Annotated in this window: 48 protein-coding genes (2 of these 48 cut by a window edge); 17 read left to right on the forward strand and 31 right to left on the reverse strand. The window is 48.5% G+C overall.

The window, feature by feature from the left end; genetic code table 11:
- Positions 1 to 231: the 3' portion of a protease SohB gene (sohB, locus tag C3B51_RS13585; protein WP_125719376.1), read on the forward strand. Its footprint begins 783 nt before the window's first position; only the last 231 of its 1,014 coding nucleotides appear in the window; its start codon lies off the left edge, out of view; it ends in the stop codon at positions 229 to 231.
- Positions 232 to 250: 19 nt separating this feature from the next.
- Here sohB and C3B51_RS13590 read toward each other — a convergent pair whose 3' ends face one another.
- From C3B51_RS13590 to C3B51_RS13605, 4 genes are all read right to left on the reverse strand, one after another.
- Positions 251 to 745 (reverse strand): SixA phosphatase family protein, encoded by a 495-nt coding sequence (locus C3B51_RS13590; RefSeq protein WP_130245378.1) that lies wholly within the window; start codon positions 743 to 745, stop codon positions 251 to 253.
- Between the two features lie 39 nt (positions 746 to 784).
- Positions 785 to 1,702 (reverse strand): ABC transporter ATP-binding protein, encoded by a 918-nt coding sequence (locus C3B51_RS13595; RefSeq protein ID WP_130245379.1) that lies wholly within the window; start codon positions 1,700 to 1,702, stop codon positions 785 to 787.
- Positions 1,699 to 2,508, reverse strand: coding sequence for an ABC transporter permease subunit (locus tag C3B51_RS13600; RefSeq protein ID WP_125719382.1), 810 nt, complete (start codon positions 2,506 to 2,508; stop codon positions 1,699 to 1,701). Before C3B51_RS13600 ends, C3B51_RS13595 begins: the two co-directional genes overlap by 4 nt.
- Positions 2,509 to 2,626: 118 nt before the next feature.
- Positions 2,627 to 4,438, reverse strand: coding sequence for a M2 family metallopeptidase (locus tag C3B51_RS13605; protein WP_125719563.1), 1,812 nt, complete (start codon positions 4,436 to 4,438; stop codon positions 2,627 to 2,629).
- Positions 4,439 to 4,586: 148 nt separating this feature from the next.
- Here C3B51_RS13605 and C3B51_RS13610 point away from each other — a divergent pair, with 148 nt between their 5' ends.
- Positions 4,587 to 6,851, forward strand: coding sequence for an acyl-CoA dehydrogenase (locus C3B51_RS13610; protein ID WP_130245380.1), 2,265 nt, complete (start codon positions 4,587 to 4,589; stop codon positions 6,849 to 6,851).
- A gap of 122 nt (positions 6,852 to 6,973) precedes the next feature.
- On the opposite strand, the gene C3B51_RS13615 is transcribed toward C3B51_RS13610, so the two are convergent.
- From C3B51_RS13615 to C3B51_RS13630, 4 genes are all read right to left on the reverse strand, one after another.
- Positions 6,974 to 7,411, reverse strand: a complete 438-nt coding sequence (locus tag C3B51_RS13615; RefSeq protein ID WP_125719386.1) for a hypothetical protein — start codon at positions 7,409 to 7,411, stop codon at positions 6,974 to 6,976.
- Positions 7,412 to 7,573: 162 nt separating this feature from the next.
- A complete protein-coding gene (locus C3B51_RS13620; RefSeq protein ID WP_130245381.1) occupies positions 7,574 to 9,925 on the reverse strand; it encodes a hypothetical protein in 2,352 nt (783 codons plus the stop codon).
- A gap of 200 nt (positions 9,926 to 10,125) precedes the next feature.
- The gene (locus tag C3B51_RS13625) at positions 10,126 to 13,269 is read right to left on the reverse strand and encodes an efflux RND transporter permease subunit (RefSeq protein ID WP_130245382.1); all 3,144 of its coding nucleotides are present in this window, start codon (positions 13,267 to 13,269) and stop codon (positions 10,126 to 10,128) included.
- A 3-nt stretch (positions 13,270 to 13,272) separates the two neighbouring features.
- Entirely contained in the window at positions 13,273 to 14,448 is a 1,176-nt protein-coding gene (locus tag C3B51_RS13630; RefSeq protein ID WP_125719392.1) for an efflux RND transporter periplasmic adaptor subunit, read from the reverse strand.
- A 223-nt stretch (positions 14,449 to 14,671) separates the two neighbouring features.
- Here C3B51_RS13630 and C3B51_RS13635 point away from each other — a divergent pair, with 223 nt between their 5' ends.
- Complete coding sequence (locus C3B51_RS13635; protein WP_125719394.1) at positions 14,672 to 14,920, forward strand: YkgJ family cysteine cluster protein; 249 nt, start codon at positions 14,672 to 14,674, stop codon at positions 14,918 to 14,920.
- Here C3B51_RS13635 and map read toward each other — a convergent pair.
- Positions 14,895 to 15,719: a type I methionyl aminopeptidase gene (gene map, locus C3B51_RS13640; protein ID WP_125719396.1), complete on the reverse strand. Its 825-nt coding sequence runs from the start codon at positions 15,717 to 15,719 to the stop codon at positions 14,895 to 14,897. The genes C3B51_RS13635 and map overlap by 26 nt on opposite strands.
- Positions 15,694 to 15,906, reverse strand: a complete 213-nt coding sequence (locus C3B51_RS13645) for a ParD-like family protein (protein WP_046003252.1) — start codon at positions 15,904 to 15,906, stop codon at positions 15,694 to 15,696. Before C3B51_RS13645 ends, map begins: the two co-directional genes overlap by 26 nt.
- Positions 15,907 to 16,229: 323 nt before the next feature.
- Between C3B51_RS13645 and C3B51_RS13650 the strand changes: the two genes are divergently transcribed.
- Positions 16,230 to 18,680 carry a hypothetical protein gene (locus tag C3B51_RS13650; protein ID WP_130245383.1) on the forward strand — a complete coding sequence of 817 codons (2,451 nt, stop codon included), beginning with the start codon at positions 16,230 to 16,232 and terminating at the stop codon, positions 18,678 to 18,680.
- A gap of 350 nt (positions 18,681 to 19,030) precedes the next feature.
- Here the strand turns inward: C3B51_RS13650 and rsmF are convergent, their stop codons facing one another.
- Positions 19,031 to 20,470: a 16S rRNA (cytosine(1407)-C(5))-methyltransferase RsmF gene (rsmF, locus tag C3B51_RS13655; protein WP_130245428.1), complete on the reverse strand. Its 1,440-nt coding sequence runs from the start codon at positions 20,468 to 20,470 to the stop codon at positions 19,031 to 19,033.
- Between the two features lie 230 nt (positions 20,471 to 20,700).
- On the opposite strand from rsmF, the gene C3B51_RS13660 reads away from it, so the two are divergent.
- Together C3B51_RS13660 and arsJ are read left to right on the forward strand one after the other, a co-directional pair.
- Positions 20,701 to 21,714: an ArsJ-associated glyceraldehyde-3-phosphate dehydrogenase gene (locus C3B51_RS13660; protein ID WP_130245384.1), complete on the forward strand. Its 1,014-nt coding sequence runs from the start codon at positions 20,701 to 20,703 to the stop codon at positions 21,712 to 21,714.
- A 3-nt stretch (positions 21,715 to 21,717) separates the two neighbouring features.
- Positions 21,718 to 22,917 carry an organoarsenical effux MFS transporter ArsJ gene (arsJ, locus tag C3B51_RS13665; protein WP_130245385.1) on the forward strand — a complete coding sequence of 400 codons (1,200 nt, stop codon included), beginning with the start codon at positions 21,718 to 21,720 and terminating at the stop codon, positions 22,915 to 22,917.
- 57 nt (positions 22,918 to 22,974) lie between these two features.
- Here arsJ and C3B51_RS13670 read toward each other — a convergent pair whose 3' ends face one another.
- The 12 genes from C3B51_RS13670 to ccoN all read right to left on the reverse strand — a co-directional run bounded on the left by C3B51_RS13670 (position 22,975) and on the right by ccoN (position 35,278).
- Complete coding sequence (locus C3B51_RS13670; RefSeq protein WP_130245386.1) at positions 22,975 to 24,963, reverse strand: methyl-accepting chemotaxis protein; 1,989 nt, start codon at positions 24,961 to 24,963, stop codon at positions 22,975 to 22,977.
- A 229-nt stretch (positions 24,964 to 25,192) separates the two neighbouring features.
- Complete coding sequence (gene ttcA / locus C3B51_RS13675; protein WP_125719404.1) at positions 25,193 to 26,110, reverse strand: tRNA 2-thiocytidine(32) synthetase TtcA; 918 nt, start codon at positions 26,108 to 26,110, stop codon at positions 25,193 to 25,195.
- 148 nt (positions 26,111 to 26,258) lie between these two features.
- Complete coding sequence (gene uspE, locus C3B51_RS13680) at positions 26,259 to 27,182, reverse strand: universal stress protein UspE (RefSeq protein ID WP_125719406.1); 924 nt, start codon at positions 27,180 to 27,182, stop codon at positions 26,259 to 26,261.
- Between the two features lie 100 nt (positions 27,183 to 27,282).
- The gene (locus C3B51_RS13685; protein WP_125719408.1) at positions 27,283 to 28,011 is read right to left on the reverse strand and encodes an FNR family transcription factor; all 729 of its coding nucleotides are present in this window, start codon (positions 28,009 to 28,011) and stop codon (positions 27,283 to 27,285) included.
- 227 nt (positions 28,012 to 28,238) lie between these two features.
- Positions 28,239 to 28,910 carry a sulfite exporter TauE/SafE family protein gene (locus C3B51_RS13690; RefSeq protein ID WP_130245387.1) on the reverse strand — a complete coding sequence of 224 codons (672 nt, stop codon included), beginning with the start codon at positions 28,908 to 28,910 and terminating at the stop codon, positions 28,239 to 28,241.
- Positions 28,888 to 29,070 carry a cbb3-type cytochrome oxidase assembly protein CcoS gene (ccoS, locus tag C3B51_RS13695; RefSeq protein ID WP_054013844.1) on the reverse strand — a complete coding sequence of 61 codons (183 nt, stop codon included), beginning with the start codon at positions 29,068 to 29,070 and terminating at the stop codon, positions 28,888 to 28,890. The genes C3B51_RS13690 and ccoS overlap by 23 nt, the downstream gene beginning before the upstream one ends.
- Entirely contained in the window at positions 29,067 to 31,442 is a 2,376-nt protein-coding gene (locus C3B51_RS13700) for a heavy metal translocating P-type ATPase (protein ID WP_130245388.1), read from the reverse strand. Before C3B51_RS13700 ends, ccoS begins: the two co-directional genes overlap by 4 nt.
- Before the next feature lie 5 nt (positions 31,443 to 31,447).
- Positions 31,448 to 31,939, reverse strand: coding sequence for a FixH family protein (locus C3B51_RS13705; RefSeq protein WP_125719414.1), 492 nt, complete (start codon positions 31,937 to 31,939; stop codon positions 31,448 to 31,450).
- 118 nt (positions 31,940 to 32,057) lie between these two features.
- A complete protein-coding gene (gene ccoP, locus C3B51_RS13710; protein WP_046003242.1) occupies positions 32,058 to 33,023 on the reverse strand; it encodes a cytochrome-c oxidase, cbb3-type subunit III in 966 nt (321 codons plus the stop codon).
- Positions 33,020 to 33,205 (reverse strand): cbb3-type cytochrome oxidase subunit 3, encoded by a 186-nt coding sequence (locus tag C3B51_RS13715; protein WP_010373992.1) that lies wholly within the window; start codon positions 33,203 to 33,205, stop codon positions 33,020 to 33,022. Before C3B51_RS13715 ends, ccoP begins: the two co-directional genes overlap by 4 nt.
- 6 nt (positions 33,206 to 33,211) lie before the next feature.
- Positions 33,212 to 33,832 carry a cytochrome-c oxidase, cbb3-type subunit II gene (gene ccoO / locus C3B51_RS13720; protein WP_046003241.1) on the reverse strand — a complete coding sequence of 207 codons (621 nt, stop codon included), beginning with the start codon at positions 33,830 to 33,832 and terminating at the stop codon, positions 33,212 to 33,214.
- 12 nt (positions 33,833 to 33,844) lie between these two features.
- A complete protein-coding gene (gene ccoN / locus C3B51_RS13725) occupies positions 33,845 to 35,278 on the reverse strand; it encodes a cytochrome-c oxidase, cbb3-type subunit I (RefSeq protein WP_130245389.1) in 1,434 nt (477 codons plus the stop codon).
- Positions 35,279 to 35,375: 97 nt separating this feature from the next.
- On the opposite strand from ccoN, the gene C3B51_RS13730 reads away from it, so the two are divergent.
- From C3B51_RS13730 to C3B51_RS13750, 5 genes are all read left to right on the forward strand, one after another.
- The gene (locus C3B51_RS13730; protein WP_130245390.1) at positions 35,376 to 36,086 is read left to right on the forward strand and encodes a hypothetical protein; all 711 of its coding nucleotides are present in this window, start codon (positions 35,376 to 35,378) and stop codon (positions 36,084 to 36,086) included.
- Positions 36,087 to 36,305: 219 nt separating this feature from the next.
- On the forward strand, positions 36,306 to 39,353 hold the full coding sequence (locus C3B51_RS13735; protein WP_130245391.1) for a hypothetical protein: 3,048 nt from the start codon (positions 36,306 to 36,308) through the stop codon (positions 39,351 to 39,353).
- A 64-nt stretch (positions 39,354 to 39,417) separates the two neighbouring features.
- Positions 39,418 to 40,512 (forward strand): hypothetical protein, encoded by a 1,095-nt coding sequence (locus C3B51_RS13740; protein WP_125719422.1) that lies wholly within the window; start codon positions 39,418 to 39,420, stop codon positions 40,510 to 40,512.
- A 10-nt stretch (positions 40,513 to 40,522) separates the two neighbouring features.
- Positions 40,523 to 42,433: a hypothetical protein gene (locus C3B51_RS13745; RefSeq protein ID WP_130245392.1), complete on the forward strand. Its 1,911-nt coding sequence runs from the start codon at positions 40,523 to 40,525 to the stop codon at positions 42,431 to 42,433.
- Positions 42,434 to 42,512: 79 nt separating this feature from the next.
- Positions 42,513 to 42,989, forward strand: a complete 477-nt coding sequence (locus C3B51_RS13750) for a GreA/GreB family elongation factor (RefSeq protein ID WP_130245393.1) — start codon at positions 42,513 to 42,515, stop codon at positions 42,987 to 42,989.
- Here the strand turns inward: C3B51_RS13750 and C3B51_RS13755 are convergent, their stop codons facing one another.
- Complete coding sequence (locus C3B51_RS13755) at positions 42,990 to 43,985, reverse strand: GlxA family transcriptional regulator (RefSeq protein ID WP_130245394.1); 996 nt, start codon at positions 43,983 to 43,985, stop codon at positions 42,990 to 42,992. It abuts the gene before it with no gap.
- Positions 43,986 to 44,102: 117 nt separating this feature from the next.
- Between C3B51_RS13755 and C3B51_RS13760 the strand changes: the two genes are divergently transcribed.
- Positions 44,103 to 46,004 (forward strand): beta-ketoacyl synthase, encoded by a 1,902-nt coding sequence (locus tag C3B51_RS13760; RefSeq protein ID WP_130245395.1) that lies wholly within the window; start codon positions 44,103 to 44,105, stop codon positions 46,002 to 46,004.
- Positions 46,005 to 46,052: 48 nt separating this feature from the next.
- Here C3B51_RS13760 and fghA read toward each other — a convergent pair whose 3' ends face one another.
- Positions 46,053 to 46,895: an S-formylglutathione hydrolase gene (fghA, locus tag C3B51_RS13765; protein WP_130245396.1), complete on the reverse strand. Its 843-nt coding sequence runs from the start codon at positions 46,893 to 46,895 to the stop codon at positions 46,053 to 46,055.
- Between the two features lie 9 nt (positions 46,896 to 46,904).
- Complete coding sequence (locus tag C3B51_RS13770) at positions 46,905 to 48,029, reverse strand: S-(hydroxymethyl)glutathione dehydrogenase/class III alcohol dehydrogenase (RefSeq protein WP_275041922.1); 1,125 nt, start codon at positions 48,027 to 48,029, stop codon at positions 46,905 to 46,907.
- A 94-nt stretch (positions 48,030 to 48,123) separates the two neighbouring features.
- Here C3B51_RS13770 and C3B51_RS13775 point away from each other — a divergent pair, with 94 nt between their 5' ends.
- The gene (locus C3B51_RS13775; RefSeq protein ID WP_130245397.1) at positions 48,124 to 48,990 is read left to right on the forward strand and encodes a LysR family transcriptional regulator; all 867 of its coding nucleotides are present in this window, start codon (positions 48,124 to 48,126) and stop codon (positions 48,988 to 48,990) included.
- Here C3B51_RS13775 and C3B51_RS13780 read toward each other — a convergent pair.
- A complete protein-coding gene (locus tag C3B51_RS13780) occupies positions 48,987 to 50,648 on the reverse strand; it encodes a SulP family inorganic anion transporter (RefSeq protein ID WP_125719435.1) in 1,662 nt (553 codons plus the stop codon). The two genes, C3B51_RS13775 and C3B51_RS13780, sit on opposite strands and share 4 nt — an antisense overlap.
- 167 nt (positions 50,649 to 50,815) lie before the next feature.
- On the opposite strand from C3B51_RS13780, the gene C3B51_RS13785 reads away from it, so the two are divergent.
- From C3B51_RS13785 to C3B51_RS13795, 3 genes are read left to right on the forward strand one after another with little or no spacing between them, the layout of a single operon-like run.
- On the forward strand, positions 50,816 to 52,027 hold the full coding sequence (locus C3B51_RS13785; protein ID WP_130245398.1) for a lipoprotein-releasing ABC transporter permease subunit: 1,212 nt from the start codon (positions 50,816 to 50,818) through the stop codon (positions 52,025 to 52,027).
- On the forward strand, positions 52,020 to 52,718 hold the full coding sequence (lolD, locus tag C3B51_RS13790) for a lipoprotein-releasing ABC transporter ATP-binding protein LolD (protein ID WP_125719447.1): 699 nt from the start codon (positions 52,020 to 52,022) through the stop codon (positions 52,716 to 52,718). The genes C3B51_RS13785 and lolD overlap by 8 nt, the downstream gene beginning before the upstream one ends.
- A gap of 4 nt (positions 52,719 to 52,722) precedes the next feature.
- Positions 52,723 to 53,949: a lipoprotein-releasing ABC transporter permease subunit gene (locus tag C3B51_RS13795; RefSeq protein WP_130245399.1), complete on the forward strand. Its 1,227-nt coding sequence runs from the start codon at positions 52,723 to 52,725 to the stop codon at positions 53,947 to 53,949.
- A gap of 128 nt (positions 53,950 to 54,077) precedes the next feature.
- Here the strand turns inward: C3B51_RS13795 and C3B51_RS13800 are convergent, their stop codons facing one another.
- Positions 54,078 to 55,145 (reverse strand): methyl-accepting chemotaxis protein, encoded by a 1,068-nt coding sequence (locus C3B51_RS13800; protein WP_130245400.1) that lies wholly within the window; start codon positions 55,143 to 55,145, stop codon positions 54,078 to 54,080.
- Between the two features lie 181 nt (positions 55,146 to 55,326).
- On the opposite strand from C3B51_RS13800, the gene C3B51_RS13805 reads away from it, so the two are divergent.
- On the forward strand, positions 55,327 to 55,761 hold the full coding sequence (locus C3B51_RS13805; RefSeq protein WP_125719470.1) for a DUF4826 family protein: 435 nt from the start codon (positions 55,327 to 55,329) through the stop codon (positions 55,759 to 55,761).
- Here C3B51_RS13805 and C3B51_RS13810 read toward each other — a convergent pair.
- The 3 genes from C3B51_RS13810 to purB all read right to left on the reverse strand — a co-directional run.
- Entirely contained in the window at positions 55,745 to 56,203 is a 459-nt protein-coding gene (locus tag C3B51_RS13810) for a GNAT family N-acetyltransferase (protein ID WP_125719472.1), read from the reverse strand. The genes C3B51_RS13805 and C3B51_RS13810 overlap by 17 nt on opposite strands.
- Positions 56,204 to 56,325: 122 nt before the next feature.
- Positions 56,326 to 57,480: a cupin domain-containing protein gene (locus C3B51_RS13815; RefSeq protein WP_130245401.1), complete on the reverse strand. Its 1,155-nt coding sequence runs from the start codon at positions 57,478 to 57,480 to the stop codon at positions 56,326 to 56,328.
- 80 nt (positions 57,481 to 57,560) lie between these two features.
- Positions 57,561 to 57,671: the 3' end of an adenylosuccinate lyase gene (purB, locus tag C3B51_RS13820; RefSeq protein ID WP_125719476.1), read on the reverse strand. It continues 1,260 nt past the right edge of the window; 111 of the gene's 1,371 nt are visible here — the last part of the coding sequence; the start codon falls outside the window, past its right edge; its stop codon occupies positions 57,561 to 57,563.

The following is a 57,671-nucleotide window of genomic DNA, read 5'->3' on the forward strand; positions in this document are numbered from 1 at the left end:
GTGGCAACCGGAGAGCACTGGCTGGCGACCCATGCTCATGAGTTTGCACTGGTGGATGAAATTCGCACCAGCGACGACCTGTTGTTAGATTTAAATCAAGCCCATCAGCTTTACAAGGTGCGCTATAAACTGAAAAAATCGATGGCAGAAAAGCTCGGGATTGGCGTGAGTCTTAGTCTTGAAAAAGGGGCGATGCGCCTGTTCTCCAAGTGGCAAAAATCAAGCTACTAAACCATCCGGGCAGTGCGGTTTACGCATTGCCCAGCTCAGGCCTGAGGATAAAGCGCTCTAATGTGACGTTTTTTTCCGCTATTTTGTGCCAGTGTGCACTTTGCAGGTTCAGCTCCACATAACCGGCAGTGACCAGGTTATCAAACTGATGACCACTGAGTTGATTGACCAGTATTGTCATTGCCGGATTATGGCCAACTACAGTAACATCAGAGCACTCATCTGGTAGCAAGTGCAAACAATCCATCAGATCCGTTGCATCAAAGGTATAAAGTGCCGGGATCACTTCAACAGCCTTGCTTACCTGACACTCTGCATGGAAAATGTGGGCGGTATCCAGCGCCCGGCGTGCCGGACTGGTAAATATGTGTGTTTGTGGAAGCGGACCAAGCTGTTCGGCCAGTGCCAGTGAGCGGCGCACACCTTTAGGTTTAAGTGGCCGGTCGATATCATGCAGCTGAGCGTCCTGCCAGCTTGATTTTGCATGGCGAATAAGTCTGAGTATTTTATTCATAGTTCACCTGGCTGCATGTAATACCTTTGTTAGTGTAGCTCAAGGTGTTGCGAACAGCTGGTTTTCGAGCGTGTTGCCGTTTATGAGCTGCTTGTATCGCCAGCCATGATGATGACATAACTCCAGCAAGGCAATATCCAGCGCCTTGTGGCTGATATCATACTCAATGACAAATTCATCGGACTGAGATTGTCTGACGTTTTTAACCCCACTGAGATGCGCAATCTGCTCCTTCATTTGCTCAGTTAACTGTTGCACCTGGAGGGTCAGGAAGGCCGTGTCAGACTCGTTTTGTGCATATCTCTGATGACTGGTGAGCTTGCCTTGTTCGAGGTAAAGCACAGTGTCACATAAGCGCTCCAGCTCACTCAAGTCATGGGAGCTGAGCATAAAGGTGATGTCTTTACTCAAATCAGCAATCAATGAGCGGATAGCTTTTGCATTAAGGGGATCCAGCCCGGCTGTTGCTTCGTCCAGCAACACGACTTTGGGTTGTCCAATCAGCGCCTGTGCGATGCAGATGCGTTTTCTCATCCCATGTGACAACTCTGATGCTTTGGCATTCAGTTGCTCACTGAGGTCGACTAACTCAAGAACGCGAGCTGTTTCACGCTGCGCCTCACGGCGATTTAATCCTTGCAGCTGGCCGTAAAAGGTCAGTTGTTTACCTACCGAAAAGCGCGGATCCAGCTGCGCATCCTGTGGCAAAGCACTGAGCACCCCGAACAGAGCGCTGTCGCCCGGCGTGTGGCCAAAGACTCGAACAGTGCCCGAGTCAGCTTGCAAAAAACCGCACAAGATACTGAATAAAGTGGTCTTGCCTGCGCCATTTGGGCCTACCAGAGCAATGGTACTGCCAGCATTTATAGAGAAACTGACGTCATCCAGTGCACGTTTCTGAGCAAATCGCTTTGTCAGACCACAGACCTCAATCGCGATGGAAGTAGCAGGGTTCATAGATCTTTCCTCTTGATTAGCCAGTAGGCGACGCTCAAAAGCGCCACGGATTGCAGCACAGGGGTGGCGATGGACAGCAAGTTAATGTCGTACCAGGGCGCTATGCGGCTGATGTGCACGCCCGGAAGGGCATAATACAACCAGTGTGCAGCTTCAATATGGCTTGCCAGATAACCTATCAGCAGATTGCCCACAGTGAACAACAAGGTGGCATAAATAATACTCAATCGGGCTGAACTGGCGAGCAGGTTAAGCAGTGCCATCAGTGCAATAAAGGGCAAGGTGGTCAGAGCCAATAGCGCAATGATAACGACCACTTTGAGCAACCCGCTAAACAGCAAAGCGGTATCACGAGTCAACATTAACAGCCAGGCCGCCAAAACGGAGACCGTTATGAGAGCAAATAGCACGAGCACCTGACCGGTGAAGCGCCCCAACAAAAGTTCTGCGCGGCTGGCACGTAATGTCAGAAATCGGAGCGTGCCTCGCTTTGCATCCTCGACGGTCTGATCTGCACTGACGAACAAGGTGAACAATGGAAACGTGAATAGGGCGATGATCCAGTAAACCGATAACTCAGCCTCAGGCCAGCGCACCAGCTGATAGAGGCCAATAGAACCGGCAACTTGAATGGCAATATCAGAGAATTCGGGACTTCTGAGTACGGAAACTGCGTGATAGATGGGGTAGCGTAATATGATGAGCCAAACCATAGAAAAGGCCGCCAGGGCAAGCCAGCCACGTTTTGTGGCAAACAAACGTGTCAGTTCAAACTGACTGAGTAATATGATTCTTTTTAGTGACATAGTGCACTCCTTTTGCGCCTACCTTAACGCAAAAGTCAGAGGATGGAAAAGCGGAGAATTGTTTCAGAGTGTGGCGGATAAAAAAGGAGCCCTCAGGCTCCTTTCGTTTTGGCGTTGATTACCAACCGCACTGGCGGTTTTTGTTTTGCTCGTCCAGATAGCTCTGAAGCGGGGCAAAGTAATCCAGGATAGCGGTGGCATCCATTTGCTTACTGCCTGTAACGCTTTCCAGTGCTTCTTGCCATGGGCGGCTGCTGCCCATTTCTAGCATGGCATTTAAGCGCTCACCGGCTTCTTTTGAGTTGTACACAGAGCAGCGGTGAATGGCTTCTTTATTACCTGAAATTTCACACAAAGCTTTGTGGAATTCAAATTGAAGAATGTGTGCCAAGAAGTAGCGCGTATAAGGTACGTTGCCTGGTACGTGGTATTTCGCACCTGGGTCAAAGTCGTTTTCGGTACGTGCAACAGGCGCCTGAAGGCCCTGATACTTCTCGCGTAATTCCCACCAGGCTTGGTTGTACTCAGCCGGACTGATTTCGCCGGAGTATACTTTCCAGCGCCATTGGTCAACTAACAGGCCAAAAGGAATAAAGGCAATTTTATCTAATGCCATTTTCATCAGCAGGCCAATGTCTTTTGACTCGTCAGGCACCTGATCCAGCAGGCCAATCTCTTTAAGGTAACCAGGCGTTACCGACAACGCTATGGTGTCACCGATTGCTTCGTGGAAACCATCGTTGGCACTTTCCTGATAATACAGCGGTAGCTTGTTGTAGGCGCGCTGATAGAAGTTGTGGCCTAACTCGTGGTGAATAACCGAGAATTCTTCGCCAGTGCGCTGGATACACATCTTGATACGCAGATCGTCTTTGTTATCCAGGTTCCAGGCGGATGCATGACACTGTACGTCACGGTCCTGAGGCTTAGTGAAAAGTGAGCGAGTCCAGAATGTTTCTGGCAGCGGCTCAAAGCCCATTGAAGTGAAGAACTTCTCGGCGCCTTTAACCATTTTAATTTCGTCGTAGTTATGCTTTTCAAGCAACTCAGTCACGTTATAGCCCGGATCGGCATTTTCAGGTGCAACCAGGTCGTAGATATTGCCCCATTGCTGTGCCCACATGTTGCCTAACAGGTGTGCCGGAATTGGCTGGTCCTGAGGCACTTTGTCTTCGCCATACTTTTCGCCAAGCTTGGCACGAACGTGACAGTGGAGTGAGTCATATAAAGGCTTTACCTGGCCCCAGATGCGGTCAAGTTCTTTCGCAAAGTCGTCGGCCGGCATGTCATATTTGCTGCGCCACATCGCGCCGGTGTCACGGTATCCCAGCTCCTGTGCGCCTTCATTTGCGAGAGAAACCAGGTCTTTATACAAAGGACGCATCTGTGGAGAAACCTGACGCCAGCCCTGCCACACATCCAGCAATTCTGCATAGTCACGGCTGTTGGCCATTTTGGCCGTCATTTCGCCAAGACTCATGCAGTTGCCGTCTTTACAGTATTTGCCTTTACCGTACATGCCATCCAGCTCAGCAGACAGCTTAGCCAGCTCTGCCGTTTTTTCAGCATCTTTTGGTGCCGGTAAGGTCAGGTTGAGTTTAAGCTTGTCTAGCTTACGGCGGTTGTCGTAACTGAGTTCCAGCTCGTCAAACTTGGCCGCTTCATTGGCCAGTGCAACCAGCTTTTCGGTGTATTCCTGATTAACGTCAGCGGCTAAAGAAGCGGTGTCTTCTGTAATAAAGTTGGCATAGATCCAGGCTGAACGCGCACTGCGATAGCTGAGGTCTTGCAGTTCTTTTTCTGCTTTGGTTAGAAATGCTTCTGCGTCTTTTTCGGTCAGGGTTGACGTGCTTGTTGAGTTACATCCACTCAGTGAGAGTGCCCCGGCAACCACGAGGGCGCCCAGGCTGAGTTTGAATTGTAGTGCCATCATTGTTCCAATTATCGTTATTAGAAACTCGATGATACCAGCGTCGACTGGCTGCGACAATTCGCGTCGCATGAGCAGGGCGAAAATATTGAGATAAGCGACATTTGTTCCATACTTAAAGCGCCATCAACCGGGAGGTGCCGATATTATGTGGTTACTGATACTGCTCATCATTGCTGTGTGTTTTATTTTTTATGTCAAAGAAGTCAGGCTTAAGCTGGTTTCAAGTCCTGCCCTGGCTTATTTTAAGCGGGCATTGCCTCAGTTATCGCAGACTGAGCGCGAAGCGATGGAGGCCGGAGATACCTGGTGGGATGCAAGCTTATTTAGCGGCAAACCCGACTGGTCGCAGTGGTTGCAAACGGGCAAGCCGGCACTGAGCGAGCGGGAGCTTGATTTTATCGAACATGAACTGGCACAACTGATGTCGATGCTAGATGAAAACCAGATCTACGCGGATGGCGACTTGCCGCCTGAGGTATGGCAGTATTTGAAAGAAAAGGGGTTTTTTGCCTTTATTATTCCTGAGAAATTTGGCGGCAAAGCCTTCAGTGCTCAGGCAAACTCCGCCATCGTGGCGCAGATTGCCACTCGCAGCTTGTCGACCGCAGTAACCGTTATGGTGCCAAACAGCCTTGGCCCGGCCGAGCTGTTGCTGCACTTTGGCACACCACAACAGCAGCAAACCTGGTTGCCCAAGCTGGCCGATGGCTCTGCGCTGCCTTGTTTTGCGTTAACCTCGCTAGATGCAGGCTCAGATGCTGGTGGTATTACCGACTTTGCTGTGGTGTGCAAACAAGAGTTTGAGGGGGAAATGACTTTAGGGCTGAAAGTCACCTGGCAAAAGCGTTATATCACTTTGGCACCGGTGGCCTCGGTGTTGGGGCTTGCCTTTAAAGTGTATGACCCCGACCAGTTGTTATCCGAGACAACGGAATTGGGGATCACCTGTGCTTTGATCCCCACAGACCATAATGGGGTTGAAGTAGGCCCGAGGCATGACCCAATGGGGCTGGCCTTTATGAATGGCACAACCCGGGGAGAGGGCGTTTTTATTCCAATGCACTGGGTCATCGGCGATGTTGACGGTATTGGTAAAGGCTGGCGTATGCTGGTGTCTTGCCTGAGTGCAGGGCGCGGGATCTCACTTCCGGCGTTAAGCGCGGGAACCGCGCAGTTAAGCGCCAGATCAAGCACGGCGTATTGCAGTGTCAGGCGACAGTTTAAACAGCCTTTATGGCGATTCGAAGGTGTGCAGGCCGCGCTGGGGCGAGTGGCGGGACTAAGTTACAGCATAGAGGCTACGAGGCAAAATACCGCCATGGCCATCGACCTTAATAAGAGTCCGGCGGTGATCACAGCGATTGCTAAATACCACCTGACGGAAATGGCGCGGATCGCAATTAATGATGCCATGGACTTACACGGTGGCAAAGCCATCCAGCGTGGTCCGCTGAATTATCTTGCGCTCCACTATCAGGGCATGCCCATCAGCATCACGGTCGAGGGAGCCAATATCCTGACACGCAACCTGATGATCTTTGGTCAGGGCGCCACGCGCTGCCACCCTTATGTGCTAAAAGAAATGGCGGCAGCGCAGGAGCAAGATGCAGACATCGCTTTACAGCAGTTTGACAAGGTACTTGTGCAGCATCTGGCCCATAGCAGTAAAACTTTTCTTAAAGCCACCTTTAACGGAGTTACTTGTGGAGTGCTTTCTTCCGCGCCCGTAGCCGGCGAGGTGGCACATTATTACAAAACGCTTACCTGGTACAGCCAGATATTGGCAGTCTTAAGCGACCTGGCAATGCTGGTACTTGGGGGCAAACTTAAGCTTCAGGAAATGCGCTCAGCTCGCCTTGGTGACATGCTCAGTCAGCTTTATCTGGGATCATGTGTATTGAAGAAGTTTGAAGATGATGGGCGCCAGCGCAGTGATTTGCCACTGCTACATTATGCAATGCACTTTCATCTGAATGCGTTTGAGCAGGCTTATAGCGGGTTTATTGATAATTTTGCCCCCAAAGGTTTAAAAACCTTGGTGAAGCGGTGGTTTATGCCTTTTGGCCCAAGCATTGGCGGGCCTTCGGATCAACTAATCACTGAGCTTTGTTACAGTCTTTATCACAATAAGCTAACGTTAGCACGGGTCAGCAATTTATGTGATACCTCAGGTCACGCCGGACTGGAGGCATTAGAGCAAGCTTTTAAATTGTTTCCCAAGTGCGAGCAAGGGTTGCACAAGTTTGAACGCTGGCAAAAAGCACATCAGGTAAAACTACTGGCACTCAACACCGAAGAGCAATTAGCGTTGGCGGTGGAAGAGTGCATTCTGGATGAAGAAGAGCGGGAGTTACTGGTTAGCTGGTTTGAATCTAGCCGTCAGGCGTTGAGTGTGGATGAGCAGAGTTAAAACGGAGGGCTATTTAGCGGGTGGATTTTATTGCTACAGCCAGGTAGGGTGAGCCAGGCTTCTCTGGCTCACAAACATATAGTTAATCGTTACTCTGTATTGTATGGACGTTAGGCGCGAATTTAGCGAGCAAACGGATCGGCGTTAATTTTATCTACGTACCATTCACCTTTGCGCTTAACAAGCTGAACGCTGCGCATATCGTCGACTTGCTCGCCGTGCAGCATACCAGTAAAAATGAGGTTGATCCGCGCCTCGTTGCCATATTGTTCGCGTAAACTCTGGTTGGTCATGTCCACTTCAATGGTGACTTGATCGTACTGCATGTTTACCAGATTTCTGGCGAACTGAGAGGGGGTGCCGTACGATCGCATGATCCTGCCCATTCGCGGTGTCGAGCGGCTAAGTGCCAGCTCCATATCTTTCTTATTGTATAATGCATCAAAGAAGACAGTTGCCGCATATCCCGGGGTATTTTTGTCTCCACTGGCCGCATCGTCTCCACCACAGCCAGACAACATCAATAGGATGACAGTTGAAAAAGTAAGTAAGAATTTCATATTAGTCGTAATTCAGCTGGTTATGACTTTAGTTTGTCTTCTAAAAGGGCTTTTGTAAAGTGTAGGCTGGTAAAATATAGGATGTACAAAGGGGGAATACTGTAGGTGGGAAGGCAGGCGGTAAACAGTTGCGGCATCTACCACAACTGTTTGAAAGTTAGATTATTCTATATCACATTTAAGAGTACCGCGACTAGTTCGGTAGCAAATTTCTCTGGTATAGATGAATAAGTCTTGCGGTAATACACCTTCGATTAATTTGGTTTGTGTGTCACCTTCATAACATTTTATGTCTTTGTTGCTGACCAGGCAGGTGAGTGCCCCGTTTGCCTGCACTTTATGTACGGTTGCATTTTCGGCCAGCAAGTCGGTCAGCTCAACGCCTCGAGTCCCCCAGCACTGCCAGCTGGCATTACTCAACTGAGCACATACATTATTCTCGTCGACGGCGTTAAGTTTTGTTGCAACTAATTGTGCTGGCACGTTTTTCACTGGGTTGTCACCTTTAGCATTACAAACAACAGAGCCATAATTACCCAGTAGGCAGGCATAGTCGCCTTTAGTTATCACTTGTTTAAGTTCTGCTGGTGCGGTCAAAGTAAGTGGTTGGCCATAACCACCTTCACGACAAGATTCAAATTCACCATCCGTCACCTTACAAACATAGTCATCACCCCGGAAGGTGTGACTGCTCTTATATCTTAGTTCGACATCGCTGTGATCGGTCTGGTCATGCTCATCTGTGGCGTGAAATTCGAATGTCAGGGTGCCCTCTGTTCGGCCATTGTATTTGATAGATGCGCTGGTATCCGATACCTGTTTAATGGTTACCCTGTCGCTGGTGTTTTCCGCCTGCCAGTGACTTGGCAAGTTTTGCTTGTCATTCAGGTGGAAAACTTGGCCAAAGACATGCGCTTCACTGCCCATTATATAGGTCTCTTGTACGCCTGCGTAGGGGACGACAAGGGCTTGATAAGCTGTTCCCATAATCATACGTTCGCCCACAACATCACCGGCTTTAGCGGTGATCTTAATTGTAGTGAGGCCTTTGCGAGAAATTGTTTTCTTGTTTAGGTTCAGCGTTAAATTGTGGCCTTCGAGGGTCCATTCAAGACTGTCATAAGGCTCATAATCAATGCTTGAAACTGTCACTTCCTCTATATCAAGGTCGCTATGAAATTCCAGCCCTAAAGTGGTGGGGTAATCCGGATAAATCGAAAACTCCCCGGGATCTTTTACCTTCAGCAGATCTTCGGCTACTGTTCTGCTTACATAGCTGAAATTAGCAAAAGCCGATTTCTCAGCACCACTTTTGAGCTTCACTTTGTACTCCACCAATGGAGAAGTCTGGAAGGCATCTTCATCAGGGATAGTGATCACCAGTTTTTCGTTCGACTTCTGGAGTAAATCTTCATTAAAGTCGTGAACCAGCCATGAAACGCTTTCGACATCTTCGAAATTTGTCAGGTTAGGTGTCACGGTGATCGTCTGCCCAGGTGCCGCGTACAGTCGGTCTAAAGAAAGCTCAATGGCATTGAGGTCGGTCACGTGCTCTACCACAACAGATGTTTCGGCTGTTTGTTGGATATTGCCTTTCATCGTCACGCTGAGCAGCAGTTTAAAGGATTGGGTCTCACTAAGCTCAGGGGCTTTAAAGGTATAAAAAGGCTGTCCCTGAGTCTGCTGAGCAGGAGCAGGTGTGCCTTGCCACTGCCAATCATAACTGATGATGTCATCGGTACGGGTAATGGCAGCCAGAATGGTATGAGTGCTTTTTTCATTAATAACAATTTGCTCAGGCAGGATAACACTGAGCGATGGTTCAGATTCCGGTGCTAAGGTCGCTTTGATGGTTTTAGTGACTATGCCTTCACTGGTGGTAACTTCAAAAATGATGTCAAAGAGTTGGGTTTGCGTAACCGTTGGCAAATCAATACTCAGGGTACTTTGGCCTGCGCGCGAGTCATGACTCGATTCGGTTTGAGTATGGGTTAGCTCAAAGCCTTCGGTACGCCAGTTGATTTTTTCAATATCTGATGTCATCGCAAAGGCCGCGGTAATGGCCGCATGACCGCCGCCAGCAAGTGTCACTGTGTCTGCAAGCTCAATGTGTCCGGCTGAAGATTTAGGCATCACCGTCACCTGCCAGGTTTTACTTGCCTGGTTGTTTTGACTGTCTGTTACTGTATATGTCAGCGTGACCTGAGTCTGCTCTTCGACGTCAGGAAAGGAGACATGATGTGTGTTGCCATCGGCCTCAATAAATTTCACACCGGGCAGGGAACTGGTCCATTTACCTGTTACAGCATCATTTTCTGGATCTGTCACGGTAGTCGTTAGAGATAGTAAATCTCCTGAGGTTACGAGTGTTTTGCCTTGCAGGCTGACTGTGGGTGCCTGATTGACGGTTTGTCGATTATCATTGTTTACAGGCGATGCCTTTTCATCACCAGATGAGGAACCGCCACAGGCAGCGAGGATCCCAAAAGTAGATAGCAGTAAATAATTTCGCATTATTCATTCCTTTTTATTGCGTTTTCATCTCAGCAATCAGGTTACCTCATTAAGGAGCAATTTTGGAAACGTTTATTTGTGAGTTTGTGTTTATACTCTAATCAACAAAATTAAACGTTATGAGATTAAAATAGGCACAAATAAAAAGCCCGATGTGGCATCGGGCTTGGTGGGTTGGGTAGTACTATGATTAAAAAATGTTAGCTTTGCTGCAATGTTTCTGAGCTTGTCTCTGGCTTTTTAATGCGTTTGATGATGCGCTTGAGATCTTCCAGTGCCACATATTGGCAAGGGATTAAAATAAGGGTGATCACGGTCGCAAACAACACGCCAAAAGCCAGTGAAACAGCCATAGGAATAACAATTTGTGCCTGCAGGCTGGTTTCGAGCAGGATTGGAACCAGGCCGATAAAGGTGGTCAGTGAGGTTAACAAAATCGCTCTGAAACGTTTGCAGCCAGCTTCAACAACGGCCTCTTTTATGCTCATACCTTGCTCTCGCGCCTTGTTGACAAAATCCACCATCACCAGCGAGTCGTTAACGACCACGCCTGCGACCGCAATGATGCCAAAGAACGACAGGCTACTCATGGTCATACCAAGTACCATGTGACCAAACACGGCACCGACTACGCCAAAGGGGATCACGGACATGATCAGGATTGGTTGAGAATATGAGCGCAACGGAATAGCCAGCAGTGCAAAGATAATCATCAACGACAAAGCGAAGTCACGAATTTGCTCGGCTACGCTGTCCATTTCTTCCTGAATCCGCCCGGCAACGCTACTGCTTACGCCAGGGTAGCTTTGCAATAGAGAAGGTAGGTATTCATCACGGATCTCCTCGGCAATCTTAAACGGCTCGGCCTGATCTGTGTCTACCGAAGCCCATACGTTGATTGTCCGCTTAGCATTTTCGCGACGGATGCGGTTGACCCCTTCGACCAGGTTAATATCGGCGATTTCGCCAAGCGGTACTTCGGCACCACTGGGCGTGATGATCCGGACAGCCTGAATATCACTGATGGTGTTGCGCTGCTCTTGAGGGTAGCGGATCATGACTTTGATCTCTTCGCCGCGGCGCAGGATCCGTTGTGCTTCGAGGCCGTAATAACTAAAGTTGACCTGAGAGGCGACATCGGCCAGGGTCAGACCCATGCTGTAAGCCAGTGGTTTAAGTTCTAGCTGCACTTCTTCGGTGCTCGATTGCATAGAGTCATTGACATCGCCCACACCAGCAATGGTACGCAGCTTTTCTTTAAGTTTACCTGCAACCTCTTGCAGTGCTTTTTTATCTTTGCCTTCAAGGCGGAAGCTAATATCACCATCATCCCGGCCACCATTCATGATGCTGTCCTGAATATTCAGGGATTTTACGCCGGGCAGGGGTGGCATGTTTTCCCGCCACAGTGCGCTCAATGCAAAGGTGTCTATCGGACGTTGATGGGGTTCAACCAGAATGGCCATGATCGATGCGGTGGTTCTGCCACGTAAATTGACAGACAAGTCCTTGATCATCTTTGTGCCGTATTGCGCTTCAATTTGCTTCTCTACATCGAGAATAACCTGCTCAACTTTTTTAGCTGTTGCGAGTGTTGCTGACTCGGAAGATGACAAGTTCATATCTATGGTGATGCGCGGGAAGTCGTGGGGGATTTTCGGGTTTGCCACAAACTTCACCAGGCCACCGGCAAACATACCACCACTGATAATGATGATAGACAGGAAGCCAACGATTACAGTGTAACGGTAGTGAATACAGCGCTCAATAAAGGGGCGATACAGGTTTTCAATAAAGTTTTTCAGCGCACCATCAATCAAGGCTCTGGCACGGTGCAGCGGATTTTTAGGGTTATCCGGGCGGTCTTTCATTGCTGCCAGGTGGGCTGGCAGGATCAGCTTAGATTCGACCAAAGAGAATAGCAGGCACAGAATAATGACCCCACCAATGGCTTTGGAGAATGCAGCGGCAGGACCGGTTGCAAACGTTTGAGGTAAAAATGCGGCCACTGTAGTGAGTACGCCAAAGGTGGCCGGAATAGCAACACGCTTAACGCCGCGTACCACGTTGTCCAGGCTGTGGCCGTGTTTTTCTATTTCCGCGTGAGCGGATTCGCCAACCACAATGGCATCGTCGACCACAATCCCAAGCACGAGAATAAATGCAAATAGTGAGGCCAGGTTAATGGTGACATCCAGCATACCCATCGGCATAAACAAGAAGGCGCCAAGGAATGAGACTGGCAAACCCATCATGACCCAAAACGCCAAACGCACTCTTAAAAATAACGCCAGCATCAGCATCACCAAAACGCCGCCCCAGGCCATGTTTTCTATCATCATGTTCAGGCGACCTTCCAGGTAGTAGGTCAAGTCAATAAAGGGTTCCAGTTCGACGCCCTGAGGCAGCTGATTTGCTTTCTCAGCTAGATAAGTTTTCATCACCTGAGCGACTTTAGTGATGTCCTGATCTTTGGACGCACGCACCTCAAATACCAGTGAGTTACGGCCGTTGTAGCGAGAATACAACAGGCCTTCTTCAAAGCCATCGGTCACAGTCGCAACATCGCCCAGTTTGATCTGAGCACCATCGGCGAGTGTCAGCAGGGGCAGCTGTTCAAACTCATGGCCCCGATAGGCTTGGTTCTCGACTCGCATGGAAATATAGCCATTGTCTGAGCGGATCTGACCTGCCGACATATTAGCTGAGAAACTTTTAACTGCGTCTGAAATATCTCTGAATGTCAGGCCATATTCGCGCAGCCTGTCGGGGCTTATCTCAATGCTGATCTCATAATTCAGGCCGCCGTTGAAGTCCACCAGGTTGACGCCGGGCAGGGCGAGCATCTCATCGTGTATCTCATTACCCAGTTGCTTGAGCTGGTGGAAGTTCATATCGCCGTTGAGTGACAGCCACATGACTTCCTGTTCAAACTTATCGCGGCGCACGATTGGACGCTCCATGCCAGCCGGAAAGGTAGAAATGGAGTCGACCTGCATTTTGACTTCGTCGAGCACTTCCTGCGGGTCGTACTTTTCTTCCACTTCAATCCAGGTTTGCGAGAAGCCGCGGTTGGAGTAGGTGATCAGACGTTTGATCCCTTCCAGCCCTTCCATCGACTCTTCCACTTTAATGGTGATCCCTTCTTCGACCTCCTGGGGCGCGGCGCCAGGATATACCGCCTGAACACTCAGCCAGTTATTCTCGAACTGCGGAAACATTTGTTTGCGAATGGTAAAGGCGCTAAGCAAACCGCCCACCAGAATAAAAATCATCAGCAGATTGGCCGCAACCGGGTTGCGGGCAAACCAGGCGATTAAGCCTTTTTCACGTGTGCCATCCATAGGTTACTCCTCCTTCAAAGCCAGTTGGGTGTCTGGGGCCAGTGCAGGCGCAGTGCCCAGGCGTAATTGCATGCCTTGTGTTGGATATTCCAGGGCTGAAGTAATAAGTTGCTCTCCGTCAACTAACCCTTCTGTGGCGACGGCATATCCGTCTACTTCGCGGATCACGGTGACAGGCTTAAAGGTGAGCTTTTGATTTTGGTCAAGCAGTGCAACCTGACCGTCGCGGATCAGATGGCGGGGGATACGCATTGCATTGCTCACGGAAATCCCCTCGATTTTTGCCGTCAGATAGGTACCAAAGCGCAGCGGTTGAGCTTGATCCGCATAGGGCGTATCGACCTGAGCAACCAGGTAGGTCATCCGACTTTTGTTGTCGACAACCCCTTCACTGCGCACGATCTTGCCTTGCCAGGTAACCGCTTGTCCCGCAACCTTGGCAGACAAAGAGACACTGGCTTGCAGGCCGTTGTTACGTAAATATCTTAGTTCGTGGTCCGCAACTGGCAGTCGGATCTCGGCAACTGAGGTTGCGTTGAGTACACCCAAAGTACTGCCCGGGTTTACAACGCTGCCCAGACTCAATGAGCGGCTGGTAATGATGGCATCATAAGGCGCCTTGATATAGGTGCGCTCCAGGTTGCGTTTTGCCCGTTTGACGCTGGCCTGTGCGGCTTTAAAGCGCGCCAGTTTCTCGGCCAGCTGGGGCTTGCGCAGATACAGCTCTGAGGGAATGGTTGATTGGGCATTATCTTTGATACGTTGCCATTCGGTTTTTGCAACATGCGCTTGTGCTTGTTCGATTTCCAGCGCTGAATGCGCCTGAGCCAGGCTGGCTTCAGCTTCAATTAACGCCGCTTCATAATCATTGGGGTCAATGCGAGCGAGTGTTTCACCCTGGCGGACAAATCCGCCTTTCACAAACTTGTCTGACAGCGCAATTAGCTGGCCGCTGACCTGAGCGACTAACTCAGTGCTGTACTTAGGGGTGACGAGCCCGTAAGAGTCCACCATAAGTTGCATCGGCGCCATATCTACTGGCTGTACTTCAACCAAGGGATGAATGACTTTCTCAGGTTTTTCTTCGGGCGGTTGCTTCATTGCCGAAAATGCAAAAGCGGTGGCCAGGCCACCGAGTAGCACCGCAACGGGTAATAGAATTTGTTTTTTACTAGCCACGAGTTATTCCTTCCATCAATAACGGTTGAATCGATTTCTCTAACCTGGTTAAGGATACGCGAACAGATGTGTCTAGGTGTTTTAATCGTTTCAAATAATGTAACAAGGCATTGCAATGATGTCTTAATACATACTTCATAGTGTTTTGGCATTAGTGTTTTCAGGCGTGTATTGGCGTATAATTGCCTGCTTTATTCACTAAAACCAAATTATGAAGGGTCAGATGGAGTGTCGATTAGGCTGCGGCGCATGCTGCATAGCACCGAGTATCAGTTCGCCAATTCCGGGCATGCCGCAGGGCAAGCCTGCGGGTGAGCGCTGTATACAACTGGATGATGACAATCTGTGTAAGTTGTTTGGCGACCCAAGGCGGCCGAAAGTGTGTGGAGACTTTGTGCCCTGCGAAGATGTGTGTGGTTCAGACAATGAACATGCCATGTGGCTGATCACTGAGCTTGAACATTGCACTTAGCTGGGAGTCCAGACGCAGTGAACCCGGCCGCTTTTTCTTCTTCTCGTAATGTTAAGACCTCAAATCCGCTTGGTGTGACCAAAATAGTATGTTCCGCCTGAGCGGATAATGCGCGATCCCGGGTAACCACGGTCCAGCCATCGTTGAGCGTTTTAACCCTGTGACTGCCCCGGTTGAGCATAGGTTCAATGGTAAAGGTCATGCCGGGTAAAAGTTTCAGCCCGGTACCCGCACGACCAAAATGCAAAACTTCAGGCGCTTCGTGCATTTGGGTGCCAATGCCATGGCCACAATATTCCCGCACAACACTCAGTCCTTTTAGCCAGGCATAGTCTCCAATGGCATGGCCAATGTCTCCCAACGTCGCACCGGGCTTGACCTGAGCTATACCGCGCCATAATGCGGTAATAGTGTCATCAACCAGTGCGCGGGCGCTCTCGCAGGCCTCAGGCATTACGTACATTTTACTGGAATCGGCAATATAACCCTGATGTTTCAGGGTGATATCGATATTCAGAATATCTTCATCCGCGATGACACACCTGGCGCTGGGCATACCATGGCAGACCACTTCATTAACGGAAGTGTTGATAGCATAGGGGTATCCATATTGCCCTTTGCTGGCGGGCGTTGCACCCAGTACATCAACAATATAGTGCTCAACAAACTGGTCGAGTTGTAGGGTTGTGACGCCAGGTTTAACCTGCTCATCCAATGCCTTAAACACCCGGGCAAGCAGCGCACCAGAGTCCCGCATGCGCGCAATCGCGGCATTATTTTTTATCGTGACCTGAGTCAATGGTGTCACTCCTTGTGTGATTAAGTTGTTGTCTGATCAATTGCGCAAAGGTCATATCTGGATTCAGCTCTGCCAGTCGGCCCATTTTGATCCAAAATTCCGCTTGTGCATTGATTGAGCGCGACATGACCTGACTTGCCTGCCGAAGCTCCTCGTGTAATTCCTCTGAAATTTTGACTATGCCCATGGTTATTTATCGAATATATGGTTTATGTACAAAACATATTCAAATCATACATTGTTATAAAAGAGATGCAATTTGTTTTGTAGTCTGGCTCATATCTATGTGAAACGACGGACCTCCCAAAGCACAGTTACATGCTTGGTTTGGTATTTGTACAAATTTTCACAATAAAATTCGCGTAGACCTTGTTGTTATGTTTTTCGGCTGTTAACATTCGCCGGTTTTTTGAGCTCTGGGTGGTTTTTTGAACGGTGTTTGTGGTTGTGAATGCGGAAGAGGTTTGTGTGCAAATTCAAAAATATATCAAAAATTCTATTGTTATAAGTGTGTTAGCATCGGTTTTTATTTCAGGGTGCGGTGGTTCGTCCGATGGTGTGACAACAGATAGTGTGACAACAGGAGAAGCGAAGAATACAGCTCCGTCGCTCACTATTAGTGGTCAACTATCCGCTATGGAGCGACAAGCATTCACTTTGGTTGCCGATGCACAAGATAAAGACGGAGAGGTAGTTTCGATCGAGTGGCATCATGACTCTGAGTTCTTATCCAAGGTGGCTGAGGAACAAGGGGGTAGAGCAACTTTTGTATCTAACGATATCCAGACGGATCATCAGGTAACATTTACAGCGACCGCGACTGATAACAGCGGTGCACAAACGCAAAAGTCCCACACAGTGACGATTAAACGCAATGTTGTCAATGTGATGCTCAACGGTACCGTGACTGGCAGTTCAATATTAAATGCTGCTGTGAGCTTAGATGTTGCGGGCCGTACAACTGAATTCGCGGTAAACACAGATGGTGAATACTTTGCAACTTTGAGCGTTGACGAGCACGAATCTGACGCACTGGTCAGGCTCACTGCCGTTGGTGGTAGCGGGCAGCCGGAGGTTAAATTTGTATCCCTGTTGGATTCAGTTGGTTCACTAGTGGCGCAAGCGGGTGAGGATAACATACTAACAAAGGACGAAAACTTCGCCGTCAATGTCACGAATGTCACCACGGCAGAATACGCTCTGGCGTCTAGAAATAGCCAGGTAATTGACGATGAACTATCACTGACAAAGGCCCTGGTGAGTATTGATGCGAATGAACAGCTAGAGTTGGCGGCGTTGATAAAGATTGTAGTCGACAATGAGGAATATAGCTTACCTAATGGCGTTGAGACAACGCTTGAACTGGCACAAAATGAAGTGGCAGCGACCCAACTAGCGGATCATATTAATCACACAAACGCGACATTGATTGCACAGACTAAGCAAGAGATTATTGCCAATAAAGACCTGGTTTATGTGAAAACGGGCTTTGTGCCAGGCAATTATGTTGTTCATTCGCCCAAATATAAAATAAGCCCTGTTTACCACATAAAGCTCGACAACCATGGTCAGGGTTATGTTGCGGCATTAAACAAGGCACCTGTAAAGCATTGGGCATATAGTGAAGGGGTTGTTCGCATAGAGCTAACTGAGCCGTTAATCACAGATTTTACTGTGACTCCGCGTCTGGATGAGTTCGGGCATTGGGTTGTCGATGAACAGGGCGCTGTGGTTAACGATCCTGTCGAGCAAAAAACAACTCAGTTGTCTTTGCGCTTGTTAGCCGATAACCCTGGTTTTCAGACGGCTGAACTAGACAGTCATGTTCAAGAGTTTATCAATGGTGAGCTCAATACCAACAAATCGCTTGAGACAAAGCAGATTATTAACCTTCAGCACAAAGATAATGGGCTTCAAATCAGTGCAGAGGACCTGCTAGGTAAAACCTGGTATCTGGATCTGGAGGCGCACAATAATCAACTCCATTATCAAGGCACGAAATTGGTAGCAAAATTGGTGTTTAACCAAGATGGCAGTATTACTCAGACTTCTGAGCTTGGGAAAGAGCTTGCCAACACGTATCTCAGTTGGTCATTACAAGGGCCTACTTTAACACTGCATTATAAGCAAGGAGAAGCAACAAAGTCTCTGCAATTGATGGTGACAAAGCCTCTGCTATCCGGGTTTCAGGTTGTGGCTTTGCAGAGCAACGCCATCTCTGAGTTCAATCAAGGGCGGGCAACTTCACAGTGGGGCTGGCTGATACATGAACAAAACAAGCCAAATATCACCGAACAATCCATGATTGGGCGCTGGACAGGATTTTTGGGGTATGAGAAAGAGCAACATGAAATGCTCATTCGCCCAGAGCTTGACGTATGGATCGGGTTTCAGCACAACAGATATGATGGCCGAGTAGACGATAATATCTTTTATCGGGAGTTATATGATGTAACGGAAAATGGCAGAGAGCGTATTTGTACGTACCTTGATGGGCAATGTTTGTCACCTTTTCAAATCCGCTATGAGTTCATTGCTCAGGTAGAAGACATTTACTTTATCAAGCGTAGTTCAATTAGTTCACCTGGTACGTCTTATGAGGAAGTCATCTATGAATCTTTGGTGCAGTATCGATATAGTCCAGATGTAGATCACAGTGAATTTAAAGCCTCGCAATTTGACACTGCCGTGACGTTTTATACAACGACCCATACCGGGGAGCCAGATGAGATAAAGCTATTTTATCGCGACGACGCACTGATATTACAGGACATCCTTGGTGAGTATCCGGTAGAGATTATCGATGGGACATTGAGCTTCGAGGTCAACGGTAAAACCCGTATTGTTGAGATTGTTGCGGACTTTGGTGAGGGATTAACCGTGTGTGCTTATCACTTGCCTTCGAGGTGTCAGGAAGAGAATAAGGTGGACTGGTATTTGACCGAGCTTGCTCGCCAGTAGGTGACATTTAGCTTCGGAGCGTTTGTGATGTCAGGTTGCTATGAGTCATTCATTACTTGAATTGATAGCGTGCTGGAGCATAGCCCCGCAGATGGCACCGTAATGAAGGAATTAGTGTAAAAAACGCCCGACTCTGAGTGAGTCGGGCTTAGGGAAACGGCTCAATTTTGGAGCCATGCGCTAACTTAAAAACACCTTCTAATTACAAGGGAGAAGTAGAAAGTCATTTAAGTGTAGCTAAGGCTTCATAAAATTTACAAACATTTGAAATATTAATTATTCCATTAAAAACAATAGATTACTTTCATATAAATGAATCGTCTTAAAATTATCAAAACCTTTTGTTCAGGTTATACCCAAGTTATTAACTGACCATTTAGCACTAAGTCGCGGGGCAGCTTGTTCTTGATTTTACCCTTCTGCCACTTGCCAAGCCCGACTGGTGCGTCACATAGCGTAAGTATTACCTCACCTTGTGCAGGGTCAGGAGAATCGAGACGAATATCCTGGCCCTGAAAGTAAGCTTTTGCCTGAATGGGATCCAATGCAAAAACATTGTTTGTGGCCAGATGGCCCAGGCAGGTTGCAAATTCATGCTCAAGTTTGACACCATTTTTGTGTGTTGTAGCGACTTTGATGCCAATGCGAGAGTATTTAATTTTTTCCGCTAGCGCGTCCATATTTTGCGGAAAGAGCCATAACTCTTTATCTCTGCTCATAAGTTGTCCGGGCAGTGGTGCTATCCCAAACTGTTGACGGATACTGGTCTCAAACGTTTGTAATTCTTTCCTGGAGCAGGGAGAAAAGGGGAATTGTCCTTTCTTGGTCTTTTGCTGTGGGTTTTCAACACTGCCGGTTTTTTTGAACTTGGCGATGAAAAAGCCTTCGCTGTCGTAGATTTGTGGCCAGACATGCAAGTAGCCTTGCTCCGTTGCGGCTCTATCTGCCTCTGGGAACAGATCATGGAGTGAAATGATCTCGACATCTCCCGGGAAGGCATCGAGCAGGTGATCGCAGATCTGTTGGTTTTCCAGTGGAGTCAGGGTACACGTCGAGTACACCAGAGTACCGCCGGGTTTAAGGGCCATAAAAGCACTGCGGATCAGCGTTTTTTGTACTTCTGCAATGTCGTGATTGGATGCCAGCGACCAGTTTTTGAGCGCGTCTGGGTCTTTACGGACCGTCCCTTCGCCAGAGCAAGGGGCATCCAGTAAGATATGGTCAAAGCTTTCATACATATAGTCGCCAAACACCTGACCATCAAAATGAGACAGGGCACAATTGGCAACACCCATGCGTTTGAGGTTAGCGGCCAGCGTTTTTAATCGGGAGGAGGATAACTCGTTTGCAATCAGAACTCCCTGATTCTCCATTAAAGCGGCCAGCTGCGACGTTTTTGAGCCTGGCGCTGCGGCCATGTCCAGCACCCGATCTCCCGGGGTCAGCGAAGTGGCCAGCGCCATGGGAGGCAGCATGGAGCTGGCTTCCTGCACATAGATACAACCGCTAAGGTGCAGCGCCGTGTTACCAATAGGCAGGCTGGCTTCTTCGTCATCCGGGCGAGTAAGCCAGTAGCCTTGTGCGCACCAGGGGATAGGTTCAATTTGCCAGTTCAGTTTTACGGCCTCGTGTTCGAACGCCTGTTGTGACATCTTCAGAGTATTAACGCGGACTGCGCGTCTCAGGCCGCTGCGACAGCTGGCAATAAAGTCGTCCATCGACAGATGCGCCGGAATGTAGCTGGCGACATCAGCAATAAATTCATCGGGAATATAGGTTTTGTTGTCCAAAGTCATTATCTCTTGCACTTTATCTGACTAGTTTACCACTAATTGACATCACACGGGGATAGACTCACCCCAACAGGCTATATTCCATGTAGCAACCGAAGACTGGCCTATTTATCTTGAATATACGAAAAAACATATATAACATATTTCGTATGTTTTATTCTGTGATGCCAGCAACACCCTGAGCGCTGTCCGAGCAGATCCAGTGTAATTAACAGAAGGCTATTTATATGACTATCAAAGTAGGTATTAATGGGTTTGGGCGTATGGGCAGATTAACCATGCGCGCACTTTGGCAAACGGCAGATATCGAAATCGTTCACATCAATGATCCGGGTGGTGATGCCCATACACTGGCGCATCTGATGAACTTTGATTCAGTGCACGGCAAGTGGGAATGGGAAGCCGAAGCCAGTGATGAAAACACTATGGTGATTGCGGACAAACGTATTGCTGTGACACAGCAAACACGCACCGAAGCAATAGACTGGTCTGGCTGCGATCTAATCGTGGAGGCCAGTGGCAAGCTGAAAAGTAAAGAAAAGCTGGCAGGTTACTTTGAGCAAGGCGTTAAGCAGGTTGTGGTTACCGCACCAGTGAAAGAAGAGGGTGTACTGAATGTGGTTATGGGCGTAAACCAGCAGTTGTTCGAAGCTGAATCACATCCAATTGTGACAGCGGCTTCGTGTACGACGAACTGTCTGGCGCCAGTTGTCAAGGTATTGCAGGACAATATTGGCATCAAGCATGGGTCGATGACCACAATTCATGATATCACCAACACGCAGACCATCATTGACGCGCCCCATAAGGATCTGCGCAGAGCACGCTCGTGTGGCACCAGTTTAATCCCGACCACGACCGGCTCAGCAACTGCTATTACGCATATTTTCCCGGAACTTAAAGGCAAGCTCAATGGCCATGCCGTGCGCGTGCCACTGACCAATGCGTCGATCACAGACTGTGTGTTTGAAGTCAATCGCGAAACCACAGTGGAAGAAATCAACAGCTGGATGGAGCAGGCGGCTCAGGGTGAGCTGGCCGGTATTCTGGGCTATGAAACCCGCCCATTGGTGTCTGTTGACTATAAAACCGACCCTCGCAGCGCCATAGTAGATGCATTATCGACTATGGTGGTCAATGGTACTCAAGTTAAGTTGTATGTCTGGTATGACAACGAGTGGGGCTATGCGAATCGTACCGCTGACTTGGTGCGCTATGTGATTGCACAGCGCTGGGGGTAAGGCGTGTTACAGCAGTTATCCGCGCCCATTAAGCAGTATCTGGTTATCACAGGCAACTATTGGTCGTTTACACTGACAGATGGCGCACTGAGGATGCTGGTGGTGCTGTATTTCCATCAGCTGGGTTACAGTCCCATCGCCATCGCGTCGTTGTTTTTACTTTATGAAGTATTCGGCGTGGTGACCAATTTGGTTGGTGGCTGGCTGGGCGCCAGAATGGGCCTGAACAAGACCATGAATGTGGGGTTGTTTTTGCAAATTGTCGCATTGCTTATGTTGGCAGTGGATCCACAATGGCTCAGTGTTGCTTATGTCATGGTCGCTCAGGCCTTATCGGGTATTGCTAAAGATCTCAATAAAATGAGTGCTAAAAGCGCCATTAAGTTGTTGGTGCCAAAAGAGCAAGATGGCGTGCTTTTTAAGTGGGTTGCGATACTGACAGGCTCTAAAAACGCACTTAAAGGGGTCGGGTTCTTCCTTGGCGGATTATTGCTGACACAGCTGGGTTTTCAGGGCGCGTTGTGGTTTATGAGTCTGATGCTGCTGGTAACCTGGGTACTCAGTTTAATATTACTCAAGCAGGATCTGGGCAAGAAAAAACACAAACCCAAGTTTTCAGAGATGTTTTCGACCAGCAAGCAGGTTAACTGGCTGTCGGCTGCAAGGCTATTTTTGTTTGCTTCCCGGGATGTCTGGTTTGTGGTGGCGTTGCCTGTCTATCTGGCCAGCGTGTTTGGCTGGGATCACTGGTGGGTTGGCGGGTTTATGGCCAGTTGGGTGATTGCTTATGGGCTGGTGCAGGCCAACGCGCCCAAGCTTTTAGGCAAGCAACGCTCAAGTAGTCAGCAAGCCTTTATTTGGGTGGCCCTGCTGACCTTGATCCCCGCTGTGATTGCGTTGGCTCTTTGGTCGCAGTGGTATACTCAGGTTTCTATTATTGCTGGTCTGCTGATCTTTGGCGCGGTCTTTGCCATCAACTCTTCACTGCACAGCTTTTTAATCGTTCACTATGCCGATGCGGACGGGGTGTCAATGGATGTGGGGTTCTACTATATGGCCAACGCCATGGGGCGTCTCGTTGGCACGATTTTATCTGGTCTGGCATATCAGTATGGCGGCCTGGTTAGCTGTCTGTTGATCTCCAGTGCTTTACTGCTGTTAGCGACTTTACTTACCCATGGATTGCAACGCCATACTAGATAATCGCTCGTATAAATGGGCAAGCTAGCTGGCGTGTGCCAGTGGCTTGCCTGATTATCATCAAGCTGTTTCTGGCAGTTTAAAGCCGGCTGTGATTTGTTTTAGCTTTCGTGACTGTTTGTCCAAGTCCAGGCTGGCACTGGCCACCTGATCTGCGCCTGCTGCATTATCCAGTGCGGCTTGTTTAATAGCGTCAATATTGTAACTGATCTCTTCGGTGGTTTCGCTCTGCTGTTGTGCTTCCTGAGCGATACGTTTTGCACTTGCCGAAATTTCCTGAATTTGCTCGACGCTGGTTTGCAGGCTGGCAGCACTATCATTGGTTGCTGAGATGGATGCTTGGGCAACCTCGGCAGACTGATGCATTTTATCAACCGCTTGTGTGGTCGCACTTTGTAGCTCCTGGATCATGGTTTCTATGTCACCGGTAGACTGTTGAGTTTTGTAAGCAAGCTGGCGTACTTCGTCTGCAACGACGGCAAAACCGCGGCCATGCTCGCCTGCTCTGGCTGCCTCTATGGCGGCATTGAGCGCCAGCAGGTTGGTCTGTTCGGTGATGGCCTGGATCACCTCAATCACTTTACCTATGTTCTGAGCCCCTGATTCTACCTCTTTGATCGCCCGCTCAGAGTCGCTGATCACCTGATCGAGAGTCGTCATTTTAGAAACGCATTCCGCCAATGTCTGGCTCGCGGCCTCTGTGCTACTTTGTGTGTCGACGCTGAGCGCTGCAACCTGATTGGCGCTATTCGCAACACTTTCGACAGACTGAGCGGTGGCGGCAATGGCAAGGGCGACTTGCTCAATGTTGGCATGTTGCTCCTGCAAGCTGGTGTTGGCCTGCTCACTGGCTGCACTGGTCTGGCTGGCCGTAACGGCAAGTTGAGAAGTCGTTTCACTGATTGTCCCAATCACGCCGGTGAGATAGCTGGTCATTTGCCTCATAGCGCCGTATACGCCGGTCACATTGGTGTCCTGACTAAAATCCTGGCGTAAATCTCCAGAGGCGATGCGCTCGCTGATGTCTCGCATTACGCGGGGCTCTCCACCGAGCGGGCGTAACACTGAGTTCGCTATTAACCAGGTTGTTGAAATTATGACAATGATTGCAATCACGCCAATCAGTGCAATAAACCAGTACAATTGATAAATGGGGGCGAATGCTTCGGCTTTATCTATCTCACTCAGTAATACCCAGTTCAGGCTAGCGAACTGAAAGGGCATATAGGCTGACAGCACCGGGTTGCCATTGTAATCTATGATTAACTCGGTTTCAGAGTAGCCTTGCAAACCTCGTCTGACCGCCAAAGTGTCGACACCATTATGCGCGACGGTACCGGCAAAACTGGCCGTTACACTATGCGCTGTAGGGTCCAGGTAGGAGTCGGAACGCATTCTTAGATCTGAGCCAACCAGGTAAGACTCGCCGGTTTTTCCCATACCATCACGTTGTTGCATGATGTCGTTAATCGTATCTATGGAGATTTGTAACGCAATAATGGAATGGGTTTGACCATTGCTCTGTACAGGCACCCCAATGAACGCTGCAGGCTCGTTATTGCTGGGGGCATATTGCTGATAGTCAGTGATTGAGAACTGCTTGCCGGTGACCGTACGACGAAACAGCTGGGCTAGTCCTGAGTCGCGATAGGGCCCGTTTATCAGATTGGTCTGATAATCGCTTTCCTGCGCGACGGTATAGCCGATATAGCCATCCATATCTATGATGAATAAGTCGTAAAACCCTTTTTGTTCAATAAAATGCTTGAACAAAGTATGGTTACTGTGTGCCAGCTGCTTAGTATCCATATGTGGCGCGCTGTTGACCAGTTGCTGCCACTGCGTGGCAATCAGACTTAAATCTGCCTTGCGCGCGTGGAAGTAATCCTCAATTTGCCGGTGCTTAATATGTTTGATTGAGGTCAGCTGATTATAGGCCTGACGCTCTAATGCTTTGGATGCGGTTATGAGGGATGTGATTGCCATAAACGCGGCGGGCAGTAAGCCAACCAGCAAAAATGAAATCAACAAACGTAGTTTGGTGGACATGGAGTACCTGACTTAAGGTTATTTTGCTAAATGCAATTAAAAATGATTACTATCACGTATTGTAAACAAGAATCCCTTTAGTGGGAACTATATCACCCAAAAAGTTAAAAAAAAGAAACAAAGTTCTTATTTTTTGCTTGTGGCTCGTTTGATGACAGTACGTAATGTGGTTGCGTATGGTTGGATCTGCGGTGGCAGAAACCGGGCGCAGGCGCACCCGGCAGATAATTTAACTGATTTCTATTGCCTGGATCTGAACTGTTTGCTCGTCTTCATCCTGCTCAGTGTTTGCAGGAATGCTTGGAAACTCTGGCTTATCGAGTGCAATATCGCCACCATCAATAACATCGTCTTTTTGCAAAGCACGGAAATCGAATAAAGCATGATCTGCCAGGTGCGAGGGCACGACATTTTGCATGGCCGTAAAAATGCTCTCAATTCTACCTGGATGAGTGGTATTCCACTCATTGAGCATGGCTTTAACGTGTTTACGTTGCAGGTTTTCTTGTGAGCCACACAAGTTACAAGGAATGATCGGGAATGCCTGACTTTGCGCATAACGTGCAATGTCGGCTTCTTTACAGTAAGCCAGCGGGCGGATCACCATGTGCTGACCATCATCGCTCATCAGCTTAGGTGGCATACCTTTTAGTTTTCCGCCGTAAAACATGTTCAAAAACATGGTCTCAATCATGTCATCACGGTGGTGGCCCAGCGCAATTTTGGTTGCGCCCATTTCTTTGGCCGTACGGTACAAAATACCGCGACGCAAACGAGAGCAAAGAGAGCAGGTGGTTTTGCCTTCCGGGATCTTATCTTTGACGATTGAATAGGTATCTTCTTCGACGATTTTGTATTCAACTCCAAGGGTATCAAGATACTCAGGCAGAATATGCTCTGGAAAACCCGGTTGCTTTTGATCCAGGTTGATGGCGAACACGTCGAACTTAATGGGGGCAACGCGCTGTAGGTGTTGCAGCACGTCCAGCAAAGTATAACTGTCTTTACCGCCAGACAGGCAAACCATTACGCGGTCGCCTTCTTCGATCATATTAAAATCGCCTACAGCCTGACCGGCCAGCCTTCTTAAGCGTTTTTGCAACTTGTTCAGGCTATATGCTTGCTTTGCTTCTTGTGAGTGAGACACTCGCCCCCCTATATAAAAATGACGGCAAAAATAAATAAGGGCGCATTATACCGCCAGACCAGTAAACTGCAATATTAGCGGTGTGATTGTGAACAGGCAAAAAGAGGAAAGGATCGGCACCTGTTCGGTGCCGATAATGATATTGGACTTATTCTGCTAGCGGGCTTTTGTAACCGTCAGGTTTAAGGGCCAGTACGTCGCAGTCCAGGCTGTCGATGACGTGCTCTGCCGTGTTACCAACCAGTGCTGCACTGAGACCTGTGCGTCCGACGGTACCAATCACAACCAGCTCGGCATTTTTTTGTTTTGCAATATGCGGGATCACATCCTCTGGTAAGCCTTCCTTAATCACACATTGGCTGTCGCTCAGGCCAAACCGCTGCGCCAGTGCCCAGGTTTCTTCCTCGTGGTGTTTCTTCACCGCTTCATTGTATTGAGACGGGTTAAACTCAGGGATCTCAATTGCGATGTTCACTGGTGTTGCCGGGTAAGTGTTAACCAGGCTCAAAGAGGCGTTGGCAAGCTCACATAAAAACTGTGCGTCTTTGATAATACGATTGTTCAGCGCCTGATGCTGTTCGTCATCACTGACCGCATTGACTGCCGCAAGTATTTCGCCTTTTTCTGGCCAGGCATGATCTTTTACCAATAAGACCGGTGCAGGGCACTTTCTGATCAGGTGCCAGTCTGTCGGTGTAAAAATCACAGACTTGAGCGTGTCATGTTGGTGAGTCGCTTTAATAACGAGATCAAATTCGTGTTCGAGTACCGTTTTGATGATGGCTTCATAAGGCCGGTTATGCCACACCACTTTGGTTTCGATATCGATGTCTTGATAGCCGCTGGTGAGTTCTGAAATCCAGGCCTCACGGTCCTTAATCACCGCTTCTCTCATCGCCTCACGTTCTTCTCGCGATAACATCGTCGTCATCTCGTATGAAAAATCATAAATGGATAAAAAGGCAGTGATTTTTGCGCCTGTTTTTTGCGCCAGACTGATAGAACGATCCAGGCTGTTCTGCTGTTGTTTGGTCGGATCTATGACGGTGAGAATGCGTTTGATTTGTTCCATAATGGGCTCCTTAATCTTGCACGGACGATTTCAACTCTGTCTACAGTGTAATCGAAATCGCCGTGGTATAAAGCAAAAGTGAGCCGTTAATTGCCTTAGATCAAAGAGAAATTGCGGCGGCCTTGGCCAGTTCATCAATATCCAAAATGGTGATGAATTTGCCTTCTACTTTGATGATGTCTGCCTTTTGAAAGCGACTCAACAGGCGGCTGATGGTTTCAACGGTCAGCCCCAGATAATTGCCAATTTCGCCTCGGGTCATGGTAAAGCGGAACTCTTTACGCGAGAAGCCACGTTCACCAAAGCGGTTCGACAGGTTGTAGATAAAAGTGGCCAGGCGCTCTTCTGCTGTTTTCTTATTAAGTAACAGCAACATCTCCTGATCGTAGTTAATCTCGCTACTCATCAGGCGCATGATCTGCTGTCTGAGCTTTGGCAGTTTGCCAGCCAGCTCGTCTAAGGTATCGAATGGGATTTCACAGACCATAGAGGTTTCCAGCGCCTGAGCAAAGCTTTGGTGCTGCATTTTATTGATGGCATCAAAGCCGACTAAGTCTCCGGCCAGGTGGAAACCGGTGATCTGTTCATCACCTTGCTCTGAAATAGTGTAGGACTTAAAAGACCCGGAGCGCACCGCAAAGATTGCGTTGAGCTCGCTACCGGACTCGAACAAAAAGTCCCCCTTATGCAGGGGTTTTTTACGCTCGATGATTTCATCCAGCTTATCCATTTCACTGCCGTTTAAAGAGAACGGCAGGCATAATTGGCTGATACTGCAGTTATTGCAGCTGATAGTACATTGACTTTTTGAACGATTATTTAAATCCATAACAAATCCGTTATCTATGACGCACGTTAATGACATTCTATTAGATGCGGTCATATTTTAATACTTGAACTTTGCGATACCTGATATTCGGGTATACAACTTACTAGCTGTGTTTTAGTAACTATAATCAGAAGTACTAAGCAACATGTTGATCAACTCTGGTCAAAAAACTCCCATTCTCTCACCAAAGCCAATGACTCTCATCTAATAGTATTACTGCGTCTAGATTAATGTACTAGTTTGTCCGTTGCAATGATTAGTAGATAAAAGCCATACCAAATAAAAATGTTGCCCAGCGCAATGCGTGTTGCCTTGTGATTTAAGAATGTATTGAGCAGCTGGGCGGTTTGGCCTACCGCTAACATGGCCGGAAAAGTACCCAATGCAAACGCGGCCATTGTGAGTGCACCGCTGATACTGCTGCTCGCCTGCAGGCTCCAGGTCAGTGCTGAATAGACCAGCCCACATGGCAACCAGCCCCATAAGGCACCGTATGCCAGGGCTTTAACCTTGCTGTCGATGGGGAGCAAGTATTTGTTGAGCTGCACCAGACGTTGCCAGAGCAGCCATTTTCCCGCTTTTTCCAGCCAATTCAACGTCGCAGCCAGGCGCATGACATAGATACCAACCAGCAGCATAAACACGCCGCTCATCACATTGAGTGTATTCGCAAACAACGTGCTTTGTTTGGCAAATGCCCCGCCGAGTCCGGCAACTAATGCGCCTGCCACCATATAGCTGCCTAATCTGCCGAGGTTATATAGCAGCGCAGTGACAAAAGGAGGCTGTTTGGTTTGAGCAAGTTGCAGGCTGGATGCGATACCGCCACACATCACCAGACAATGGCCGCTGCCAACCAGGCCCATTACAAAGGCGCTAAACAGGCTTATCTCGGTCATTACTTTTATTGTGTTGCTCTTTATCGTCTTCGAACAGAATGCTGTGGCCTTGCTTATTCAGATCAGAAAACTGCTCGCTTTTGACAGCCCAAAAAAACACCCCGATCGCGATGATGACAAACAAGATTGCGATGGGAATAAGGATATAAATAATACTCATAGCTTCAGTAACCTCAAAGAGTTAGTGATCACCAGAATCGAGCTCGCAGACATGCCAATGACGGCCACCCAGGGCGGCACCAATCCCATCGCGGCGAGCGGTAATATAGAGCCATTGTAACAGAGTGACAAAGTGAGGTTCTGTTTTATCACCGTTTTGGTTTTCTTCGCGACCTGATGCAGGGTTTGCAGTGATTTGAGGTCGCTGTTAAGCAACACGACATCGGCGGTATTTTTGGAAATATCAGCACCAGTTTCCATTGCAATGGATAAATGGGCACTGTTAAACACTGGGCTGTCGTTCACGCCATCACCGACCATGCCTACAACATGCTGCTGTGCTGACCAGGATTCGACCTGCTTTTGCTTATCCTGTGGGGAGCAGGCATTTTTGTATGTATCCAGTCCAAGCTCTAATGCTAAGTCTTTGACTGCATTGGAGCTGTCACCGCTGAGTAAATGGCAGCTCAGGCCTTGACCCTGCGCATAATTGATGATCTCAGGGGCACTGTTTCTGACTTTGTCTGCCAGATAGAAATCAGCAATGGGCTTGCCATCGACGAACAGGGTCGCCTGGGCAAAAGAACTATGATTGCCAAACCAGGCAGACTTACCGATGGCAATTTTTTGCTCGCCAAAACGGGCTTTAACACCACTGCCTGTGATGACTTCAACGTCACTCAGCTGTCTGGGGGGGACCACCAGTTCGGTAAATGCCTTGGCGATAGGGTGCTCTGAGTAGCGTTCAAGCGCAACAGCCAGTGCCATTACATCGGATTCCTGCCAGTTTTTATTAAGGACGCTGACCGACTCAATAGAGAAGCGCCCCTCGGTCAGAGTACCGGTTTTGTCAAAGGCCATTCTGGTCAGCTTAGGCACGGTTTCCAGCACATGGCTTTCTTTGATCAGTATTCCTTTTCGGGTCAGTGTGGCCACGGCGCATGTTAGCGCAGTCGGGATGGCCAGGCTCAGTGCACACGGGCAAGTTGCAACTAATACCGAGATGGTGACCCAAAACGCATGGGGTGGATCTATCTGATACCAGGCAACTGCAGTGATAGAGGCGAATATCAGCAGGCAAGCGACAAACCACTGGGCAACTTTGTCGGTAACTTCAACGATTTTAGGGCGTTTTGTCAGGGCATTGTGTTGCAGCTTAATGATTTGATTAAGCAGGGTGTTTTGACCCACTTTGTTGATTTCAATGGTGATCACCCCATCGTGGTTGATGGTGCCAGCATAGACTTGATGAGTTTGATACTTCTTAACAGGAAGGTGCTCACCTGTCATCATGGATTCGTCAACTGTGGTAGAGCCTGAGATCAATACGCCATCGGCCGGGATGGTTTCGCCGGGCTTGATCATGATTTGGTCGCTCAGTTTTAGGCTCTTTGCTGCGACGATTTTTTGCTCGCCATCGGGCAGTAACTGACGCGCGGTCAGTGGCAGCAGTTTTTGCAGGTTGGCTGTAAATTCACTGGCTTTTAGTCGGGCCCGAAACTCCAGGTACTTACCGAGCAAGAGCAAGAAGGTGAACATACAAATCGATTCAAAGTAGACTTCGCCAACCGACATCACAGTGGCGTAACAGCTTGCCGCATAGGCACCAAATATGGCCAGCGACACAGGCAAGTCCATATTGAGCTGCTTAGCTCTGAGGCCTTTGATGGCATTGGTCAAAAACGGCATGGCCGAGTACAGGATCACCGGAGAGGCTAAAAATAAACTGATCCAGCGGAAGTATTGTTCGAAATTGTCTTCCATGCCGGAAAACATGCCAAAATACATGGCAAACGCAAACATCATAACCTGCATGGTCATCAGGCCTGCCACGCCTAGTCGGCGTAAATAGGCTTTGGCTACGGTTTGCTTTTGCGCGGCTTCATCATCGGCCTGAAAAGGGTAGGCCTTGTAGCCAATCTGATGCAGTGACTTGATAATCTCACTGAGCTTACATTGCTGAGGGTGCCACAGGATCATGGCTCTGTGGGTTGACGTGTTAACATCAACCCGGGCAACGCCTCTAAGCCCGAGCAGTTGCTTCTCAATTAACCAGGCGCAGGCTGCGCAGCTTATGCCTTCAACACTGAGCAAAACTTCCTGCAATTCGCCTTGCTGGCTAACAAAATCCTGTTGAATGTCGGCATTGTCATAGCTCAACAGTTCTTTTAACTGCTCGGGTACCAGCTCTTCGACTTTGCCCGCACTGTCGGTACGAAATTTATAATAGTCGCTCATGCCCTGAGCGAGAATGGTCTCGGCGACCGCCTGACAGCCAGTGCAGCATACCGGCTGCGGCTGGCCTTCGAATTGTACATGAGCAGAAAACCCCGGCGGTACGGGCTCCAGACAATGAAAACAACTGCTTGTCATAGTGTCTACTTATATTCTGGAGAAATGGCGACTTTCTGTGTAGTGGGTAACTGAAGCTTCTCTTTAAGCTTCCAGCTTTGGTCCATAGGTTCAAGAAACACGGTAAATGCACCGTGATGTGGCTCATCCAGAATCGCAGTAAATTCACCGGATGCATTGGCCAGCAGGGTGACTTCAAAATCGTATTTCTTCACGGTACGGTGATAAAAAGATGCTTTGAGCGCGTTGACTTTGCTGTGATCGCCCTTGGTAAAGGTGAAGCTCACTCTGTCATCACTGACATCAATATCACCATGTAAATACAAAGCTTTGGCTTTATCGAACTTGCTGAGTTCAAGATTTATGGCTTTACCTTTTTTGTAGTAGTCGTCGACCACCATATCCGGGCCGTTACCGACAGCAAAGATCACTAAAAATACGCAGGCAATGATGGTAACCAGCGGAAAAAACATTAAAAACCAAGGCCAAAAATTCTTATACCAGGGAGTAGGGTTCATAACGACTCAACAGCTTAATTTCAGTGGCAATATTCTATCTTATTTGGGGGTAAATACCTAAAAAAAAGCCTCCGATTGGAGGCTTTTTTGATCTTAAATAAACTTATAATCTATTCGATTATTTCTCCTGAGAGAGGCTGTACACGTAAGCCGTTAGCAGGTGTACTTTGTCTTCGCCCAGAATGTCTTTCCACGCTGGCATCACACCGGCACGGCCGTGACGCAGTGTTTCTTCAACTGCACGTTGAGAGCCACCGTATAACCAGATGTTGTCGGTCAAGTCAGGCGCACCAAATGGCAGGTTATGGGCAACAGAGCCTTTACCGTCCATACCGTGACAGGCCGCACACATTGCGAACTTGGCTTGACCCGCAGCTGCATCTTTTTGATTCACTTTACGACCTGATAGGCTCAGTACGTATGCGGTCATTTCTTTGATACCCTGGTCACCCAGTGCATCTTGCCAACCTGGCATCGCAGCAACACGACCTTGCAGTAGTGTTTCTTTGATCTTGTCAGGCGTACCGCCGTACAACCAGTCGTTGTCTGTCAGGTTAGGGAAGCCCATTGCACCACGTGCATCCGAACCGTGACACTGAGCACAGTTTTGTGCAAACAGGCGCTGACCAATTTCAAGTGCTTTTTGGTCTTTTACCAGAGTTTCAATGTCTTGCTCAGCAAATGCTTTGAAGATAGGACCGAAACGCTCGTCAGCGGCTTCAAACTCTTTATCAAGTTGAACCCAGTGACCATTTGCTTTGGCTTCTTCAATTGCCTTTTTAGACTCTTCAAGAGACGTCACGCCCTGGTTAGAGCTCGTCCAGTTCAAAAAGCCTGCAAAGTTACCCAGGCCTGGGTAAGCAGCAAGATAGTAAACAGACCAGATAAATGTTGCGAAGAACATGTAAGTCCACCACTTTGGTAGTGGGTTGTTCAGTTCTTCGATTCCGTCAAACTCGTGACCACAACTTTCGCCTTCTTCAACACCTGTGTAGTTTTTCAGGTTCCAAAGCAGCAGGCCAAAGATCAGAGCCAGACACGCCAAGGTCAATACGATGACCCAAATACTCCAAAAGCTAGTCATTTTTCAGACTCCTTTTCCTCGTTTGAGATTGTGTTGTTGTGTTTCTTTTCATCTTCAAAGATGGCATTGGCAGCGTCATCAAAACGACGTTTGCTACGTTTGCTGTATGCCCACACAACAATCACTATGAACAGTACTAAAATTACCAGAGTCAAAATGCCTCTGTATGTGCCGTAATCCATAACAAATTACTTCAAATGTGTGCCAAGTTGCTGAAGGTAGGCAATCAGGGCTTCCATTTCGGTTTTGCCCTTTACTGCGGCTTCAGCACCTTGAATGTCCTCATCGGTGTAAGGCACACCGAAGTTACGGAACACTTCAAGTTTCTTAGCGGTTAATTGACCGTCCAATACATTCTCATTGAGCCAAGGGTAGCCAGGCATATTTGACTCAGGTACCACAGAGCGTGGATCCATTAAGTGGGCAAAGTGCCAGTCATCAGAATAACGTTGACCAACACGCGCCAGGTCTGGACCTGTACGCTTAGAGCCCCACTGGAACGGGTGATCCCAAACAGATTCACCAGCTACAGAGTAGTGACCATAACGCTCCACTTCATCACGGAATGGGCGGACCATCTGTGAGTGACAGTTGTAACAACCTTCACGTACATAGATGTCACGACCTTCCATTTCCAGTGCTGTGAGCGGGCGCAGGCCATCAACAGGCTGGGTAGTGTCTTTTTGGAACATCAGCGGTGTGATCTCAACGAGCGCACCGAAGCTGATGGCAAAAACCGTCAGGATAGCCATCAGGCCAACGTTCTTTTCGACGATTTCATGTTTATTTGTAGAGTTATTATTGCTCATACTCGACACCCCTTAAGCCATTCGCGTGTTAGCTTCAGTGGTCAAAGAGCCACTCTTAGCTGCCACTGTACGGTAGACGTTGTAAGCCATTACCAGCATACCAACCACGATGAATACACCGCCCAGGAATCGCATGATATAGAAAGGCTTAGACGCTTCAAGCGACTGTACGAAGCTGTACATCAAAGTACCGTCAGAGTTAACTGCACGCCACATCAGACCTTGCATTACACCTGAGATCCACATTGCTACGATGTACAGAACAACACCAACAGTGTGTAACCAGAAGTGAGTGTTAACCAGTTTAACGCTGTACATGTTAGCGTGACCAAATAGTGCAGGGATCAGGTGGTAGATAGCACCGATAGAGATCATTGCAACCCAACCCAGAGCGCCTGAGTGTACGTGGCCAACAGTCCAGTCAGTGTAGTGTGACAACGCGTTTACAGATTTGATTGCCATCATTGGGCCTTCGAAGGTAGACATACCGTAGAAAGACAGAGAAACAACCAGGAAACGCAGTACAGGGTCAGTACGCAGTTTGTGCCATGCGCCAGACAGCGTCATGATACCGTTGATCATACCACCCCAAGAAGGCACAAACAGGATCACTGACATCACCATACCCAGAGACTGAGTCCAGTCAGGTAGTGCGGTGTAGTGAAGGTGGTGAGGACCTGCCCAAATATACAGAGAAACCAGTGCCCAGAAGTGAACAACCGATAAACGGTAAGAGTAAACAGGGCGACCTGCTTGCTTAGGCACGAAGTAGTACATCATACCCAGGAAGCCGGCAGTCAGAAGGAAGCCTACCGCGTTGTGACCATACCACCACTGAACCATAGCATCTACTGCACCCGCATAGATAGAGTATGACTTAGTCAGAGATACAGGTACTGCCATGCTGTTAACAATGTGCAGCACTGCAACTGTAATGATGAAGCCTGCATAGAACCAGTTAGCAACATAGATATGAGACACTTTACGCTTGATCAGTGTGCCGAAGAACACGACTGCATAGGTGACCCAAACAACAGCAATTGCAATATCGATTGGCCACTCAAGTTCAGCATATTCTTTAGAAGATGTGATACCTAATGGCAAAGTGATGGCTGCTGAAAGAATGATTGCCTGCCAGCCCCAGAAAGTGAAAGCGGCTAGCTTGTCAGAGAATAAACGCGTCTGACACGTGCGCTGTACAACATAGTAAGATGTTGCAAATAGTGCACTTGTACCAAATGCGAAGATTACTGCGTTCGTGTGTAACGGACGAAGTCGAGAGTAAGTTAACCATGGAATGTCGAAGTTTAACGCAGGCCACGCAAGTTGCGCCGCGATAAATACACCTACACCCATGCCAACGATGCCCCAAATCACTGTCATTATAGCGAATTGGCGTACAACCTTATAATTGTACTCAGTTTGTGATGCTACTGTTTGGCTCATTTTCTGGATTCCGCTGCAATTAATGCGATTAGAAATGATTAACCTGTAATACAGGCCCTGTTTTTTTATTTCAACAAACCCGCTTGAGTCACATCCCGTGGAACAAAACTCTCACCAGCTTGAGAAACCCTTATTTTTGCAAGGAAATAATAATTTTTTTGCAAACGAAAAGATACTACAAACACCTAAAATAATGACATCAATCAAACTTTGTACGAGTCATTTGTTTAATGAGTACGCGAATTGCGCAATATCAAAACAAATTGCAAAACTTAACGCCAAAGGCTGGTCGAAAAGAGCGATTCCACATACACTGAACGTCTTTTCAAGATGTCACACACTAAGCATTATGCAGAAAACTCGCACACTACCTGGTGTTTTTTTAGTCACTTTCCTGACGGCCTGTTCAGACCCGAGTACTATTATACATGAAAGTTCAGAAAAAAGTGAAAGTTCGCAAACTTCCTTGAATTGTGTTGCCACTTCGCCTTGTACAAACCAAGGTGTTGCACTTTGGAGCTCATCGACACTCTTAGCGCCGGAAGCGCCATTTGAGGTGTTTCTGGAGACTCAAAACCCTGAATTTGAAATAAAGTCAGCCTGGCTTGAGGGAAAGACTATGTATATGGGAAAAATCCCCATTTTCTTCAGCCACCAGCAGGCTGCTTTGTGGTCATCAGAAGTAATGGTCGGGGCATGTAGTGACCCAGTCATGGAGTGGCAGCTCACCATAGAACTGGTCAGCAAGCCGGCATCAAAGTTAGGTGACAAAACTGTCACATTTAGCCTGTACACTTCTCAGAAGTGATCTATTACTTTTGAATGATCTTACTTGGCGTTTCATGTTCGTTTACAAACCCACTCAATTTTGCATGACTTTGTTAAGCAATTTGACTATATTTAACCAAACCGCACATAAAGCGATAACAGAATACCCAATTGGCCAAGAGTCTCGTTTGACAAAACACTCACACAGGCGAATAACTACATAAAAGAACAGAACGCAAGCTATTTAAGGAGACATCTAGTGGCAAAGCGCACAACAAAAATACTCACACCCGTGGCAGCATCCATCGCTTTGAGTTTGGGCCTTTCAGGCTGTAGCCTCTTCGATGATGACGATAACAATGTCCCTGTTAAACCAACCAATCCATCAGTTGAGGGAAGCGTCAATGCCAATTTCAATGTGTCTATCTCGGGAAAGGCCGTAAAAGGCACGCTTAGTGGCGCAATGATTAGTGTCAAGACAGTGGATGCGCAAGGTAACAAGGTCGATTTAGCATACCGTACTCAGGCCGGTGAGGAGTCCGCAACTGAAACTGCCGAAACAGAAGAAGCGGCAAAAGCCAAGGCTAGTGCCAAACTTATTAGCGCTAACCCTGCTGAGCTAAAAACCACATCCAATGGTTTCTATGAAATATTTGTCGACGAAAACTTCTCCGGTCCTGTTTACATCACTGTAACCACGACTAAAGAGGGTGATGCGCTTGTTAAGTGTGACGCGTTTGCCGGTTGTGGTGCTGGCTCGGCTGTGAAGGTCGATGATGGCTCCGTCTTCAAAGAAAATGGCAAGATTGATTTTGGGGAATGGTATAAAGACGATCTGGAGCTTTCAGTAGTTAAACTGATCACGCCAGCTTCATCAGACAGTGCGACCACGGCTAAGCGCGGACCGTCATTTGCTGACGGTGATGATGGTTTTTACAGAGCAAACTTGTCGGTATTTACCTCTACAGCAGCGCGCATATTGTTAGGTGCCGGCAATGCAATTGATGCCGCTTCCGTCGGTGCTGCCAGTACCCAAGTTATCCAACAGCTTGTCGGTGACGTTAGCTTGGTTGCAGCGCTTGCGAATGATTTATCATTAGGTGGTGCAATTGACTTTACGAGTGTCGATGGCAGTGAAAAGCTCGACGCAGGTGCCCTGGTATTGATCCAGGTTGCCTCGTCATTGCAATCTTTAGCCGGTAAAGAAGGCCGCGCTCTGGGAGAGGTTTTGACTGAGCTATCAGCCGATGTTGAAACCGGTAATTTGGCGAATAGCCAGACATTTACTCGCCTTAAAGATGAAGCCAAAAAAGCAGGGAATGTCTTAAGCGCCATTGTTTCGGGCGATCAGGCGGCTATCAAAGCTGCGTTAATCGATGCTGGTGTTTCTGAAGAGGACATAGATGACGTTGCAACAGATATTAAGAGTGCGGTAGATACCGCGGTCAATAATGGCGCAACATCGGAAGACGACTTGAAAGATGACATCGATACAGTCGTAGATCAACTTGACGATATTGGTAATGGCGATGCTTCCTCAGACAAACAAAGCGAAGCGATACTGGCCAGTGTTGAAGCCAGCCAAACCGCGCTTGAAGGTAGCGATACGACATTAGCAGGGTTTGCCACATCACTTGAAACCGTCAAGGCACTGGGTGCTGACTTGTCTACAAAAGAAAAGGCCGTTGAGTATGGTGCCGCTGCTGCAGTGTTGAATACACAGTTTACAGCAGCAATCGACGTTGACGCGGATGGTGATAACCTGGGTAAGCTGTTGTCCAGAGAATTTGCAACGGCCGAGCAGCTGGTTTCAGCAGCGACGCAGCTTGTGACGCAAAATGCCAAATACCAGCCAACCTTAGATCAGGCAAATGCTTTATTGACGCAAGTTACCGCATTGATTGCACAAAAAGACCAACTAAGCGCCGACATTGCGACTGAGCTGGCGGCAGCCAATACTAAAATTGAAGAGTTTGGTGCCGCTCTTGATGCTGCTAAGAAAGCGTCAGATGATAGCCTTGTTGCCGCCAACAATGACAAGCAAGCTGCTGACGAGAAAAGAGCGGTGTTTGAAACACAGCTGCTGGTTGCACAGGCCGCCGTAAGAGCGATAACCGATCAAGACTCTGCTGCATCAGCCTTGTCAGAATTGAGTAAAGCGCAGACGGCGCTTATGGAATCGGTAACGGCGTACCAAAGTGCTGAGACCTCTGCCAACACAGCATTGACATTAGCAAATGCCTATAAGGCCGAAGCTCTAAACCAGAATGAACCAACAGACAGCGCAGACCAAGCGATTGGGGAAGCGAATACACTGATTGAAGACGCAAAGGCAGCATTAATCAGCCTTGATGTCGCAGACAGCCAATTGAGCATTGATTCAAATACTGCTTTAGGTAAACAAGGGTCTGACAAACTGGTCAATATTAGCTTTGTGACTAAAGAAGGTGCCGATGCAGCTTTCAATGCCGGTGAAATCATCTACGATGTGATGAAAGACATTTGGGATTCGGGTCTGGACTCGGGCAATCACTCAGGCACGGCACCAAATTTCCCTGACTGGACCTACAGTTATGATACAGATACCTATGCGCTTAGCCTTGAAAATACGAAGGGTGATGAAAAACTAGCAGCAAACGGACAGGTTAATTCGGGTGCTCAGAGTAAGATCCTGTTTACCTGGTCTGGTTATATGACTGCTGACTCTGGGCAGAAAGTAGCAATAACGTCACCTGACTTAGCTGAATGTGAGCGTTGGGCTATCGACGCCATAGACATGCCAAATGCTTCGTGTTCTGTTTTATATGTTGAAGGCAGCATCCAAAAAGTTGAAGATGCGAGAGATTTTGATGTCTCACGTGGTAAGACATTCAACTTAGTCGAGTTTGTCGACGGACCATACGGCTTTAACGGGCATTTCTATTCTGAGCTAACTGCCGTAGATCAGCAAGGCAACCCGTCACCTTTGTTTGTTAACAATACAACAGAGCTGGCTTCTATCGAGTTGAAAGGCATGTCGGAAGGGACTGCATTTACAGCCCATTTTGATATTCGTAACGAAGACGACAACGATGACCTGGGTATGGCAAAAGTGTCGATTGACAACTTCAATGGTTATGTTTTCGATGTCAGCCTGATCGATGGTGAAGGGCCCTTGTTAGGCAACGTGTCGCTCAACAATGATACAAATGTTCCGGTTCATGTTGGTAACGTCGAGGAAATAACGAATGGTTTCCGTATCGACTATATCAACGGAGAGTCAATCGAATACACAGATATTGATTTTTTAGGCCAGTCCAATAACTAAAGCGGGTCTAGATTTAAGAGGGGGAAAGTCAATCTTTCCCCTTTTTTTGTTAAAAGTGAAGTTTATGAAACTAAAAAGAATCTCTCCATTAGTCCTGATTTGTGCTCTGCCTCAGGCTAAGGGAGCTTATGCAACTACCAACGATATCGAGTTAATTCACCAATTTCACAGTGAGATATATACCGAGGCACAACCGGTTAAAGCGTTTGTTGATGATTTTGACAAGCCTTTAACAGAAGGGGACAGTGCCTTTACCTACAATGTATTTGAACTGGGTGTGAAGTACAAAGGTATTGGCCTGGGCGCACAAAGTCGTTTCGACTATTTACTGGCTTTTGATCCGGATACCGCACTGTATACGCACACAGAGAAAAATGACCTGCCATTTGAAAAGCGCAATTACCGCTACTACTTATGGGGCAGGCAGGCAACAACTAATGGTGTGTTCTTAAGCTATGATTTTGAACTGCTGGATAAAGCTCTGGTTATCACGCCAAAATTTACTTACTTCAAAAGTACGCACTTTCAGGATGCGCGGGTAGATGGCACAATCTTTGGTGATGAGGTCGAAGGAAAGCTGGAGGCCGAGTATTACTTTTCTAAAGACATTTTGTTTAAATCATTTACACCAACGGAAAACCCAGAGGGAGATGGTTACAGTTTTGACTTGGCTTTTAGCTGGCAGATCACACCTGATCTAAGCGTGTGGGCGGCAGGTAAAGACTTGATGTATGAAACAAAGTACGAAGGCGCTGGATTTGTTAACGGCTTCACCACCGATATCCCCTTTTCTGAGCGAGAAGATGGTATAGACACCACTCCCTCTGTCAGACTGCGTACCTCTGCTTATGATCAAGAAATAGAATACACCTTTGAGCGGGATGCTAGATACTATCTGGGCGTGAAATACCGCATCAATAATCATTTCTCTACGACACTAAAAGCACGCAAGTATATTGATGATGCGTTCGTTCAGGCCACCGTTTCCTATCATTTTGGAGAAAGCTGGGAGCTGTTTGGTGGGTATGAAACACATAGTGAGGCTGTTGAGTTAGGTATTAAAACTCGCTACGCAGGTATCTCTGTGAAAATGGACAATCCTGATATTGAAGATGCGCATTATGTGAATTTGAATTGGTTTCTTAACCTGGCATTTTAGGGGATAAAAGGTGCAAAAAATTAATAGAATCTTACCTTTGTTGTTGGCTGGTACTTTAACAGCATGCGGTGGAAGTAGTGACCCGGCCCCGACCGTGAACGATACTGAGCCAGGACTTGGCCACGATATTACACAGATCCCCTCAGCATCAGTGGCTTTCTATATACCCGAGTTCGTTGATACTTCGGGTACTTTGTCAGTAACTCAGATAAGCTCAAAGGAAACACAACAGTTTACTGTTAACGACCTAAATCAAATGACCGTCACCCTGGATGCAGGTGTCTTATATCAATTTGAATTTAGCCCAAGCGCCGAGCGAGCGCTTTGTCCCAGAAAGTTAGGGTGTGGCCGGGCGCTGCGCGACGATCCAAATGATCTCAACGGTAACGAGCAAATCGATTTCGGTGAACCAGTTTCTGCAAGTGTGTCCTATTCTCTTGCTGCTAAACCGGTTGCTGGTCAAAATCAGCTATATTTTTCTTCTTATGCAAGATTACTGAGTGAGTCAAAGTTAGACAGTACGGTTTTGTCGTTAACAAATACCCCGATATATCATTTGAGCCACAGCCGTATAAATCAGTCTTTACTGGCGGAGTATGCTGCCAAAGCTTTTACCTATGCTGATATCATGAGGCAACTCAATATCCAGGGCAATCAGGCTGATGAGATCTTGCCTCTGAGCGATGCATTCGAACTCGCTTATCAGCAAAGCGATTATACGTTATGGCAGAGCTATATTAACGAAGTTAACCAGTACTTCATGGAAACACTGCTAGATGAAAAAGACAGCCTACTGTTTTCGAGTGTTGTTGACCAGGTGCTACTGATTGCCAATGAAGCTATGCAGCTGCAGGATATGGTGGCGCTCGAAGACTCTGGCACCGTGTTTAACAATGACCTGCTTAACCATTTCAGAGATTCTTTGGGGGTTGTCCGTCTTCAGGAAGAAAAGTACCGCGATGAATTGGACGTCAAACTGAAAGAGATTGAAAGTGTGGTGTCGGATGGTGTCGTACAAAACTCATTTTTGGCCCTCTCAGAAGCTGTATATGACGTTGTAAATAATGTTTCTCCAGCGCGCAACTCAGAGCCTGGTAACTATCAGGTGGGTGAACTTGATATAGTGTACACGACAGATTCGTCCTTTAGCTGGCGCGTAACAGGCTCAAATAGAGAGTTTGAGGTCAGCATGGACGTTACTTCGTCCGAGTGGCGTAAAAGCCCAACGTTAGGTGACCGTATTTCGGCGAGCGGTGTCGTATCTGTTCGCAAAGGTGATGTGTCTTTAGAAGCTGACTTGAGTGATATCTTCTTATTGTTTGATGGCTCGGTTGATGAAGACAACCTGCAATCGGCCACAGGTACCTCACGCTTTGCAGGAAAGGTGACTTTGCAAACGGCAGATTCGATTACGAAAGCGGATATGAGGCTGCGGTTAAACAGAGTGTTATCTCCTCGCAATTCGGTTGAAAGTATCATTGCCAATTTGCGTATACGCGGTGATTTTGAAACCGTAAATCAGGTAACGCCTGTTACATTATATGCCGCAGAACAATCTCCCTTTGAGTTCGACACAATGCTGGACCTAGTATTCGGGTTACATGTTGACTTCGACCTCAAGGGTGGCCCTGATTTTCAATTGCAACTGGCTGCTGATCCAGACAATTTCACAAATTTAAATTCAGCAGAGATCGCCTACCTGCTGGGTGGCAAGGTAATGCAACTGGATGTACGTCGCTCAGGTGATAACAATAGCATTGTTGCGCAAGGGAAAGACGGCTACTGGCTGGATGTGAAACAAAAAGGACGCAATTTCACCGGTGGATACTATTATGGTGATCAGCTGATTGGTGACGTGAAAACAGTACGTGGGATCCCGGGTGTACTGTTTCCAGACGGGAGCTTTGAATCTCTGTTCTGAGTATATGCTTTACTGTTAGAATCACTTACTTTTTCGAAAAGGGCCTGGGGGCCCTTTTGACGTCTTAGAGGGGCCAGATTTGAACAAGCAGCACGTTATTGAACATTTGAAATTTGCTTTGGAATGTAAACTTCACGAGGCACAAGAGGCAGCAGATAGCGCTCGCGCAGATGCTACCCACGAGCAAAGCGCGGCAGAAACTCAGTATGACTCGCTGAGCATTGAATCTGGTTATCTGGCCCAAGGGCAAAGTGAGCGCGTTGATCAGGCGCACCATGCTATCTTGGCATTTGAGCATATTTTTACCGTAAATAGGCCTGCTGCTGTTCAGGTTGGTGCCTTGGTTGCGTTAGCTGATGAGCAGGATGACTGCCACTGGTTTTTTATTGGTCCGTGTGAGGGAGGCTTGAAGGTGACACTGGGCAATCAAGATATCAGAGTCATTACTTTGGTGTCTCCTATCGGGCGAGTGCTGAGTGGCCGCCGTATTGGTGAAGAAGTCGAATTTCATTTTAATGGTACGACTCAGTGGCTGGAGGTTTTGGACTTGCTGTGATCAGGAGAATAGTTTTTTCCTCACTACATGCCGATACTGGCTGGGTGTCTGGTTCATAGTGCTTTTAAATACTCTGGTGAGCTGTCCCTGGGAGTTAAAGCCGCAAGCAAGGGCGATTTCCTGAATGCTAAGGTTGGTCGAAGCCAACAGCTCGGTAACCTGGCGAACCCGAACAGATTGTAAATAATTCGCAGCAGTCTGGCCGGTGGCGGCTTTAAAGCGGCGATTAAAGGTACGGTAACTCATACCAAACTGCGTTGCGACATCGGGAAAGGTGATTTCATCAGCGCAATTGTTGCGCAGCCAAAACTGGATAGAGGCTATTTGCTCATCGCTGTGCCGATCGACGGCACCTTCAAGATAGCGTTGCTCTTCATAGGGTTTACGCACTTCATGAGAAAAGTTTTGTTGCACATGATTGGCGGCTTCCTGACCATAAAATTGGGCAATAAAATGCACAATGACATCCGCCAGTGCGTTTAAGCTTGCTACCGTATATAAACGATCTGATTGAGTAATAAAGTAATCGGGGCGCAATGCAACGAGCGGATAGCTGCGTTTAAACTGCTCTGCATAATGCCAGTGGGTGGTGGCGGCATGACCATCGAGGATCCCGGACTGCGCTAAAAAGCAGACACCTGTCCCAACCCCTATCAGGGTAGCGCCTTCTCGCCGGGCATCTGCAAGGTTCGCAACCAAAGAGGCATTTTGTCTCAGCACCGGGCGCGGGTTACGCCAGATACTGGGGATGACGATATAGTCGAATTCGCTCAGCGCGCTGAAGCTGGCGTGTGCTGAAAATGGCACACCCATTGACGAATGAACAGTGCTTCCCGTTTCGCTAAGCCAGGCAATTTCGAGGGGGATAAACTCATGACCAAGATGTCGCCTTGCAAAGGCTTCGCCTGCGCGCAACATTTCTACAGGGAGTGTCACACTGGTGATCAGCATTTGCTCATAAAGTGTAAAGGCAATTCGGTGGTTGTAGCTGCTCATCTCATCCGACCTCTTATTGGTGGCGTAATATGCATGTTATATGGCGAAAAAAGTAAAGTATCATATTTGCCTTCGTTCTAGAATCGCTTCATTAGTTTTATTTGATAAGAGATTGATATGACAGCATTACCAATTATCGTAGGTATGGGCGGCGTGAATGCAGCCGGCAGAACCTCGTTCCACCAGGGCTATCGTCGCATTGTGTTAGACAGCCTGGATGATGCTGCAAGACAGGAAACTTTTCTCGGCCTGGCCACTTTGATGAACCTCGTTTCATTGCAGGGCTCTGATCTGGTCACAGCTCAGGGAGACATCATTCAGCCAGAGCAAATTGAGACGCGCTTTGGTCAGCAGATCATCGAAGGTACCTTGATCCGCAAAATCGAAAAAACTCATTTTGACGTCGATGCAACGCATTGGCAGCAGAAGCTGACTATGCAGGCTAACGACGGCACAGGTCTGACATTTACCTGTCGCAAGCGCGACTTACCAACACCGGTCCCATCAAGTTGGCAAATTGAAATGCTGGATGAGAAAACAGCACAGGTGGTGATCCCTGAACAACTCGAAGTGAAAGTTGACAGTTACAGAGACAATTCAATTAAAGCGGCAGGTCAGTTGCCAACGGGTTTCGATCCATCGGTAATGTACAATAGTCGTTATCAGCCAAGAGGTTTGCAGGCGACGATTTTTGCTGCGACCGATGCCATTCGTTCAACCGGTCTTGACTGGCACAGCGTGATGAACAGTGTTGAACCGGATCAAATCGGCACCTATTCGGCTTCCGTGGTTGGTCAGGTTAATGACGAAGGCTTGGGTGGTCTTATCCGCAGCCGGATGAAAGGAGAGCGGGTTAGCACCAAACAATTGGCATTGGGCCTCAATACCATGTCAACAGATTTCATTAATGCTTACGTGACAGGCAGTGTGGGCACGACTTTCTCGACCTCAGGTGCTTGTGCGACCTTTTTGTACAATCTGCGTGCGGCAGTCAATGATATTCAGGCGGGTCGTACCCGGGTTGCCGTGGTGGCCAGCGTTGAGTGTGCGCTAACCCCAGAGGTGATAGAAGGCTTTGGCAATATGGGGGCGCTGGCCAATGAAGAAGGCCTGCGTAAGCTGGATAACACGGATGAGGTGGACTACCGCCGTACCAGTCGTCCATTTGGCGAAAACTGCGGCTTTACCATAGGTGAGGGCGCTCAGGTTGCTATCCTGATGGATGATAAGTTAGCGCTGGAGCTGGGGGCTGATATTATGGGCTCAGTGGCAGACGTGTACGTCAATGCTGATGGGGTTAAAAAGTCTATTACAGCGCCCGGTCCGGGCAACTATATTACCATGGCTAAGTCTGTGGCACTCGCCGAACAAATTGCAGGCACAGAAGCTTTACAGCAGCGCAGCTTTATTCTGGCGCATGGTTCAAGCACACCACAAAACCGGGTGACCGAGTCGTTTATCTATCATCGCATTGCAGAGACCTTTGCAATTGAAGGCTGGAAAGTAGCTGCGCCTAAGGCGTTTGTTGGTCATACCATTGGCCCGGCGTCCGGTGACCAGTTAGCAATGGCGCTGGGGATTTTTAGTCACCAGATCATGCCGGGTGTAACGACCATAGATGCGGTTGCCGAGGATGTTTATGATCAACACCTGGACATTCGTACGCATCATTATCACTGTGGAAAAATGGATATTGCTTTTATTAACTCCAAAGGGTTTGGTGGCAACAATGCAACCGCAACTGTACTGTCGCCGGCGATGACTTTGAAGATGTTATCCAAACGCTACGGTGAAGCCGAGTTTGCCAAGCACAGCGCTAAGCTGGCAGAAACCAAGCAACAGCAGGCACGCTATCAGCAGGCTGCTGACTTGGGTCAGTACGAGCTTATCTACCGATTTGGTGATGGCATGATTGATGAAGCTGAGTTGCAGTTGAGTAAAGAATCACTGGGCATTCCGGGCTTCGACAAGGCAGTCAAGCTGACCGTCAATAACCGTTATGGCGATCTGACCGATTAGAATACGATGTTAAGCAAGCAAAAGGCGCGTTAGCGCCTTTTTTTGTGGTTACTTTATATGCTGCGCGTGGAAATCCAGGTGCGCGTCGATAAACGAGGAAATAAAGAAGTAACTATGGTCATATCCCGGGTGCATAGTCAGGGTAAGCGGATAGTCCACAGCCTGAGCGGCCTCGGCTAAGGCTTCTGGCTTGAGCTGTTCGGCAAGGAACTGATCGGCTTCGCCCTGATCAACCCGAATGGGCATCCTAAGACTTTCCTGACTTTGTCTCAGTAGATGGCAGGCGTCATAAGCTTGCCAGAGTGCTTGATCTTCTCCAAGATAGCCCGTAAAAGCCTTTTTACCCCAGGGGCAATCAATAGGGTTAGCAATGGGGCTGAACGCAGAGATACTGAGATAACGGGTTGGGTTTTTCAACCCTACCACCAGCGCACCATGGCCACCCATCGAATGCCCGGCAATGGCACGCTTTTCGGATACCGGAAAATGTTGCTCGATTAAGGCTGGCAGCTCTTCGCTGACATAGCTGTACATCTGATAGTGTTTATCATATGGCGGCTGTGTGGCATTGACATAGAAGCCTGCCCCCAGACCAAAGTCATAGCTTTTGTCCGGATCATCGGCCACGTCTTCACCACGCGGCGATGTATCCGGTGCCACAATGGCAATGCCCAGCTCGTTAGCCCGTTTAAACGCGCCCGCCTTTTGCATAAAGTTCTCATCGGTACAGGTTAATCCCGACAGCCAGTACAGCACAGGTACTGGCTGGTCGCTATTGGCCTGGTCAGGCAAGAAGATAGCAAAGGTCATGTCACAGTGAGTATGCTGGCTGCGATGACGGTAACGTCGATGCCAGCCACCGGCGACTTTATTTTCGCTCACTAATTCCATAAAGCTTCCTCAGAAATGGATCACTGAACGAATGCTCTTGCCCTGATGCATCAGCTCAAACGCTTCGTTGATATCATCCAGCGACATAGTATGGGTAATGAAGTCATCCAGTTTAAACTCACCCGCCAGATAGCGCTCGACGATTTCTGGCAGCTCAGAGCGACCTTTCACTCCGCCAAATGCAGTGCCACGCCAGACACGCCCCGTTACCAGTTGGAAAGGACGAGTAGAAATTTCCTGACCGGCACCGGCAACCCCGATGATCACGGACTCGCCCCAGCCTTTATGGCAACATTCTAAGGCGCTGCGCATCACATTGACGTTACCAATACATTCAAATGAAAAGTCAACGCCACCGTCGGTCATCTCGACAATCACTTCCTGAATGGGTTTGTCGTAGTCATTTGGGTTGATGACATCGGTTGCGCCCAGCTTTTGCGCCAGCGGGTATTTGTCTGTGTTGATATCTACGCCGATGATCCGGCTGGCACCCGCCATAACCGCACCGATCACCGCCGACAAGCCAATGCCGCCTAAACCGAAGATAGCAACGGTATCACCGGGTTGCACTTTGGCAGTATTCATTACCGCGCCCATGCCGGTGGTAACGCCACAACCCAGCAGACAGATCTCTTCAAGCGGGGCTTCTTTATTGACTTTGGCCAGAGAAATCTCAGGCAGTACGGTATATTCAGAGAAAGTGGAGGTGCCCATGTAGTGATAAATGGGTTCGCCATCTTTATAAAAACGGGTAGTGCCGTCGGGCATCACTCCTTTGCCCTGAGTGGTACGGATCTTCTGGCATAAGTTTGTTTTGCCAGAGGTACAGAATTTACACTCACCACACTCGGGCGTATAAAGTGGGATCACATGATCACCAACGGCAACACTGGTAACACCTTCGCCGACGGCTTCAACAATACCGCCGCCTTCGTGACCTAAAATGGCCGGGAAAACGCCTTCGGGATCATCGCCGGACAAGGTGAATGCATCGGTATGACACACGCCGGTGGCAACAATTTTGACCAGTACTTCGCCTGCTTTAGGCATCATGACATCCACTTCTTCAATACTGAGCGGTTGTCCCGGTCCCCAGGCAATTGCCGCCCGTGATTTAATAAATTCAGCCATTATTACTCCAGTTTTGTAGTGTGAAAACAAAAGTATAACTTGCTGTGAGAGTTTGATAATCTTAAAAAATAAGAAAGACTTTTACGTATTTGTAATAATGGACAGATGGTCAGGTTTAGATGAGTTTGTCGCGGTGGCGACGTGTGGCTCCTTTACAGGTGCGGCGCAGCAGTTGGATACGTCGGTGGCGCAGGTTAGCCGCCGGGTTAAAACCTTAGAATCGGAGCTTGGCTATCAGTTACTGACCCGGACTACGCGCAATCTGGCACTGACACCTGAAGGTCAGATATTCCTGGGTCACGCCCGATTGCTGCAACATGCCTACGAGGACGCCACCGCAGCACTGCGACAAAGAGACAGCGAGCCCACGGGCAAAATCAGGCTGACGGCACCGGTGATGTATGGCGAGCAATACATTATGCCGCTGGTACATCAGTTTATGTGCCGTTTTCCCTCCGTCACCATTGATATGGAACTGACCAATGCACAGCTGGATCTTGTGGAGCAGGGGGTAGACCTGGCAATCCGCATAGGCCAGCTTAAAGACTCTTCGTTGCATGCAAAGCGCCTGTCTCAAAGGCGCACGCTGGTTTGCGTATCGCCGGAATACTTGCAGCAATACGGTCCTATCACGTCCATCAGAGATCTGGCCGGGCAGAATTGTTTGCTCGGTAATGCGCAATACTGGCGTTTTATGGACCACGGTGTAGAGCGGCATGTAAAAGTAACGGGCACGCTGCGGTGTAACAGTGGCTGGGCGCTGCTTGATGCTGCAAAACAGGGTTTAGGGGTGGTACAGTTGCCACATTATTATCTGCAAGATGCGATTGAATGCAAAGAGTTGGTGACTGTGCTGGATGATTTTACACCCGAAGAGGAGGGGATCTGGGCGGTTTACCCACCCAGAAAATACCTGTCGACCGCCATCCGTGCGCTGATAGACTTTCTGGCAAAGTCGCTTTAAGCCTGGATGCTATTTGCCTCCATCGCTTCCAGTGCTCTGGTCAAGGCCTGTTCCCGGCTTTTACAGAATGCATGGTCCCCCAGCTTGCTGCGAATATCAAATTTTTGTAGCTGCTCACTGGTGTCTTTATTTGGTGAATAAATAAACACCTGACAGTTGGCATCCAGTGCGTCGCTGATGGCATTTTCAATAGCCAGGCTGACGGTCACATCGAGCATGGCCACATCGCTTAGATCCAGTACCATGCTCTTGTACTCACCGATATGGCGGTGCTGGCGGGTTATGGCCTTTGAGACACTGAAGATCATCGGGCCGGACAGGTAAAAGAATAAAAGCTGACCTTTTGCCTGTTCCAGCAGGGCGCGCTCGTGTTTTGACAAGGGCACGTCTTCATCTGCATCACTGATGGCTTTCACATGTTGTTCCTGAACCTGGCTCAGACGCTCTATGACCATAATATTGGAAATAAATACACCCAGGCCCACTGCAACCATAAGATCAACAAACACGGTCAGCAACATCACACCATACATGATGGCCATCTGGCTGATGCTGAGCTTGTGCGCACGCTGAATAAAACTCCAGTCGAGGATATTGATCCCGACATAAACAGCGATACCGGCAAGCACCGCCATGGGAATGGGTTCTGTCAGGCTCCCTGCGACAAAGACCACAGCCATCAGGATCAGTGCCCGGAAAATGCCTGCAAGCGGAGAGCGCGCGCCTACCTGAATATTTACCACAGTGCCCATGGTGGCTCCGGCACCCGGCAGGGCACCAAAGAAACCGGCGATCATATTGGCCACACCCTGACCGCGCAGCTCTTTGTCGGAGTCATGTTCGGTACGGGTCAAACTGTCTCCGATAACCGCAGTAAGCAAGGTATCAATACAGCCCAATGTGCCCAATACCAGCGCGTCGATCACCATTTCAGTAAAGAGTTCGGGTGTAAAAGTCGGCCAGACTATCTCGGGCAAACCACTCGGGATCTCGCCAATTCGACGAATACTGTCGGTATCGAAAAGTACAATAGAGATCAGCGTTACCACTACCAGGGCAACCAGCTGAGCGGGCACGTACTGGCGATATTTCTTCGGCATGTAGAACAACACCGCCAGGGTCAGAATGCCTAAAAAGAGTTCAGAGAAATGTAGATTAAGGAATAATTCGGGGAAAGCAGATAAGGTACCGGGAACGCCGCCTGGCGGGGCTTGGTGGCCAAGCAGTGGCGCCAGCTGCAGAATGATCAGTATGACGCCAATGCCGGACATAAACCCGGAAACCACACTATAGGGCATCAGGGTTACATACTTACCGAGCTTGAGGGTGCCGAGTAAAACCTGGAATGCCCCGGCCATCATCACCACAGTGAATGCCATTGCTGGTCCGGCTTCGGGGTATTTGGACACCATGGTGGTCAGCACTGCTGTCATAATGACCGTCATCGGGCCAGTTGGCTCGGAGATCAGGGAGGTTGAACCGCCAAACAAGGCAGCGAAGAGGCCAACGAGAATTGCGCCCCACATGCCGGCTTCAGCTCCGGCTCCGGATGCCACGCCAAAGGCGAGGGCGAGTGGTAGGGAAATGATTGCAGTGGTCACACCACCGAACAAATCTCCCTTGAAATTCATATGTTTAAATCTTGATAACGAAAACATTGAAGGTCCATACCGCGAGATTTGCCGCATTCTACACTAAAAGCGAGTGTAATTTAGAGCCGCATTAAAAAAATTTTACACTTTTTTTTAGGGTCAAAGGTATGACCCGGCTTTCGGGATTGTGCTAGTATCGTGCACTGAACTTATATGTAGAAAAATAAACTATTATGTTTCAGCCTGTTAGCCTTTATATAGGGCTCAGATACAGCCGTGCTACGAAGGGCAATGGGTTTGTGTCTTTTATTTCGTTTTTTTCCATCGCCGGGATCGCGCTCGGATTAATGGCGCTTATTACGGTCAGCTCTGTGATGAATGGATTTGAACAGAGCCTCAAAAATGCCATGCTCGATTTGATCCCCCATGTGCAGTTACACAAGTCGTCGGACGACAAAGCGGGTGATGCATCCAAGCTGTTAACTCAGCTGAGCGCCTTGCCTGAAGTTAAACGGGTGACCCCTTATGTAACCAGTGATGTGATCCTGCAAACCAACAAAGATCTGGTGGGTGTGCGTCTGCAAGGGGTTTTTTCTGGCTATCCGTCAGCACTGGAGCCTCATATCGAAGCTGGCAGTATAGCGCAGTTTCGCGAGCAGAAATATCAACTGGCTTTGAGCCGTTATCTGGCTAATCAGCTGGATGTGCGACTGGGACAAAAAGTGCGGGTGATCATGCCGGATATCAGCAGTTATACGCCGATGGGGCGGGTGCCCAAGCAGCGCCTGTTTACCGTTGCGTTAATCTACAACACCCACAGCGAAGCCGATGTCAACCTGGCATTTGCGGACGGTAAAAGCCTGCAACGCCTGCTAAAACGTGCCTCTGGCGACTTCGATATCAGCATTACGCTTGAAGATGCTTTTGCGGTGAATGCATTTAAAACCACCCATACGCCTCTGTTATCGGGCCTGACGTATTCAGACTGGCATGTTCAGCAGGGCGCGCTATTTGCTGCGGTGGCAATGGAAAAGCGCATTATGTCTTTGCTGCTGGGGCTGATCGTGATTGTGGCTGTGTTTAACATTGTTTCGGCGTTGTCGATGATGGTCAGCGAGAAGCAAGGTGAAGTAGCCATTTTGCAAACTCTTGGGCTCGCTCCGAATGCCATTGCACGCGTTTTTATGGTCCAGGGTTTATACAACGGTGTGGTGGGTACGCTTATTGGCACCGTATGTGGTTATCTGCTGGCCAGTAACATCAACCAGGTGCTGGCTCTGAGTGGGTTATCTTTGCTCGGTGGGGCAGAGCTGCCAGTCAGATTCGACTGGCTGAGTTTGAGTCTGATTGTCGTAACCAGCCTGGGATTGAGTTTTCTGGCAACATTATATCCGGCGTTTAAGGCCGCAAAAGTGCTACCTGCTGAGGTGTTAAGATATGAGTGATTTAGTGATTGAATGTCAGGGTCTGAATAAGGCCTATGATGAAGCGGGCCAGCAGGTTGAAGTGCTGAAAGGAGTAAACCTGTCACTTGCTCAGGGAGACATGTTGGCGATTGTGGGTAGCTCAGGTTCGGGTAAAAGTACCTTGCTCCATATTCTCGGTACGCTGGATACCGCAAGCAGTGGCTCAGTGCACATTAAAGGCACCGATGTGGCCAGCTTGTCGCGTCGCAAACAAGCCGACTTTCGTAATCAAAACCTGGGCTTTATCTATCAGTTTCACCACCTGCTGATGGATTTTACGGCGCTTGAAAATGTCGCGATGCCGCTGCTGATATCGGGCCAGTCACCTAAAGCGGCGCATGCACAGGCTGAGGAAATGCTGGGCAAAGTCGGTCTGGCTCATCGCGGTGGCCATCGCCCGTCAGAGCTGTCAGGCGGGGAGCGCCAGCGAGTAGCGATAGCGCGCGCACTGGTCACGCGCCCGTCACTGGTTCTGGCCGATGAACCAACCGGCAACCTGGATAAGCAAAATGCCTTGAAAATTTATGCGCTGCTTAAGGAGCTGAATCGGGATTTAAAAACCAGCTTTGTGGTGGTGACACACGACTTAGAATTGGCCGCAAAGCTGGGCCGAGCCGTTGCTCTGGACGACGGTGTGCTGGTCGAACAAGCGTTACATAGCGAGGCTTAATGCAATGCTGAGTGTGTTTATCAGTAACCGGTTACGCGCATCCAAGCATCAGGCGGGGTTGATCGGGTTTTTGAGTAAGTCTTCAACGCTGGGCGTGATGCTGGGGGTTGCGGTATTGATCGTGGCTTTGTCTGTGATAAACGGGTTTGAGCAGCAGCTGAAAACCCGTTTATTGTCTGTGGTCCCGCATGTTGCCTATCAGGCGCCTTATGATCCTATCTCCAGCTGGCCCGACAAAGTATCGCTGCTGGAGGCGCAACCTGGCATAGTGGCGGCGGCACCTGAAATATCGGTGACAGCCATGGTTCAGTTTCGCGGTGAGCTTAAAGCCGCGCAGGTAAAAGGCGTTGATTTTCTTTCCCATCACAAAGTGTCGGATGTGGGGCAGTTTATAAACGAAGCTGAGTTGGCCTCTTTGTCTGACGATGATATCGTGCTGGGCCGTCATATTGCAGCTGAGCTGGGGCTAACGCGCGGTGATAAACTCACTCTGTTGGTGGCAAATCCACAGGCTGACTCTCCACTGGCGGCGCCCAAACGACTGAACTTTGTATTGGCGGGCGTCATTGATATGGGCGGGCCAATCGACCGCTCTTTGGCTTTAGTATCAGTGAAAAGACTTCAGCAGGCGATGGGTCTGGCCGAAGATCAGGTAACCGGGCTGCGCGCCAAAGTTGATGATGTGTTTGCCGCGCATCAGATTGCCATGGCAGCGGGCAGGGCACTGCCCGATCTGGTTTATGTCAACAGCTGGTTTCGCACCCAGGGCAGCCTCTATCAGGACATTCAGATGGTCAGAACCATTGTCTATCTGGTGGTCTTTTTGATCATTGCCGTGGCCAGCTTTAATATCGTGTCGTCCATGGTGATGGAAGTAAAAGAAAAGCAGGCCGATATCGCGATTTTAAAGACCATGGGGGCAAAAGACAGTACCATTTTTGCCACTTTTGCAATCCAGGGCGTGAGCTATGCACTCATCGGTGCCCTGGTGGGCTTGTTTATTGGCATTTTGCTGGCGCTGAATATCTCTGATTTGTTTCGCGCCTGGGTTGAGCTGGATGGGGATAACCCGTTGCAGGGCGTTTACTTTATCGAGTTTTTACCCAGTCAGCTACATTGGGTAGACGTAGCGGCGGTACTGTCAATTACCCTAGTGATTGCCGTATTATCGTGCCTGTATCCTGCCTGGCAGGCCGTGAAAGTCGACCCCGCCAGAGTCCTCGGAGGCTAAGCGCGAGTAACGCCTCCTCTGAGCAGGCGTTACTCTTCAAAGTGCAGATAGCTGGACTTATCTGCCACCACATACTCAACAAAATCAGTGATGCTCAGCGGCTTGCTGTAGTAGTAGCCACAGATATTTCATCTTCTTTTGCTTCGCGTTGCTGCGGTACGCGATAACGCCTCGCTGATCCGCTCGTGGTTGAACCGGGCGTTGGCGCTGTTGCGACGCTGCGCAATAAATTCATCCAGCTCTTGGGTCATAATGTCCAGGGCAATCGTAACGCTGTGCTGGATCTGATCGACACGGTCCTGAAATTGTAAGTCGACCAATATTTCCGAAATTTTCTGCCGGTTGTCCTCATTTGAGGTTTGCAGCACTTGTGCTTGCTGCTCTACGTTTTGTGACAGAGTGAGCCAGGTGTCAATCACCTCATTAATTTGCCGCTGATATTTGTCGGTCAGGGCCTGGCGCTCTTCAAGCTCGTTCTCCATCATACTCATCGAGTTTTGCATTGCCTGAGCGATAGTTTCGACCATTTTGTTGATCTTGACGCCGGTTTCGCCGCTAGAATTGGCCAGCGCCCTTACCTCATCGGCCACAACGGCAAACCCCCGGCCATTATCACCGGCGCGTGCTGCCTCAATAGAGGCATTGAGTGCGAGTAAATTGGTTTGTTCCGCAATTTTGGCGACGTCGATGGCCATTGCCTGTAGCTCTTTACTCTGCTCAACCATGGTTTTAAAAGTGTCTGTCCGCTGTTGCTGGTTAACATTCGACTGTTCGAGATACGTGAGGATCTGGGTTAGCTGTTCGCGGCTGTGTTGAGCCGTTTGCTGCAAGCTGCTGGCACTGCTATCGTCCAGACTACTGAGGGTTGCGCTAATATTGCTGACAAGCTGCGAAAATTCGCCAGACATACTATCTGCGGCTTGTTTGGTTTGCTGGCGAGCACTGTCAATCTGCTCTCTAAGCTGAGGGGTAATGGTGTGACCAAGTTGCTCAAGGCAGGTTAGGTCGCTGTGCTGACTCATTGTATCATCTTGCACGACTTTGGTTTCCTCGGGCAACGCAGGTTGAGTCCCGCGATGGACGACAAATAACCCGATGCAAGATAAGCCAGTTATGACCAAAGAGAACACCCAGCCTGCCGCATACCAGGTGACAGTAAAAACCACGAGTTGGATGACAATGGATAGTGGGAGCATATCGGTGCCATTGTGGCCACAGAATTCGTCTTTTAATCCTAGTCGAGTCTATTTATTGTGCAAATGCAAATAATCACAGTGCAGTTATTGCGATTTACATGCAGATTTCTAAGGGGATCCTGCTTGCATCTGTCAGGTTTAATCCATACAGTAATGAAAAAATAACTAAGAAGTACCCAGAATGACGATAAAAGACACACAATTGAGTAAGGAAGAACAGCAACGCCAGGTTGCACAATGGCAACACGCATCGTTGCAGGCCGCTCAGAAACACCTTGCAGAAAAGGGCATACTTGGCATGAGTATTCTTGCCAAAGACTCGCGCGTTTTGCCACCCGTTTGTGGCATCTGGAAAATTAAAGACAACAAAGGTAAGAGCTACTGGGTTATATCAGGCAAAGTGCCAACCGATACCATGCCTGTTAGCGGGGCAGCAGACGCCCGCTCTGCTCTCAAGCACTTTTCCTATCAGTGGCAAATTAAAGCAGATAAAATTCTGAGCGCGGAACACGTTGACCAGACGCAGAGCGAATACGCTAACATCCTGATCCGCCACGCTCATGGCTTGTATGATCTGGCAAACAAAGATCAGCTATGGGCTAATGCAGCATCGTAAACGGCTCCGAATTCATTTCTTTCACCGGGCATTTCATCCTTTGTCTTGGAATGCCTGCTTCCATAAATACGCTGCCTTGTTTCGAAAAGCCCGACTTCAAAAAGGCAGGTACTTCGTCCAAAATACATTGCACAAAGACATTCTCATACCCTTTTTGCTCTGCCAACACACTGAGAAAGCCGATCAAAGATTGGTACGCTTCTCGGTTTCTGTGTGCGCGGATGATAGCAATCCTGCTGATCAAACCATCACAACATAACCTGCCGGTTCCAATCGGGCATTGATTTTCGTCCCGCACCAGCACATGCTCTGCAGTTTTGTCATGTTGATCAAACTCTACTTCTTTTGGAAGGTGAAGCTCGTAAACGAAGACCCGTTCACGGATTTGGCGCAGTTGTCCCTGAGTTTTTTGCCAACTCACTTTATCGACGTGGTAATTCATGATTGCCTCGCATCAAACATCATAATCACGCCTGACCAAGGGACCAGTCTGTGCTCTTTATTGTTAGGGCAACGACCTTGCCGATGCCCATTATTGTGTGACTAACCCTTAGATTCAGGTAATTACACCCAGTCCTCAATGTAAAAGGACCCATCGTTTATAAGCGTAGTTAAAGTTTGTTTAAATTCCAAACAGTCAATGCAGTCTAATAATGCAGATATGGGGGTATTGTTTTGATCTGTCAGCTTTTTAACCGCTGGTAAGACCTCTAAAGGCAAAGCAAAATTTTGTCCGTTCACGCTCAGAAGTACGGCCTGCGTTGTCACCTGGTACAAAGCTCTGACACCGCCAGACCGTACTAGAATATCTTCAGGCGTAATATCTTCCAGCAAGGACTCCGCAGAAAGTGGTGGATCCAATGGCGCTAAGTCCATCTCGTGTTTTGGTTCACTCAGTGTGCGTCCGAGCCACTCGTCGAATATCTCACTGTCGTGTAATACGGACTCTAACATGGTGCGGATCTTACCCTTATCCTGGCTACTGATTTCACCCAGGGAATCACGTATTGTCAGATCCGGGTCGTTGTAACGCTGTGTCCCCTGTTCTGAGTCAATCAAATGATCGGCGAGGCTGGACAGTAAGTCTTTCTGGTCCGGTGCTCTGAACCCGACGGAATAGTTCAGGGCATTTTCAACCGCATACCCTTCGTGAGGGCAGCCGGGTGGAATATATAAGATGTCCCCGGGTTCCAACTCTGCATCTATGATGGCTTCAAACTGTTCTACCTGCAACAAGCTCTTGTTTTGAGCAAATTGCTTCAGGCTTGCGTCGGGCATACCGACACGCCAGCGTCGTTTGCCCTGGCCCTGAATAATAAATACATCATACTGGTCCAGGTGCGGACCAACGCCGCCCCCGGGCGTTGAAAAACTGATCATTAAGTCATCTATTCGCCAGTTTGGAATAAACCGAAAGGGTTCAAGTAATGTCGCCGCCTGAGGATGCCAATGGTCAACCGCTTGCACCAGTAAAGTACTGTGTTGCTCAGTAAGCAAAGAGAAGTCATCAAACGGACCATGATGCGCGTCCCAGTGATTGTTATGATTAGTGACAATACGCGACTCAATGTTTTCTTCCATTGCCAGACCGGCCAGCTCTTCCGGCGATAGCGGATCGCTAAAGTCCTGAAAACCTTGTTTGATAAGTAGCGGTTTTTTCTGCCAATACTGAGTAAGGAAAGCTGCCTCGGTGAGGGCATTGAGAGATAGCTGATACATAAAGGGCTCCAATAAAAAAGCGAAAGTTCGGCACTGCGCCGCAACTTTCGCTTCTCAGACTTAGGTGAGATTAACTCAGTTTAGTTTAGCTCATCGATAAAGGCTTCGGCGCGGCCAATGTAGTTGGCAGGCGTCATTAGCTTCATGTCAGCTTTTACTTGCTCTGGCAGGTCTAAACCATCGATAAACTC

Origin of the sequence: Pseudoalteromonas rubra, assembly GCF_004212645.1 — a bacterium.
Classification (GTDB): Bacteria; Pseudomonadota; Gammaproteobacteria; order Enterobacterales; family Alteromonadaceae; genus Pseudoalteromonas; species Pseudoalteromonas rubra_G.

Excerpts from the sequence above, each read along its gene's own strand:
- C3B51_RS13590 (WP_130245378.1), bottom strand. The coding sequence starts at position 745 with ATGAATAAAATACTCAGACTTATTCGCCATGCAAAATCAAGCTGGCAG.
- C3B51_RS13595 (WP_130245379.1), bottom strand. The coding sequence starts at position 1,702 with ATGAACCCTGCTACTTCCATCGCGATTGAGGTCTGTGGTCTGACAAAG.
- C3B51_RS13600 (WP_125719382.1), bottom strand. The coding sequence starts at position 2,508 with ATGTCACTAAAAAGAATCATATTACTCAGTCAGTTTGAACTGACACGT.
- C3B51_RS13605 (WP_125719563.1), bottom strand. The coding sequence starts at position 4,438 with ATGGCACTACAATTCAAACTCAGCCTGGGCGCCCTCGTGGTTGCCGGG.
- C3B51_RS13610 (WP_130245380.1), top strand. The coding sequence starts at position 4,587 with ATGTGGTTACTGATACTGCTCATCATTGCTGTGTGTTTTATTTTTTAT.
- C3B51_RS13615 (WP_125719386.1), bottom strand. The coding sequence starts at position 7,411 with ATGAAATTCTTACTTACTTTTTCAACTGTCATCCTATTGATGTTGTCT.
- C3B51_RS13620 (WP_130245381.1), bottom strand. The coding sequence starts at position 9,925 with ATGCGAAATTATTTACTGCTATCTACTTTTGGGATCCTCGCTGCCTGT.
- C3B51_RS13625 (WP_130245382.1), bottom strand. The coding sequence starts at position 13,269 with ATGGATGGCACACGTGAAAAAGGCTTAATCGCCTGGTTTGCCCGCAAC.
- C3B51_RS13635 (WP_125719394.1), top strand. The coding sequence starts at position 14,672 with ATGGAGTGTCGATTAGGCTGCGGCGCATGCTGCATAGCACCGAGTATC.
- C3B51_RS13645 (WP_046003252.1), bottom strand. The coding sequence starts at position 15,906 with ATGGGCATAGTCAAAATTTCAGAGGAATTACACGAGGAGCTTCGGCAG.
- C3B51_RS13660 (WP_130245384.1), top strand. The coding sequence starts at position 20,701 with ATGACTATCAAAGTAGGTATTAATGGGTTTGGGCGTATGGGCAGATTA.
- C3B51_RS13670 (WP_130245386.1), bottom strand. The coding sequence starts at position 24,963 with ATGTCCACCAAACTACGTTTGTTGATTTCATTTTTGCTGGTTGGCTTA.
- uspE (WP_125719406.1), bottom strand. The coding sequence starts at position 27,182 with ATGGAACAAATCAAACGCATTCTCACCGTCATAGATCCGACCAAACAA.
- C3B51_RS13685 (WP_125719408.1), bottom strand. The coding sequence starts at position 28,011 with ATGGATTTAAATAATCGTTCAAAAAGTCAATGTACTATCAGCTGCAAT.
- C3B51_RS13690 (WP_130245387.1), bottom strand. The coding sequence starts at position 28,910 with ATGACCGAGATAAGCCTGTTTAGCGCCTTTGTAATGGGCCTGGTTGGC.
- ccoS (WP_054013844.1), bottom strand. The coding sequence starts at position 29,070 with ATGAGTATTATTTATATCCTTATTCCCATCGCAATCTTGTTTGTCATC.
- C3B51_RS13700 (WP_130245388.1), bottom strand. The coding sequence starts at position 31,442 with ATGACAAGCAGTTGTTTTCATTGTCTGGAGCCCGTACCGCCGGGGTTT.
- C3B51_RS13705 (WP_125719414.1), bottom strand. The coding sequence starts at position 31,939 with ATGAACCCTACTCCCTGGTATAAGAATTTTTGGCCTTGGTTTTTAATG.
- ccoP (WP_046003242.1), bottom strand. The coding sequence starts at position 33,023 with ATGACTAGCTTTTGGAGTATTTGGGTCATCGTATTGACCTTGGCGTGT.
- C3B51_RS13715 (WP_010373992.1), bottom strand. The coding sequence starts at position 33,205 with ATGGATTACGGCACATACAGAGGCATTTTGACTCTGGTAATTTTAGTA.
- ccoO (WP_046003241.1), bottom strand. The coding sequence starts at position 33,832 with ATGAGCAATAATAACTCTACAAATAAACATGAAATCGTCGAAAAGAAC.
- ccoN (WP_130245389.1), bottom strand. The coding sequence starts at position 35,278 with ATGAGCCAAACAGTAGCATCACAAACTGAGTACAATTATAAGGTTGTA.
- C3B51_RS13740 (WP_125719422.1), top strand. The coding sequence starts at position 39,418 with ATGAAACTAAAAAGAATCTCTCCATTAGTCCTGATTTGTGCTCTGCCT.
- C3B51_RS13755 (WP_130245394.1), bottom strand. The coding sequence starts at position 43,985 with ATGAGCAGCTACAACCACCGAATTGCCTTTACACTTTATGAGCAAATG.
- C3B51_RS13760 (WP_130245395.1), top strand. The coding sequence starts at position 44,103 with ATGACAGCATTACCAATTATCGTAGGTATGGGCGGCGTGAATGCAGCC.
- fghA (WP_130245396.1), bottom strand. The coding sequence starts at position 46,895 with ATGGAATTAGTGAGCGAAAATAAAGTCGCCGGTGGCTGGCATCGACGT.
- C3B51_RS13775 (WP_130245397.1), top strand. The coding sequence starts at position 48,124 with ATGGACAGATGGTCAGGTTTAGATGAGTTTGTCGCGGTGGCGACGTGT.
- C3B51_RS13780 (WP_125719435.1), bottom strand. The coding sequence starts at position 50,648 with ATGTTTTCGTTATCAAGATTTAAACATATGAATTTCAAGGGAGATTTG.
- C3B51_RS13785 (WP_130245398.1), top strand. The coding sequence starts at position 50,816 with ATGTTTCAGCCTGTTAGCCTTTATATAGGGCTCAGATACAGCCGTGCT.
- lolD (WP_125719447.1), top strand. The coding sequence starts at position 52,020 with ATGAGTGATTTAGTGATTGAATGTCAGGGTCTGAATAAGGCCTATGAT.
- C3B51_RS13795 (WP_130245399.1), top strand. The coding sequence starts at position 52,723 with ATGCTGAGTGTGTTTATCAGTAACCGGTTACGCGCATCCAAGCATCAG.
- C3B51_RS13800 (WP_130245400.1), bottom strand. The coding sequence starts at position 55,145 with ATGCTCCCACTATCCATTGTCATCCAACTCGTGGTTTTTACTGTCACC.
- C3B51_RS13805 (WP_125719470.1), top strand. The coding sequence starts at position 55,327 with ATGACGATAAAAGACACACAATTGAGTAAGGAAGAACAGCAACGCCAG.
- C3B51_RS13810 (WP_125719472.1), bottom strand. The coding sequence starts at position 56,203 with ATGAATTACCACGTCGATAAAGTGAGTTGGCAAAAAACTCAGGGACAA.
- C3B51_RS13815 (WP_130245401.1), bottom strand. The coding sequence starts at position 57,480 with ATGTATCAGCTATCTCTCAATGCCCTCACCGAGGCAGCTTTCCTTACT.